We start from the raw sequence: 57,671 nt of genomic DNA on the forward strand, positions 1-57,671 counted from the left end.
ACATGGCCGTCTGACAGGACCTACGCGCGGCGCTGTTGGCACCTGTCGTGTACTGGCGATCCTTGATGATGTCGAGATAGAAACCACCCAGCTCCTGCACGCAGAAGTTGTGCACTTTTTGATAGACGTTGCCAAACTTGTAGTTTTCGTAATCCTCAATGATTTCCTGCTGCAACAGCAGCGCGCGGTCCACTGCCCAGCGATCCAGATCCAGCATCTGCTCGGGTGCCAGCAAATGCTCTGCGGGATCGAAGCCGGTCAGGTTGGAAAGCAGGAAACGGGCGGTATTCCGAATACGACGATAAGCGTCGGCGCTGCGCTGCAGAATCACTTTGGAGACAGCCATTTCGCCCGAGTAATCAGTCGAAGATACCCACAGCCGCAGAATATCTGCCCCCAGGCTGTTGTTGATTTCCTGAGGTGCGACCACGTTGCCGAGGGATTTGGACATCTTGCGACCGTTTTCGTCAACGACGAAACCGTGGGTCAACAACGTCTTGTAAGGTGCGCAGCCGTCGATCGCGGCACCGGTCAACAAAGACGAGTGAAACCAGCCCCGATGTTGATCAGACCCTTCCAGGTAGAGATCGGCTCTAGGTCCCTCTTCATGACCCATCGGATGCGAGCCGCGCATGACGTGCCAATGCGTCGTACCCGAATCGAACCAGACATCAAGGGTATCGCTGATCTTGTCATACTGATCGGCTTCAGCGCCAAGCAGTTCGGCGGCGTCCATGGCGAACCAGGCTTCGATGCCGCCCTGCTCCACACGCTGGGCAACCTCTTCGATCAGCTCAAGCGTACGCGGGTGCAGTTCTGCAGTGTCCTTGTGCAGGAACAGCGGAATGGGTACACCCCAGTTACGCTGCCGAGAAATACACCAGTCTGGCCGTCCGGCGATCATGTTATGCAGCCGCTGCTTGCCCCACGCAGGCACAAAATCGGTTGTCTCGATAGCAGCCAAGGCCCGTTGGCGTAAGCTTTCGCCTTCGTTCGGCTGGGTATCCATACCGACAAACCACTGCGCCGTTGCGCGATAGATGACCGGTGTTTTATGCCGCCAGCAGTGCATGTAGCTGTGGCTGACCTGCTCATGGGCCAGCAGGCAATCGACTTCTTCTAGTTTAGCGACCACATTGGGGTTGGCCTTCCAGATGAACTGTCCGCCAAAGAATTCCAGTGACTCTACATAAACACCATTACCCTGTACCGGACCCAGAATATCGTCGTTGACCATGCCGTAGCGCTTGCAGGTGTGAAAGTCGTCCACGCCATAAGCGGGCGCCGAATGGACGATACCCGTACCGGCTCCGAGCTCGACATAATCAGCTAGATAGACCGGCGATTTGCGGTCATAAAAAGGATGGTTAAAGTTAATCAGCTCCAACGTATCACCGGTAGTGACGGCGATCACTTCACCGCTACGACCGTAACGGGCAAGGCAGCTCTCGACCAGCTCTTCGGCCAGCACAATCAGCCGGTCACCCACATCAACCAGCGCATAATTGAACTCCGGATGTACATTCAGCGCTTGGTTGGCGGGAATCGTCCAGGGCGTTGTGGTCCAGATGACCATCTGCGTGGACTTGCTCAGTGCTTGCAGGCCAAAGGCGGCAGCCAATTTATCCGGCTCGGCGCAGGGGAAACCCACATCGATGGTCGGCGACTGTTTGTCGGCATATTCGACTTCTGCTTCAGCCAGGGCCGAGCCGCAGTCAAAACACCAGTTGACCGGCTTCAAGCCCTTGAATACAAAACCTTTCTCAACCATCTTGCTCAGAGCACGGATCTCTCCCGCCTCATTGGCGAAGTCCATAGTTTTGTAAGGATTGTTCCATTCACCGAGCACACCCAGACGGATAAAATCGGTTTTTTGACCTTCGATCTGCTTGGCAGCATAGGCACGGCTGAGCTCGCGGGTCTTGGCTGGCTCCAGGTGCTTACCGTAGGTCACTTCGATCTTGTGCTCAATCGGCAAACCATGACAATCCCAACCAGGCACATAGGGCGCGTCAAAGCCGGACAGTGTCTTGGAGCGGGTAATCATGTCCTTGATGATCTTGTTCACAGCGTGGCCGATGTGAATGTCACCGTTCGCATAAGGAGGGCCATCGTGCAAAACAAAAGTGGGCCGGCCGCGACTGATTTCGCGAATCTTGCCGTACAGATCGATACCCTCGAGGCGCTTGAGCGTCTCCGGCTCTCGGGTCGGCAGGCCGGCTTTCATCGGAAAGGCTGTTTCCGGCAGGTTCAGCGTCGCTTTGTAGTCAGTCATCTGGTCCAGGCTCACTTGTTTGAGTCAGAGGCCCATTGGGCGCGGGCAGCGGCAATATCTGCCGTGATTGCCGCCTGCAGGGCATCCAGGGAATCGAATCGTTGTTCGTCACGCAGTTTTTCATGAAATATGACGGTGAGGTGACGGCCGTATAGATTGCCGGCAAAGCCCAACAGATGGACCTCGAGATGGGGCTGGCCATCACCTTTCACCGTGGGGCGCATACCAATATTGGCCACACCCTGATGACACCCCTTGTGAGGAGCTTCATCAAGTACAGCGCTAACACGAAAGACACCTTTGAACGGCGCATGCAGACGCTTAAGTTGAACATTGGCGGTGGGCGCACCCAGTGTGCGGCCTAGCTGCTGACCGTACATCACCCTGCCAGTAATACTGAACGGCCGTCCCAGCAAACGCTCGGCCAATTCGAAGTCGCCGTCGGCTAATACCTGGCGCAAGCGCGTGCTACTGATCCGCTCGCCGCTTTCAGCTACGGTATTGGCTGCTTCTACAGTAAAACTATGGCGCTCGCCGCTGCCTTGCAGAAAGGCAAAATCACCACTGCGGTCACAGCCAAAGCGAAAGTCATCACCCACTTCGAGGTGTTTGACGCCCAGACCGTCGATCAGCACTTGCTGCACAAATTCCTCGGCGCTCAACTCTCGCAGCCGGCGATTGAACGCGACGCAGAGCACTCTGTCGACCCCTTCAGCCTGAAGCAGCATCAACTTATCACGCAGACGGGTCAGGCGCGGTGGCGCTGCATTCGGGGCGAAGTACTCACGCGGCTGGGGCTCAAAAATCACCACACAGCCGGGCAGGCCCATCCGCGCGGAATGCGCACTCAGACGCTTCAGAATGGCTTGATGACCGGCATGCACGCCGTCAAAATTACCGATTGTCGCTACACAACCCCGATGCCGGGGCCGCAGGTTATGTAGACCGCGGACCAGTTCCATAATGCTCGTTGTTTGGCTGATTGTTCAAACGCGCGAGTATACAGCCTTAGCAGCCCACGCGTCATGCGCAGGCGCTGAGTTAGTCTGGGTGTTAGATGGCCAACCTCACTAACCCTGCCGCAGGTGCCGCATGCGCATGCCGGTTACAAAGAGGGTCAGCGCAAAAATACCAATACCGGCAGACACCAGCAGCGTCATTTCCAGCACCTTGCGTTGCCAGCCCCAGATAAACCACTGCTCTGTGCCTGGCACCATCCAGACTATTATCAATGCCATCGCGGCGCAGGCCGCGACGAGTCGCAACATAAAGACCGGCCATCCGGGCTGGGCCTGATAAATTCCGGCTTTGCGCAAACCCCACCAGAGCAAGCTGGCGTTGAGCACCGCCGAGATAGAGGTGGCCAACGCCAGACCCACATGAGCGAGCGGCCAAATCAGAATCAGGTTGAACACCATATTGACGACCATGCAGATGATGGCGATCTTCACCGGCGTCTTGATGTCCTGTCGGGCAAAATATCCCGGGGCAAGCACCTTGATCAACATGAAGGTCATCACACCAATGGAGTAAGCCTGGAGCGCCGCTGCAGCCTGCAGGGTGTCGCGCTCAGTCATCGCACCATAGTGAAACAACGTAGCGATCAAGGGCTCGGACAACAGCAGTAATGCCAGCGCCGCGGGGACACCGACAAGCAGCACCATGCGTATGGCCCAGTCGAGCGTCGCTGAGAACGCGCCAGGGTCTTCGCTGGCGTGCTGTCGGGACAACGCTGGCAATATGACTGTGCCAATGGCGATACCAAAGGCACCGAGGGGCAATTCGGATAAACGGTCAGCGTAATAAAGCCAGGAGATACTGCCCGTCTCCAGAAAGGATGCCAGCACCGTATCAAGCAACAGATTGATCTGACTGACCGACACACCAAACAGCGCAGGCAGCATCAAGGTCATGATGCGCTTAACCCCTTCGTGCTTGCGATCAGGTCTTGGCCTGGGCAGTAACTTGATCTGGGCAAGGAAAGGCAACTGAAAAAGAAGCTGGAGTATGCCGGCAATGAATACGCCCCATGCCAGCGCCATGATTGGCTGGTCGAAATAGGGTGTCATCAATACCGTCGCGCCAATCATGCATAGATTGAGCAATACTGGTGTAAATGCAGGCACTGCGAAGCGCCCGTAACTATTGAGAATCGAACCACACAGCGCAGTGAGGGAAATAAACAGTATATAGGGGAAGGTAATGCGTAGCATGTCGGTAGCCAGCGCCAGCTTCTCTGTTTCCCCATGAAAGCCTGGTGCAAAGATCGTGATCAACACCGGTGCGCCCGCTACGCCCAACGCCGTTATAGCTACCAGTGTAATTCCCAGGGTGCCCGTAGCCCGGTCGACCAGTTGTTTGACGTCGGCCAGACTGCGCTTGGCGCGGTACTCGGATAGCACCGGCACGAAAGCCTGGGCAAAAGCGCCCTCGGCAAACAAGCGGCGTAAGAAATTGGGTATTTTGAATGCAATGAAAAAGGCATCTGCTTCCGACTGCGATCCAAAGTAGGCCGCCACCACCACATCCCGCGCCATGCCGAGCACACGCGAAAGCAGCGTCATGATGCTAACGACCATGCCCGAGCGCAGTAGTGTGGGCGCCTTGGGCTCGGGAGCAGCGGGGGGATTTTGGTCAGGCATGCAATCGAGTCACCAGCTAAAAGCGCGATGATAGCCTCCCCACTGGTCCTGTGGCGAGAACTGAACCTGAGCAAAAGCTTGTGGCCAGCCGTTAAAAGCCTCAAGCTGTCGCCCAACGGCAAGTCAGCTGAAACTTCTTGTCTGCAGCCGGTCTACACCCCTTGACATTGGTACAGCCTGGCGGCATAGTACGCGGCCTTATTTGTACCCTTATTCATCACGATTTTCTGAGGAGCACGACGGTGGCAAACTCACCTCAAGCCAAGAAACGCGCCAAGCAGGCCGAGAAGCGCCGCGATCACAACGCAAGCCTGCGCTCCATGGTTCGTACCTATATCAAGAACGTAATCAAGGCTATCCAGGCCAAAGACCTGGAAAAAGCAAAAACCGCCTATACTGCAGCAGTGCCGGTCATCGACCGCATGGCTGATAAGGGCATTATCCCCAAGAATCGGGCCGCTCGACACAAGAGCCGTCTGAACGCACACATCAAGGCATTGGCTACCGCCGCCTGATCTGCGTTCCTTGCGGAAGAAAAAACCGGCTTTTAGCCGGTTTTTTTGTGTCTGGGATTTGGGATTTGTGAACAGCGAGTGAGTACGTTACAACGTCAAAATGGATTCCCGCCTTCGCGGGAATGACGATATCTGGGAGCTCGGCCGCACTATCTGCGCAATCAGACCAATACCAGATTATCGCGATGGACCATCTCAGGCTCGTCGACATAACCGAGAATCCGTGCCACGGCCTCGGTTGACTGACCCAGAATACGACCGGCATCCAGGGCGCTGTAATTGACCAGCCCTCGTGCTACTTCCTTGCCATCAGGACCGACACACACCACCATTTCTCCACGACGAAAGGCGCCTTCTACTGCCACCACACCCACAGGCAGCAAACTCTTGCTGCCAGAAGCCAGCGCTTTGACTGCGCCGTCATCGATCACCAGCTTGCCGCGGGTCTGCAGATGGCCTGCAAGCCACTGCTTGCGCGCAGCCAGCATGCCCTTCTCTGGCAACAACAGCGTGCCCAACTCCTCCCCCGCCTGCAAGCGCTCCACAACACGATCGATCCTACCGCCGACTATGACGGTACCCGCACCCGAACGTGCAGCCAGGCGCGCTGCACGCAGCTTCGTAAGCATCCCGCCGCGACCCAGTGCACCGGCGCTACCGCCGGCCATCGCATCCAGTGAAGGATCATCGGCCATTGCCTCACGGATCAGTTCCGCCTGCGGGTTGCTTCTCGGGTCGGCGGTGAAAAGGCCATCGCGGTCAGTCAGAATAACCAATAAATCCGCCTCAACCAGATTGGTGACCAGCGCACCCAGGGTGTCGTTATCGCCAAAACGGATTTCGTCGGTTACCACAGTGTCGTTTTCGTTCACTACAGGAATAACGCCCAGATCCAGCAAAGCCCTGAGCGTACTGCGCGCATTCAGGTAACGCTTGCGATCGGAGAGATCATCATGGGTTAGCAGTACCTGCGCGGTCGACAGGCCATGGGCCTGAAAGCTCGATTCCCATGCCTGCACCAGCCCCATCTGACCAATAGCCGCGGCCGCCTGCATCTGGTGGATCGTTTTGGGTCGTTCAGTCCAGCCCAGACGACTCATGCCCGCGGCAACAGCCCCAGACGAGACAACAACCAACTCGGCTCCGCTTTTGCGCAGCTCGACCAGCTGTTCAACCCAGACGGCCATCGCCTCCTTGTCCAGACCCCGACCGTCTCCGGTCAGCAGGGCGCTACCGATTTTGACTACCCAGCGGCGGGCATTGGTCACCTTGTCACGCATATTCGATCCAGAAGCAAAGGGTCAGTTGAATCAGCGCATTCTAACCCATTCGCGACGAGGCTTGTACCAGCCTCGGTAGGAGCGGCCGCCTGGCCGCGAAGGGTTTTGCTTGACCTTTCGCGGCGAGGCCGGCGCTCCTACCGTTGTAATCTGGCTGGAGCGCCGGCCTCGGCGCGAATCGATAGCAAACGAAAAAATCAATGCACGTAGATGATCTCTGGACCGTCTTCGTCATCTTCGTCGTCATCCTCATCATCAGCGTCATTCAGCAAACCCTGCTTACGCAGCGCCTTGCGGTCGTCCAACGTCTGAATATGGGCGCGAGCTTCGTCTTCGATCTGCTGATCCAGCTGACGTACTTGAGCAGCGTATTCTTCGTCATCCTGCATCCGCTGGGTACGCTCATCCAGCCAATTCATTACGTCCTTGGCCAACTCGTCAGTACCCTGACGTTCGGAAGCAGACACAACGTATACCGGACCGTCCCACTCCAACCGCTCAACCACGTCATCCAACAACGCTTGCTGCTCGTCTTCCATCAGCTGATCGCACTTATTCAGCACCAGCCAGCGCTCACGCATAGTCAGTGCCGGGCTGAATTTACCCAGCTCATGGATGATCGTCTCGATCGCTTCGGCCGGATCGCTATCATCGGGCGGTACCATGTCGACCATATGCAGCAGCAAGTGCGTGCGCGACAGATGCTTGAGAAAACGCGTTCCAAGACCCGCCCCTTCGGCTGCGCCGGCAATCACTCCGGGGATGTCCGCAATGACGAAGCTGCGCAACTGACCCACATCCACCACACCCAGGTTGGGCACCATGGTGGTGAACGGGTAGTCCGCAACCTTCGGCTTGGCAGCGGATACCGCACGAATAAAGGTGCTCTTGCCCGCATTCGGCAAACCAAGCAGGCCAACGTCAGCCAGCACTTTCAATTCCAGCTTCAGATCACGCTGATCACCCAGGCTACCTTGGGAGGTTTGCCGCGGAGCACGGTTCACACTGGACTTGTACCGGGTATTGCCCAGGCCGTGGAAACCGCCCTGAGACACCAACAAACGCTGGCCCGCCTCGGTCAGATCACCAATGATTTCCTGCGTACCGGCATCAATCACCGTGGTACCGATCGGCACCAGCAGAACCATATCCTCGCCCTTGGCGCCGGAGCAATCCTTGCCGCGCCCATTCTCGCCACGCTGGGCGTTGAAGCGCCGCTTGTAACGATAGTCCACGAGCGTGTTGCAGTTTTCCGCCGCTTCCAGATAGATGGAACCGCCATCACCGCCATCACCACCGTCCGGCCCGCCTTTGGGGATGAACTTCTCACGGCGAAAACTCATGCAACCATTGCCCCCATCGCCGGCTTTGACCGTGATGGACACTTCATCAACAAATTTCATCTTGCTCCCTCCCGCTATGGGATGGATTAAAGGTTACTACAAACAAAAAAGCCCCGTCGTCAGACAGGGCTTTTTCGAACTAGGGGAAGTTTCAGGCTTCTACGACGTTCACGTAGCGGCGACCGAACTTGCCCTTCACTTCGAACTTGATCACGCCGGCCGCTTTGGCGAACAGTGTGTGATCCTTGCCCATGCCAACATTCTTGCCGGGATGGAATTCAGTGCCACGCTGACGAACAATGATGTTGCCGGGGATGATTGCCTGGCCGCCATACATTTTGACGCCAAGGCGTTTGGATTCGGAATCGCGGCCGTTACGTGTGGAACCGCCTGCTTTTTTGTGTGCCATGGGTGTTTATCTCCTCAATGGGCTTAGGCAGAGATGCCGGTAATCTTGATTTCGGTGTACCACTGACGGTGGCCCTGACGCTTCATGTGATGCTTACGACGACGGAACTTAATGATGCGAATCTTATCGCCGCGACCATGGGCGCTGATTTCAGCAGTCACCTTGGCGCCTTCAACAATCGGCGCACCGATGCTGATGTCATCACCGTTACCGATCATCAGTACGCGGTCAAAATCGATACTGGCACCGGTTTCCAGGTCCAGCTTCTCTACTCTCAGGTATTCACCTTCGGTGACCTTGTACTGCTTACCACCGGTTACAATCACTGCGTACATGATGCTTTCTCCGTAATCCTGCTCACCCGGCGCTTAGGTATAATCGTTAGTGGCCGGCATGGCTGCAAGTGAACCCGCCTATCGGGCCCTACCTTGCCATTGTCAAAACAGGGATGCTGTAAATCTGGTTTTCAGGGGCGGAAATTCTACTCAATGCTCGGACCTAGCGCAAGCCTTCCATGCGCAGAGTTTACAGTATTTGCTCAACTGCAACCCAGGCCCAGGCTGCGCCTTTCTTGACACCGAACTGCCCGCCGCCTAGCATGCCGCGCAACCTTTGAGGAATCTGCAGTCAATGTCTACCCTGCCTTTTTATGACGCAGTAGCCGATGATTTCGACGCCGTAAATCAGCTGATCATACGCCAGCTGCATTCGCGCGTTCCTCTGGTGGAAAAAATCGGCAGTTATATTATCAGCGCCGGAGGGAAGCGACTGCGACCCTTGGTAGTCTTGCTGAGTGCTCGCGCCTGCGGCATGACCGATCCACGGCACTACAGCCTGGCTGCGATCATCGAGTTTTTACACACTGCCACTCTGCTGCACGACGATGTTGTCGACACATCAGACCAACGCCGCGGTCGATCTACCGCTAATGCCAAGTGGGGTAATGCGCCCAGCGTACTGGTAGGTGATTTTTTGTATTCACGCGCCTTTGAAATGATGGTCGAACTGGGCGATATGCGCATCATGCAGGTGCTAGCCAATGCCACCAATGTGATTGCTGAAGGCGAAGTATTGCAATTAACCAAGGTACGTGACGCCGCAACCGACGAAGCGACTTATATGGAAGTGATCCGCAGCAAGACTGCCATGCTATTCGAAGCTTCAACTCACAGTGCTGGACTTTTAGCAGGCGCGGATAACGCCCAAATCGAAGCACTGCGCCAGTATGGCAATGCACTGGGTATCGCGTTTCAGTTGGTCGACGATGTATTGGATTACACCGGCGAAGCCGACGCAATGGGCAAGAACGTCGGGGATGACCTGGCCGAGGGCAAACCTACTTTGCCACTTATTTATGCCATGCGCGAAGGAACTGCCGAGCAGGCAACCCTGGTGCGCAAGGCCATTCAAAAAGGCGGCATCGAAGATATCACTGCTATCCAAGAGGCAGTGCGCGATTGCGGAGCACTTGTTTATACCTCAGCGCTTGCGCGCAGCCATATCGACGAAGCACTGAGGCTGCTGCAGGTATTGCCGCCATCGGTATACCGTGACTCGCTGGAGCAGTTAGCCGAATTTGCGATTGATCGCAGCTTCTGAGGTGTAATCTTCGAGCCGGGGCCGCCGCTCCTACCTTAACCGCGGTGCACATATCCGACAGTAGCCCCACCTTATCCGGAAGGAGCGACCGCCGGGTCGCGAAGGGTTTGCTAGAGCACGTTCAACAATTCGATATCAAATATCAGCGTGCTATGCGGCGGGATGCTTCCAGCTGCACGGCCACCGTAGGCCAGCTCAGGCGGTATGAAAAGGCGCCACTTATCGCCTTCACGCATCAGCTGCAGGGCTTCGGTCCAGCCGGCAATCACACCTCCTACCGGGAATTCAGCAGGCTCACCACGCTGGTAGGAGCTGTCGAATACCTCACCACCAATCAAGGTGCCTTCATAATGGGTACGCACAGTTGATCCGGCATCCGGCGTCGCGCCTTCGCCTTGACTAACGACTTCATACTGCAGACCAGAGGCAAGGGTTATTACACCCGGGCGCTCCGCGTTCTGCACAAGGAAATCCATTCCGGCTTGCCCCGCCGCTTTAGCGGCTTCCTCTGCGACGGCTTGCATCTTCGCCTGAAGACCTTGAAAAGCCTGTTGCAAAGCAGCCTCATCGACTTGACTGGCCGTTTGAGTAAAGGCATCACGCAAACCAGAAACCACCAGATCAATGCTTAATTCGGGGATATTACTAGCCAGTAACTGGTCGCCCATCTGACGGCCGATGCCGTAGCTGACGCGCTTTTCGTCTGTATTGAAAGTGTCGCTCATACCGGTACTCCCTGAGAAATAGCGGTAAATCCTGACATAAAGCAGGCAGAAATTCATTAAACGACGCCGGTCCGTTACAATGCCGGGCTTTCTGCCATATCCAAACGAGACACCGCCATGCTGGAAAAATTATTCCAACTGCAAGCCCACGGCACCAGCGTGCGCACTGAAGTCATTGCCGGTCTGACCACCTTCCTGACCATGGCCTACATCATTTTCGTCAATCCAATGATGATGGCGGACGCAGGTATTGATCCGGGCGCCGCCTTCGTCGCAACCTGCCTGGCCGCAGCCATAGGCTCGCTGATCATGGGTTTATGGGCCAATTATCCGATTGCGCTCGCCCCCGGCATGGGCCTGAACGCCTTTTTCAGTTATACGGTTGTCGGCTCAATGGGCTATAGCTGGGAAGTAGCCCTGGGCGCAGTTTTCATCTCAGGCTTCCTGTTTTTCCTGCTAAGCATCTTCAAGATTCGCGAATGGATCATCAATAGCATTCCAATGGCACTGCGCTCGGCCATTGCCGCAGGCATTGGTCTATTTCTGGCTCTGATCGCCTTGAAGAATGCTGGTTTTGTCGTCGATCACCCCGCCACACTCGTCGCCTTGGGTGATCTGACCCAACCCGCCCCCTTGCTCGCAGGCCTAGGCTTTGCTGTCATCGTCGCCCTGGCCTACCGACAGGTCACTGGCGCGGTAATGATTGGCATATTGTTGATTACCGGCATCAGCCTGATCACCGGCCTCAGTCAGGCCAGTGGCATAGTATCTGCACCGCCCAGCCTCGCGCCGACATACTTGCAACTGGATATCCGCGGAGCGATAGAAATCGGCATGCTAAGCGTCATTTTTGCGTTTCTGTTTGTCGATCTTTTTGATACTTCCGGCACCCTTATCGGCGTTGCCCACAGGGCCAACCTGGTCGATGAAGACGGTAAACTACCCCGCCTGGGTCGTGCACTGATGGCTGACAGCACCGCCACCATGGCTGGCGCCGCCCTAGGCACATCTACAACCACCAGTTACATTGAATCAGCAGCAGGCACCGCAGCGGGCGGCCGCACCGGCCTGACAGCCTGCGTCGTCGCTTTGTTGTTCCTGATCAGTTTGTTCTTCTCTCCGCTAGCAGGCGCGGTACCTGGCTTCGCCACCGCACCCGCCTTGCTGTTCGTCGCTGTGCTGATGACAGGCGGCCTGGCTCAGGTTGACTGGGACGATCTGACTGTTGCCGCCCCCGTGCTTATAACCACAATTACCATGCCGCTGACCTTTTCCATCGCCAACGGTATTGCCCTGGGATTTATAAGCTGGACGGCAATCAAGCTGCTTGCCGGACGTTGGCACGACCTGAATCCCAGCCTGTATGTGCTGGCCGCTCTTTTTATTATCAAACTGGCGTTATTTAACTAATGAGTCTGTCATTCGACCCTGCAGAGTATAAGCAACAACTAGAAGCCAAACGCGTGCGTCTGGTCGAGTTACTACAGCCATTCAACGCTCCCGAACCGACGGTGTTCGCCTCACCGCTCGAGCATTTTCGTTTACGGGCCGAGTTTCGTCTCTGGCATCAGGATGGCCAACCGTATTACGCGATGTTCGAAAAGGGTAACAAGCACAAGTCAATCCTGATCGACCAGCTACCGATAGCCAGCCGCCGCATCAACGAGCTGATGGGGCCTCTGCTGGAAGCCTGCCGAGCAGACCCCCTGCTGGGGCGCAAACTGTTTCAGGTCGAGTTTCTAACCACCCTCTCCGGCGAAGCGCTGGTCAGTCTGTGCTACCACCGCCCGATCGACGACACCTGGGACGGCGCCGCACAGAGTCTGGCAGAGCAACTGGGTATTATGGTGATCGGGCGCAGCCGCGGGCGTAAACGGGTGCTGGAGCGCGATCATGTGATCGAGGAATTAAGCGTAAACGGTCGTACCTGGCGCTATCAGCAGGTAGAGGGCGGCTTCACGCAGCCCAATGGGCACGTTAACCAGCATATGCTGGGCTGGGCGCAGGACGCGGCCGGATCCAACGAAGACGACCTGCTGGAGCTCTACTGCGGCAACGGTAACTTTACCTTGCCGCTCTCGACATGCTTTCGCAAGATAATGGCAACTGAGCTGTCGAAAAGCTCGGTCTATTCGGCTATCACCAATATGGAAATGAACAACGTCGAAAACGTTACTTTAGTGCGACTGGCCAGCGAAGAAGTGACCCAGGCACTTACCGGCGTACGCGAATTCCGGCGCCTGCAAGGCATAGACCTACAGAGCTTCGACTTCGGCACTGTCTTTGTCGATCCGCCACGGGCCGGCCTTGATCCGGCGACCCTGGAGCTGGTCAGAGGTTATCAGCGGATCCTATATATCTCTTGCAATCCCGAGACGCTGGCTGCAAACCTGCGGGACCTCTCCAGCACGCACCGGGTGAGCCGGTGCGCGTTGTTTGATCAATTTCCTTATACCCATCATATGGAGAGCGGGGTGTTGTTAGAGCGGCGGCCTTGAGCTACCGGCTTTACCAACAGTCATCGACGGCTTTGCTGCCGCTGACTCCTTTTTCTCCGGCGTGTGACAGCGTCATGTTGCCGCAGGCGTCACTGGACATCATTCCGGTACCAGTCGCGGTCAAAGTAAAGTTATTCCTGCCACCAGAAGCAGCGACCGAATAAGTGGCAGCTCCTGACTCCGGGACCCTCGTCTTGTAAACTTCGGCGATTTCAGTCGTACTTCCGGATTTGGTATAACTGCCTTGTATAGAATAATAACGCTCAAGCGCTTGGGCCGACTCCATTAGCGCCACTGATGCCTCTGCACGGTTACTTTTCCGGACATACTCCTGATACGACGGGTAAGCTATGGCCGCCAAAATACCGATGATGGCTACAACTATCATTAACTCAATCAGGGTAAACCCCTTAATTGCTGTCCCGCGCCAGACCAACTTCATTGCAGCTGCCTCCAGGATTGACGGCCAACAGGGGCAGGATCACCAGCCTCTGCTGTGACCCCCAGAGTACCGCTGGACCCTGAGGTATATTTGTACTCGCGTTCGCCTGCACCAACGATACCCGGCGTCTTGATAATCTCGTTGAACCCCTTGCCGCCTACCGATACTTTTGTACCATCTGCGAGCTGAACAAAATCGCCATCATCAATCAAACCATCACCATTTACATCGAATACTGAATAGGTGAGCCGCGCTCCGCTAATCGCGTCAAGTTCATTGATCCAGCTCGTACCACCAAAATCGCAGGGATCCTGGGAAGGAATAATACTGGTGAAGATAATCCGGCCAAAACGCAGAAGAGGCGTACTGACTACGCGCTCCCCATTAGCTGAGCCGTTTGCAGGATACTTGAGATCCAGATACCAGCCTGCCTTTGTCGGGTAGTTAACCAACGTATCCGAATAAATCCTGGCCTGTCCAAAGCCCGGCACATTGTCCTGATAAACAATGGTCTGGCGCTGCAGCGACGTCGTGGCAACCACAGATCCGTTATCTCGAACACCGTAGAACCTCTGAAGAGGAGGTGTAGGTCCAACCACGTTGTCACCCTCTTTAAAGTAGCTACCCGTACCGAAGTACACCATGTAACCCCCATCCGGATGCCTGCCCACAACCGGCCTGCTGGTAATCGGTTGCCTTTTCGTGCCATCTGCGACAGTGATCAAAGGTTTGGAGACATTTCCCTGCTTGAATGCTACAGCCCATTGTCCGGAATTAGTGGACGTGAGATCAAATTTCCAAAGATTTCCCTGCAGATCACCGGCATAAACGAAATCGGTGATTCGATCGCCTTGGATGTCTACCGGCGCTACCGGTCCCAGACCGTTCGGCCCCAGGCCGTTATTTTGATCAAGGCTGGTGACTCCCGTATCAATCACTCGAATTACCGCGCCCGTGTCCAGTCGCACGATCACCAGCTTGACGTTACCACCGCTGTTGTAGCCATTGCCGAAAACCGCTCCCCAGTTACCATCGGCAAGCCTGATGACAGTTGGCTGACTGATTCCCTCACCAATGCCATGTGTGACGTTGCCTTGCTGCAACTGACCGCTAATCTCCCACAGGACCTTAGAACTGGTCATATCAACAGAATTCGGATTCGTGACATCTAGCGCAAAAACTGATCTGCCGCCTAGGCCCGTGCCGCCAACCGCTATGGTCTTCCAAGCACCATTGAGGAAAGCATCGCCCACCCGGGGCGTAGCATCAACAAGGAAATTATGGGAATACAATGGGTCTGTCAGCTTGGTCAGTTTGGGATAGATGGAACCTGGAACGTAACCAAAGAGCTCAGTTCCGTTCACCGCATTCAAACCATGCAACATGCCATCGTTGGCGCCGAAAAGGAGCAATGGCGGCCGCGAGTCCTTTCCTTCAACGTAGGTTTCATAGCTGCCATCCAGGCCCTCAGGTAACAGGTCGTAGCGGAAGTTGTCTTTGCCCACAAACGTCGGATCGGAATTGATTACGTCACCGAGCACTTTCACTCGATTACGATAGCTTCCTCCATTCCTCAACTCCTGTGACTGCGCCCCGCGGACCCATGCGATTCGCGCAGCTCGCTCAGCGGTATTGGTGCCAAGAGCTGTCAATTGCGCAGCAGAATAATTACTCAATGTGGTGGTAAAGTTGATTCCGGTAGTTCCGTTCCAACTCAACAACGTCCTTGGCGAGTCATGCTTGAGTGTGTCGTCGGTTGACCAGATTTGATCCTTAATATCACCAGCTGCGCCAACCGAGTACGCCAAGACCTCACCCGACCAATCGGTACTGTCGAACTTTGCCTGGAAAATCCGAGTATCAGTATCCAGCCTGGTTGAGTTGGCTGCGACACTAGACGCCGAACCTACTCGCGCCAGAATAGTGTTTAAGATCTTCTTCATTTCGGAGCTGACTTGTGCTGGCGTATTAGCATTCAGCAATGCTCCGCGCCCGTTAATGGTTGCGTGCCACAAATCGTCGACAGCTTTGGGATTGCGGTTAGTAAAACTGGACCACCAGCTGGGAGGGTTCTGATAAGGATCTACCGGGCTCAGGCTGTCGGGGTCAAAAAGGATGCCCTTGGTACCCAGAGTTACTGCATAAGTATTCATGTGCAGATCGCGGTTGCAGTCCAAAGACGGATCACGATTGGTTAGGCTGCACTCTGTCGGAACAGGCACCCTCCCCGGGGGAAAGGCGGTGCCGGTCCGCAGCGGCACAAATGAACTGTCGTAGTATTTCATCGCCAGGTCGGCAATGGTCCCGCTTGCTGTATCAGCGTAAGGCGCGCCTTTGGCAGCATCGTAGTTGGTGTTGTCTGGGAAGTCGGCATTCGAATATCCATCCGTAAACAGGACGGTGGTATTGGACTGACACGCGTACTGGATGATATTCGTGTCATTGCGGAACAGCTTGCCCGCCTCATTTATTGCCCGGCGGTTGGGTGTGCCGCCCAAGCCCTGATTCATCACATAATCATAAACGGAATTGAAGAGTGTTGACTTTTCAGCACCGGAGGCGAGGCTTCGCATGGTGACGCTAGGCGTGCCGTTATTGATTCTGAACCAGCCGACGCGAGCGTTTGCTGCATCCTCGAATGACTCAACAACGCCGCCACGAGTCGCAAGGTGACGCTTTCTGTAATAGGTAAACCAGTTGGCGAAATTCTGCATTGCTGCAGCGTAGGCGTCGGAACTGGAAAAATTAACCGGCTTTATTTCATATCGATACAGGTTGGCAGTAACGGCGCCGGGACTGAAACCCACGGGAGTCAGGTTTGCAACATAACCCGCTATCGCACTAGAACTTCTCGAGTAAAAAGTCGCTGGAAAATAACGCACTCCATGACTCTGATTAGCTTTCACAGAAGTGGTTGGGGAGACGGTTATTGGAGTAATGACATCCACCCAATTAGTACCATTATTCACTCGTGCTCCTGTCTCGATAACCATTCCACTGAAAAAACGAAATCTCCAGTTTTCAAGATTGGATTCCACGTTAGCAGTCAGGTTGAACGCCGCAGCTGATGACTGGGGATCTGGTGAGGCCGCCACAGGGTTAGAATTGGTATAAGTCTTGGTATTGGTGGAAGGCCATGGTGAGTAGACAACCGATGGATCGAAATAGGCATTGTTGAATTCGGACGAACGGGCCCATGCCAATCGAGTAATAGGCGGAATCGCAAAGTGATCGTTAGTCGAGTCGTCATATCGGCGCCGGCCATCGTAGCTGCCGTTTTGCCCATTGGGGAAAAGGTAGACAAACTTCTTCCACGTGCTGTTAGCGGCTCCGTCGACGTTGAAATTCAACGTCGACGTGCTAGCCGCAACATCTGAAGTTACATCCGCATTGGCGCCCGAACCAGTAAATGACTCGTTAGTATCATTCCACCAGGCTGCGCCATCGTTTCCGGGCAACAGGAGCTCACCATCCATACTCCCGGAGTCATCCAGCGCCAGTAGAATATTCGGCGACACTTGCGTAGTCAGAAACAATGGCACATCCGAGATAGCCACATCGGCGTGACTAAGCGAAGAGAAACCCATCATCAGACCAAGAACCGCACCGAGGATCGTCTTGCTGCTTGTAAACCTATTGAGACAGGTCATCACTTGCTCCAGTCAGTCCCGACGGTAAGTAGTTTCTATAGCTGCCAGTGATATATCACTCACGCCAAAGCCACGCGCTACAATTTTGTAAACATCAACGATGGGCGGTACTTCATCTGACGCCAGATCAGCGCCAATATCGTAGACGGATATATATTTTTGTATGTAGTACTGGGGCTGGCGAGCCACTTCGTCGACGCCCGTCACACCGACCCAGGTATTGGACTGGGCGCTTGCCCAATCCGGGACAGTGCAGGCTGTGGCGGTACTCTCCGTATTGGCACATACCAGATAAAGCCCGTTGCTGCCCTGGAACTCGGGAAGACTTGCCTGCTGCAAGACTGCCTCGGCGGCTCTCAAAGCTGTTTCGGCAGACTGGAACGCGACATTAATGTCACGGGCATTACCTGCCATACGCTCTTGCAGGGTGGCTCCCTGAATCGCGCTCAAGCCGATGACCGTCAACAGCAACAGAAACACGAGACTAATCAGGAGTACAGCTCCACGCTCGCTCCCGATAGCTTGGTTTTTCATAGTGTTCCTCTTCATTTCATGGAGCCCTGTTACGCACGGCGACAACGCTTTCGAACACATTCCTAATCACGCCGTCACTGGTAATCGTCTCACCGTTGAACTTCAGTGCTTGCGAGAAATCACCTGATGAACCAATGACGCTATCGGGCCCTGCCAACAGCATGCTGAACTGTACACTGACTACCCGAGACCAATCCGTCACGGCATCCGCTGTTCGGTATTCGTTGACGTTCCGATTTCCTGAAGTATCTACGCCGTACTGCAACTGCAAATCTTCGACACCATCAACCAGCTCTACATCAACCACGGATGCCGGGCCGCCCTGAATCTGCATCCACAATGCATCAACAGCAGCATTATTCGCGCTTGGTTTGACGTAATAGGTGATGCTCTTGAATGCCATCACCTCGGCATCCGAGCCGTAGAGCTTGCTCAGATTGTTGTTGCTGTTGGATCCTTGTGAGTGGGTTATGGTTACTTTTTTGCCATTATCCTGCTTGGGCTTGTTCACCACGTTGAATATATCAGCAGCGACACAATCAGAAATCATCAGGGTATCGTCCTGGGCAAAGCCAAACCGATTATCAACTATTTGGATGTTTGCATTGATCGGTGCAAGGTTTCCTGTGAGCCGAATGCTTTCACCAGATGCTCTGCGCGTGGAGATAACGTCAGTACCTGCCTTGGCGCCATATGCGTTACCTGCAGTGACATTGTTCAAGCCGACCAGGAAAGTATCCGCATTAAAGTTCATGAAATCCGCAGGTGGCTCTGCGATAACGTTAACAGCTACGCGATCAAGATTGCCGCAGCCCATGTATCCTGCCATGCGCAGGTCTCTGGACAGATAATCTACGGCAAATCTGCCATTTTCCTGGATTCTGGCCATGGACTCCTGCATGCGGTAGACATTTTTGCTGCTTAGAAAGACCTGTATGATCGCAGCGCTGATGATCAGCCCTAAAGCCAATGCAATCATCAGTTCTACGAGACTCAAACCGCGCTGTTGATAGGCATACATGTTTGTCTGGTCTCCCCTCATAACCGTGTCTCGAAAACAAACTTCTGGGCATCTGCCGCGCCAAGTCTTCCTTCGCTCCAGGTAACCGTGATCAAGACGTTATCCCCTGCAGCAGCGACCGAACCCTTTCCCTCCGGGAGATACTGGCTTAATGCTGTCCGCCATTGCTGCAGATCGATCGATGAAATAGAGGTACCCGACGGCTCGTCTGTAATGGCAATGCTGTAACCGCCAGCCTTTGCGACCGCTCTGTTCGCTCGCATGCGATCTGCAATATCGTAGGACAAGACAGTGGCTTGGGAGCGAATCGTGGCTGTCTGGTTGAACTTCATTGAATTCAATTGCAAGCCGGCCATACCTAAGACGCCAACTGACAGAACCAGAACGGCTACAAGCACCTCGAGCAGGCTGAAGCCGGCTTGGTTCGCATTCTTTTTAGGCAAAGAGTTCATGAGCAGGTTCTCTTGGTTACCGACACCCGCCCAATTGCGTTTATGCTGATATCACGCTCATATCTGCAATAATTAGCACCCACCCGATATTGCATATCGACCTTGCTACCCATAGCGACTCCTTGCAACTGGCCACGCGAATTGAACTGTACGCCCGTACCGGGACCGCTCAAAGTTGCGCCATCTAGCGCAGGAAAACGTCGAAGCACTTCGCTACCAACCTCGACCTGCCAACCTCCATTCCAGCTCGTACCAGAGAGCGGTTCGACAACAACTGTAGCTCCGCGCTTTACTGCTTCGGATCTCGCTAGGCTCAGGGCGGTAACTAGAGCTTCTCTTTGGGAGTCCGCACGATTAGATCGTATCAATTCGGCGAAACTGGGCACGGCGATCGCTAGCGCTATTGCTAGCACTGCAACAGTCACCATCAATTCAATAAGAGTGAAACCCTTCACACTTTTCATCAAAACCCCCTCCATTACGTGATGACACTATAGAAAGCCGGGCGCAAGCGGTCGCGTTCATTACGATAATCGGTAATATCGGCATGACGACAGGTTATCGCTACTCGATAGCTACCGGGGCATACAAGGCAGTAGCCCCTTCACGCTCATCATGGAGGATTTCACATGCGCTCCCGCGGCTTCACTCTGCTCGAACTGTTGATTGCACTGGCAGTATTAGCACTGATCATGAGTATTGCTATCCCAGGTTTCGGCAGCATGATTGATCAGCAACGCATGAGTACCGGGCTCAACAATCTTGGCTTAAGCCTGAGCATGACCCGCCAGGAAGCAGTCCGCATGAATCGGACTACCACTCTCGCTCCGATTAGCGGCGACTGGAATCAGGGTTGGATCATCTTCGTTGATAAAAACAATGATGGGGCCGTCGATGCCGGAGAGCCCGTACTCCGTGAAGCGCTACCGGATGCACGCGTGCGCATGCATGCGAACAAGCCGGTCGCACATTACGTCCGCTTTAACGCTCACGGCCAGACGGTGCTGCTCAATGGCGGCTTTCAGGCTGGTACCTTTCGTTTTTGCCCTTCAAAAACGGGTGCTGAGGGCAGAAAACTGGTTATAAATCAGGTGGGCCGTTGGCGAGTCGAGCGCACGGTAATCGACCGAAAGTATTGCCCGTAAAATCCCGCTGCTTCAGGTCCGGTATTCGGCATTTATGCGCACATACTCGTGGGACAGATCTGTGGTCCAAAGGGTTTCCATATGCTGCCCGCGCCCCAGCTCGATGCGAATGATGATTTCTGCCTGAGCCATGATCGCGGCGCCCTGCGCTTCAGTGTAATCAGCAGCTCGAGCTCCGTTGTGAGTAATACAAACATGATCGAGGTAAACATCGATCTGCTCGACATCCAGATTCGGTACGCCTGCGCGCCCCACTGCAGCCAGTATACGACCCCAATTGGGGTCAGACGCGAACAGTGCGGTCTTGATGAGGGGCGAGTGGGCGATCGCGTAGCCGACGTCTAGGCACTCATCGCGATTATTACCGCCATTGACCTGAACCGTGACGAATTTGGTGGCGCCCTCGCCGTCGCGGACAATTGCCTGGGCAAGTTCGAGCATGATCGACTTGATGCTATCAGCAAGAATTTTGTAGTCGGCGCCTTTCGCTTCGGCAATGACCGGCATCTGCGCCTTACCGGTGGCTATCAACATGCAACAGTCATTGGTGGAGGTGTCACCGTCGATCGTGATGCGGTTGAAAGACAGGTCAGCAGCTTCGCGCAGCAATGCTTGCAAGACGGGCTGAGCGACTTTCGCATCGGTAGCAATGTAACCGAGCATGGTAGCCATGTCAGGTTTGATCATACCTGCGCCCTTGGAGATACCTGTGACCGTCACACTTTGGCCGGCCAAGGTGATCTGACGACTGGCACCCTTCGGCAAGGTGTCTGTGGTCATGATGCCTTCAGCGGCCTGTGCCCAATGATTCTCGTCGAGATTGCCCAGTGCGCCGGGCAAAGCGCTGATCACTTTATCCGCGGGGAGTAGCTCACCGATGACGCCCGTGCTGAATGGCAGAACCTGCTGGCTGGTTGCTGCGGTCAACTCCGCGAGGGCGGCACAGGTTTTAAGAGCCGCTTCCATACCCGGATTACCGGTACCCGCGTTGGCGTTGCCCGTGTTGACCAGCAGATAACGAGGGGACTGATTCAGATGCTGGCGGCACAGGGTGACCGGAGCAGCGCAGAAAGCATTGAGGGTGAATACACCGGCGATTGACGAGCCTTCAACTACCTCCATCACCACGACGTCCTTTCGGCCTGCTCGCTTGATACCAGCCGAGGCAATTCCCAGACGAAAACCTGGAACGGGGTGCAAGACAGGAAGGGGGCCGAGTCCGACGGGCATGATTCAAATCTCCGATTGAAGTGAGGGAGATATTGTAGCAGCAGATGCGTGACGGGAGTGGGCGAGTCGAGTTTCAACCCGACCCTGGGAGTTAGCCGACAGTAGGTTGGCCGAGCTGGAACTCGGCCTTCCATTAGCTCAGGCTATTTTGCCGTGGCACTGTTTATATTTCTTGCCTGACCCACAGGGGCAAGCGTCGTTGCGTCCAACCTTGGGGCCTTCGCGGGTAATAGGCGCAGCCGCAGCAGTGTGCTCGCTTTTGCCTTCATTACCTTCGTCGGACGGCGACTCTACCGATTCATGCTTGAACTGCATGCGTTTGGCCATCTCTTCTGCCTGACGACGCTGGCGGGCCTCTTCTTCGGCGGCGTCTTCGCGACGCACCTTCACATGGCTGAGAATACGAATAGTGTCGTGCTTGACCGACTCGAGCATTTCCTCAAACAAATTGAAGGCTTCGCGCTTGTATTCCTGTTTCGGGTTTTTCTGTGCATAGCCGCGCAGATGGATGCCCTGGCGCAAGTGATCCATGGTTGCCAGATGCTCTTTCCAGAGATCATCCAGCACACGCAATAACATCTGCTTCTCAAAGGAACGCAGTGCATCAGCGCCCGTCAGCTCTTCCTTCTCGGCATAAGCTTTGACCAACTCGTCCAGGATTCGCTGACGCAGCCCTTCTTCATGCAAGGTGTCGTCTTCATCCAGCCATTGCTGCAACGGTACATTAAGAGCCAGCTCAGCGTTTAGATGCTGCTCGAGCCCGGGGACATCCCATTGCTCCGGCACACTTTGTGGCGGAATGTACTGGCTGATGGCATCTGCCACCACATCTTCACGAATCGCTGTAACGGTATCGGATACACCCTCGGCGGCGAGGATGGCATTACGTTGTCCGTAAATAACCTTTCGTTGCTCGTTGGCAACGTCGTCATATTCAAGCAATTGCTTACGAATATCGAAGTTGCGCCCTTCAACTTTGCGCTGCGCTTTCTCGATTGCATTGGTGACCATGCGGTGTTCAATCGCTTCACCTTTCTCCATGCCCAGTGCCTTCATGAAGTTCTTTACCCTATCGGAGGCAAAGATGCGCATGAGACTGTCTTCCAACGAGAGATAGAAGCGGCTGGAACCCGGGTCGCCCTGACGACCCGCACGCCCGCGCAGCTGGTTGTCGATACGCCGCGACTCGTGGCGCTCACAGGCGATGATGTGCAAGCCGCCTGACTCCAGAACCTGCTGATGACGCTGTTGCCATTCAGCCTTGACCTGAGCGACTTGCTCATCGGTCGGATTGTCGAGACTGGCCACTTCGGCTTCCCAGCTACCACCCAGGATGATGTCAGTTCCACGGCCAGCCATGTTGGTGGCAATGGTCACTGCACCCGGACGGCCTGCCTGCGCGATGATTTCAGCTTCTTTTTCATGATGCTTGGCGTTCAGGACTTTGTGCGGAATCTTTTCTAAATCGAGCAGATGAGAGACAGCCTCAGACGACTCAATTGAGGCAGTACCCACCAGAATTGGCCTGCCCTCACCCATGCTGTGCTTGATGTCCGCTGTGATGGCAGCGAACTTCTCACCAATGGTCAAGTAGACCAGGTCATTATAGTCCTTCCGTGCCATGGGCTTATTGGTGGGGATGACCACAACATCAAGACCGTAAATCTGCCGGAACTCGAAGGCTTCCGTATCGGCGGTACCGGTCATGCCAGACAGCTTGTTGTAGAGACGGAAGTAATTCTGGAAAGTCGTGGAAGCTAGCGTTTGGCTCTCAGCCTGGATCTTCAGGCCTTCCTTTGCTTCGATGGCCTGGTGCAGGCCTTCCGATAGACGACGACCTGGCATAGTACGGCCAGTGTGCTCATCTACCAGCAACACCTGATCGTTTTGCACAATGTATTCGACGTTGCGGTGGAACAAGGTATGCGCGCGCAGTCCCGAATGAACATGCTGGAGCAAGTTGAGATTCTGTGCGGCATAGAGACTGTCTCCGTCCGTCAGCAGACCTTCCTCGACCAACAACTTCTCGACGAACTGGTGACCGGATTCGTTAAGCTCAACCTGCCGGGTCTTCTCGTCGATGTAATAGTGACCTTCAACTTCCTCCTGACCCTCTTCGGCAAGATAGCCACGGTCAAGTGTAGGAATCAGTTTGTTGATCGCGGCGTACATGCGCGAACTGTCTTCGGCAGGACCAGAAATGATCAGCGGCGTGCGCGCCTCATCGATCAGAATCGAATCGACTTCGTCAACGATGGCGAAGTTGAGCTCGCGCTGAAACTTGTCCTCAAGCCGGAAAGCCATGTTGTCGCGCAGGTAATCGAAGCCGAATTCGTTGTTGGTGCCATAGGTAACATCGCAACGATAGGCGGCTTTTTTGTCTTCAGGATCCTGAAAAGGGACGACTACGCCGACCGTCAGCCCAAGAAATTCATACAAGGGCCGCATCCAGTTGGCATCCCGGCGAGCCAAGTAATCGTTCACCGTGACCGCGTGCACACCCTTTCCGGAAAGCGTATTGAGATATGCCGGCAAGGTCGCAACCAGCGTTTTGCCCTCGCCCGTTTTCATTTCCGCGATATGCCCTTCATGCAGCGTCATGCCACCGATCATCTGGGCATCGAAGTGACGCATGCCCATCACGCGCTTGCTCGCCTCACGCACCAATGCGAAGGCTTCAGGCAGTATTGCGTCAAGACTTTCGCCCTTCTCCACCCTTTCCTTGTACTCGGCGGTCTTGGCCTTTAACTGATCATCGCTCAGAGCGTTCAGCTTTTCTTCTTGGGCATTGATCGCGTTAACGATTCGGCCCATACGCTTCAACTCACGCTCGTTTTTGCTTCCAAACAGCTTCTTCAATAAAGGCGCAAACATAGTCGACGTTGATATCCGTTTGAGGGTGGGCGGCGCAGCCGGTACGTACTAGGCCAAACCGTAAACGAGCATTCTACTCTGAATAGCGTTGCACAATAAACCTGCTGGAGCCAAGGTTCGAGACCGCGCTGCCAACGCTGCGGGCATTATGCCAGCAGACAGAAGCAAGACGTGGGCTAACAATCAATCAGAGGACAAATACATCAGAACGTCTGCGATTTGAGCAGACGCGAGCATTCAATTGAGCGCGATATAACGCGCAGGATTGACGGCCATGCCTTTGCGGTAAACCTCGAGGTGTAGATGAGGTCCGGTAGAGCGGCCAGTGGTACCCACAGTGGCAATCTGTTCGCCTTTGCCGACAAGATCGCCTTTTTTCACTTTTAGCTCATGGGCATGGGCATACCGGGTTTTGTATCCGTCGCCATGGGAAATTTCGATCATATTCCCATAAGCGCCATTGCGGCCAGAAAAAGTCACCACGCCGGCACCTACGGCAAAGATCGGCGTGCCACGTGGCGCCGAAAAATCGGTACCTGTGTGCATGGCGATGCGGCCCGTAATAGGGTCGGTGCGCCGTCCGAAAGCGGATGACACATAGCCTTCATTGACAGGCATAAAGTCAAGCAGGGCATTGTTGTCGGCAGAGCGACTCATGATCAGCTGTTCCAACAGTTTCATCTGCTGGGTACGATCGTCTATCCGATCAGCGAGCCGATCAAGTACCAGCTGCACGTCAGACTCCTGGCTCGCGTTATTATTACGCAATTCAGGGCCGCCCATGCCGGGGTCGGAGCTGAAGTCAAACTCGCCGTCGGAAAGATCAGCCAGCTCGGTCAATCGCACTCCCAGGGCGTCCAGCCGCAGCAAGCGCGTTTGCAAACGAGCTAACTGTTGGGTCATATGTGTCAACTGCGTCTGGGACTCGCTGCTAGCAGCCTCATTGACTTCAAGCTCAGCCAGAGTCCGCTCCCATATGGCGTCAGTATTGGTCCTCTCAGAATCCGACTGTGACTCAGATCCAAGCATCGACCAGGTCAAAACTAATGCGCTGACCGGCAGAGCTATCAACGCCACCAGTGCTGCCAGCATTACCGGCAGACTGAGAGTAACCGCGCGGGCAGCGCCTTGGCGGTCGGTGAGAATGATGATGTTCAATTAAAAATCCCCAAAGTACGTATTCTGCGGTTCTGATAGGATAACCGCTGCTCAATCACTTCAATCGGCAGCCGCAATGTCCTTCCATCCCCTTGATGCCCGTCGACCCGGCGATTTAATCCGAACTAATGCCACCCTTAAGAGTCTATTCATTAAGGCTGGAGCAGTGGAACGACTGCAAATCCTGCTCGATACCTTGCTGGAGCCTGCGGCGAGAGATCACTGTCGTGTGGCCTCTATGCACGAGGGTGTACTGCGGCTCATAGTGTCCGACAGTCACTGGGCAACCAGAATGCGATACCAGCAAAAACGCCTTGTTCGTCAGTTACAGGCTTTCAATGAATTCGCGACTTTAACCAAAATTCATTGCAAGGTACAGCCCGTGTTGGTCAAAAAACCACCACCCGCTCACAACATGCGCAAATCTGCAGTCGCTGCAGAGACATTACACGACACTGCTACGCAAGTGACAAACCCCGCGCTAAAGGCCGCGCTTGAGCGTTTGGCACAGCACCATACGGAAAAATAAGTCTGTTTTTAGGCAAAAAAATGGCCACCGAAGTGGCCACCAAATACGAAACGAAACTAGAAATCAGACAGCAGCAGCTGGTCTCATAAAGGAGATGGGAGCAGTACCTGCATCTTCAAATGTTACTATTTCCCAAGCATCCTTGTTGGCAAGCAAGGCGCGGAGAAGCTGGTTATTCAGACCATGGCCCGACTTGTGACCACGGAACTCACCGACCAGGCTTTTACCCAGCAAGTATAGATCGCCGATGGCATCCAGTATTTTGTGTTTGACGAACTCGTCCTCATAGCGCAGGCCGTCTTCATTCAACACACGGTACTCGTCGACTACAATAGCGTTATCGACGCTGCCTCCCAACGCCAGATTCTGCGATCGCAGGTGCTCGATATCGCGCATGAATCCAAAGGTCCGCGCCCGGCTAACCTCTTTGACGAACGACGTGCTGGAAAAATCCACACAGGCGAACTGACTGCGTCCGCGGAATACCGGATGATCAAAGTCGATCCCGAAGGACACCTTGAAACCCTCAAAGGGCAGGAAACTGGCACTTTTGCCATCTTCCTCAACGGTAATTTCCCGCTTGATACGAATAAACTGTTTGGCAGCGTCCTGCTCCTCGATTCCAGCGGACTGGATCAGGAATACAAAAGGACCCGCACTGCCGTCCATGATTGGGACTTCGGAGGCGCTGAGCTCGACATAGGCATTGTCGATACCCAGACCAGCCATAGCGGACAACAGATGCTCAACGGTGTCGACCTTGGCCCCATTTCTAACCAGTGTTGTCGACATGGTCGTCTCGCCCACGAACTCGGCCCGGGCCGGAATCTCGACCACAGGGTCGAGATCGGTCCGGACGAACACGATACCGGTACCAATAGCCGCCGGTTTCAGCGTGAGATAAACTTTCTCACCCGAATGCAGACCAACACCAGTGGCCCGGATGATGTTCTTCAGTGTGCGCTGTCTGATCATGCTTAAGTGTTTCCGCTGTAGTTGCACAAAAGTTGCGAACTATTTTCAAAAAGAGTGGTTAGCATCATAGCAAAGCCCACCTTTATTGAACACCAATCAGCCCTATCCTTGTCATTGATCCGATCTATCGACTCGGGTCAATCCGCCTGCCGACGCAGAAAAGCTGGAATATCCAGATAATCTAGATCTTCTACCGGCCGATCCAGCCGCGCTGCTGCCGCACTGCTGCCCTGCCCTGTATTGCGCATAACCGTCGGACGATCCAGGTCGCGATAGTTGGGCGCAGTATTGTCTGCTGCGTGACCTGTTGTATAACGGCTTACGGGAGCCTGCGCGCTGGTGTTATCAACCACCTTGACCGGCTTTTCAATCTTTGCACCCAGACCGGTAGCAACGACGGTCACTCGCAGTTCATCGCGCAGCTCGGGGTCGATGACAGTACCGACGACGACCGTGGCCGTCTCAGAAGCAAACTCTTCGACTATGTTGCCGACCTCAGAGAACTCGCCCAGAGACAGGTCAGGACCCGCAGTGATGTTAACCAGAATGCCCCGTGCACCCATCAGATTCACGTCCTCCAACAACGGACTGCGAATAGCCGCCTCGGCTGCCTCACGGGCCCGATTCGGGCCGCTGGCGTGGCCTGTGCCCATCATAGCCATACCCATTTCACTCATGACGGTTTTTACGTCAGCAAAGTCGACGTTGATCATGCCTGGACGCATGATGAGGTCAGCAATACCCTGAACTGCGCCCAACAACACATCGTTAGCTTTGCTGAAAGCGGCCAATAGACTCGCGTCTTTGCCCAGTACAGTCAGCAGTTTTTCATTGGGGATAGTGATCAAAGAGTCAACGTGTTCGCTCAGCTCCCGAATACCCTCTTCAGCAATCTGCATACGCTTGCGGCCTTCAAACGGAAACGGTTTGGTGACCACTGCAACAGTGAGGATACCCATTTCGCGCGCTACTTCGGCAACAATAGGCGCCGCTCCAGTACCGGTACCGCCACCCATACCCGCGGTGATAAAGACCATGTCCGCGCCGCGTAGCACTTCTGCAATACGCTCGCGGTCTTCCATAGCGGCTTCACGACCAATCAACGGATTAGCACCGGCACCCAGGCCTTTGGTGACGTTGGGACCCAGCTGCAAGATTGTCCGTGCGCTAACATTTTTCAGTGCTTGGGCATCGGTATTGGCGCAGATAAATTCAACACCTTCGACATTGTTGACGACCATGTGCTGCAGCGCATTACCGCCGCCACCGCCGACACCAACAACCTTTATTATTGCGTTTTGCGGAACGTTATCAATTAATTCAAACATGGTCCCATCTCCTCGAGTACTAACTCGTTTCGTTTCGTTTCGTTATTGCAATGCTCGCTTGCGCGAGGCCTTGACCGCTTTTATGCGGCTCTTAAAAATTACCCTTAAACCACCGCTTTATACGGATCAGCGGAGATTCCTTGCTCGTTTCTAAGTTGCTAGCGGCAGCCGCATGATGCCGATTGCCGTAATGCAGCAAACCTACACTGGTGGCGTATATGGGGTTGCGCACCACATCCGCCAACCCCTTGAATTCCTGCGGCGTGCCAAGCCGTACCGGCATATGGAAGATCTCTTCGGCCAGCTCCACGGCGCCTTCCATCTTCGATGTGCCGCCGGTCAGTACAATGCCCGCCGGAATCATGTCTTCAAAACCGGAGCGACGCAGCTCAGCCTGAATTAGCGTAAACAGTTCGTCGTAACGCGGCTCGACTACCTCGGCCAGTGCCTGGCGGGACAGGTCGCGTGGGGGACGTTCACCTACGCTCGGGACCTTGATGGTTTCTTCCGGGCCAGCCAGCTTAGCCAGGGCGCAGGCGTAACGAATCTTGATTTCCTCGGCGTACTGCGTTGGTGTACGCAGGGCCATAGCAATATCGTTGGTCACCTGATCGCCAGCGATGGGGATCACGGCGGTATGCCGAATCGCGCCTTCGGTGAAGATGGCAATATCAGTGGTTCCTCCACCGATATCGACCATGCACACACCCAGTTCTTTTTCATCCTCCGTCAGCACTGCGTAGCTGGAGGCCAACTGCTCGAGAATCACGTCCTCAACCTCAAGACCACAGCGACGGATGCATTTTTCGATGTTCTGTACCGCATTTAAAGCGCAGGTAACCAGATGCACTTTGGCTTCGAGGCGCACACCGGACATCCCCAGTGGTTCGCGTACGCCTTCCTGGTTATCGATCACATACTCCTGAGGCAGTATATGCAGTACTTTCTGGTCAGCAGGTATAGCCACCGCCTGACCGGCATCGAGCACGCGATCAATGTCTGCCTGGACCACTTCCCGATCTCGGATGGCGACGATGCCATGGGAGTTGAGACTGCGAATATGATTACCGGCAATTCCAGCGAAAACCGAGTGGATCTCGCAGCCGGCCATCAACTCTGCCTCTTCAATGGCACGCTGGATCGATTGCACAGTGGATTCGATATTGACCACCACGCCCTTCTTCAGGCCGCGCGAGGGGTGCGAGCCAATACCCACGATCTCCAATATGCCGTCAAGGCCGATCTCGCCGACCAGTGCGACTACCTTGGAGGTCCCGATATCGAGCCCGACAATCATTCTGCTACCCTGCTTGCTAGCCATAATATCTCGTTATTCTCCTGTGGATTGCTGTGCAACCGGCTCGCGCCAGGCTACTGCCATCGCGTTGTCATAGCGTAAATCGACGCGCGCTATCTGCTGTCGATACGCGGCCAGCATGTGCTGGTCGATGGTCAAAAAACGTTGCATCTTGTCTACCAGATCATCACGACCCAGCAGTACTTGAATTCCGTCCTGGGTAGTCAAAAACCAGCTCCCGCGCTCGCGTAGCTCCAGCTTTGCTACACCCTGTCCGAACGGCCGCAACAGCCGATTGAACTGCTGGTAGTACTGCATAACCCGCTGCTTTGCCCGCTGCGGACCATTCAGTTGCGGCAGATCGGCAAAGCGGCTTATATCGTCCGGCGTAAAAGCCTTGCCCGCGTTATTCAACAGCGCCGCATCACCCCAGCGCGCAACCGGTAACTGTTCATCCAGATGAATGATCAGCTGGCTGGGCCACACGCGTGTGACCGCGGCGCTGGCAACCCAGGGCATTCCAGTCAGATCGTTGCGCATCGCATTCAGATCGATACCCAGAAAGCTCTCATGCAGGTATGGCTGAATCACCGCCTGCACGGCGTCCGGATCGATGTACTGCAACTCGCCTTGAACACTGATCAATTCGATCGGCTGGTCGGCCAACGGCAGAATCCGGCTGCCCAGCTCGTATAAGCCGACGCCCAGACCGAGCAGCAGTAGCGGCCAGAGCACCTGCTTGATCCGCGTCAATGCGCCATTGAGCGAAGGGCGATCCAGAGACAGGCGCGGCCAGCTTCGAGCGGCAACCGGAGCCACGCGCACGGCACCCTGCCCCGGCGCTACGCGCCGGGTGCGGGTCTTGCCTGCCCGAGGGTCTCTGACCATCTGCCGCAACATGCTAGTTCCTCAGTAACGGGCACTGGCGAGAATCGCCAGTACCAGTTCAGTGAATGACATACCCGCTGCCGCTGCAGCCATAGGTACCAAGCTGTGATCAGTCATACCGGGCACAGTATTGACCTCCAGCAAATAGAACTTTCCAGCCTGGTCCTGCATCACATCGACCCGACCCCAACCACGGCAACCAACTGCATTGAAGGCTTCCAGGCACAGCTCGCCAAGCTCCGCTTCACGTTCCGGCGCCAACTCACAGGGGCAGATGTATTGGGTATCATTGGTCAGGTACTTGGCTTCATAGTCGTAAAACGTGTGTGGCGTACGCAGGCGAATCGCCGGCATAGCGCGACCATCGAGAATAGCGACCGTAAACTCTGCACCGGTAATCCACTTTTCAACCAAGGCTACATCGTCGTATTGACGTGCGGCCTGCCATGCCTGCTCCAACTCCTGCACGCTCTGAACCTTGGCCATACCGATGCTCGAACCTTCGTGAATCGGTTTGACTATTAAGGGAGTGCCAAGACTGGCAACAATCCGCTCGCAGTCAGCTTGATCACGCAATACCGCATAGGCCGGCGTGGCCAAACCGAGGCTTTGCCAGATGAGCTTGGTGCGCAGCTTGTCCATGCCCAGCGCTGAGGACATGACGCCACTGCCGGTGTAGGGCAGCTGAAGGCTTTCGAGCAACCCTTGTAAACTACCGTCTTCACCACCGCGACCGTGCAAGGCAATGAATACGCGATCTGGACGCTCTGCAATCAAACGCGTCGCAAGATCTGCACCGGCATCAATACCATAGGCATCAACACCTGCGTTCTGCAGCGCATCAAGCACCGCCTTGCCAGACTTCAATGACACCGATCGTTCGGCCGAACGGCCGCCATACAATACGGCTACCCGTCCGAAATCAGCTGGATTGTTCACGCGCCGCCCTCCGCATCTTTCTCTGCCTTTCTTACCAGCCCCTCAGCCAATTGCGCCGCAAGCCCGCCGATATCACCCGCGCCCTGGGTCAGAAGAATATCTCCCGGCTGAAGTACGGCTTCGAGCAAGGGCATAACATCGGCGTCGCGCTCAACGTAAATAGGGTCAAGCTGCCCCCGCTGTCTGATACTGCGACAGAGGTTGCGGCTGTCAGCCCCGGGAATAGGCTCTTCACCGGCGGGGTAAACCTCCATCAACAAGAGCGCGTTGTTTTCGCCCAGAACTTGAACAAAGTCTTCGTAAAGGTCGCGGGTTCGAGTAAACCGATGGGGCTGATAAATCATCACCAGACGGCGCTCGGGCCAACCTGCGCGCACGGCCTTGATCACGGCAGCCACTTCACGCGGATGGTGACCATAGTCATCAACCAGCATGATTTCGCCATCGCCGAGCGGGTATTCGCCATACACTTGAAAGCGCCGACCGACGCCCTCGAAATAACTTAATCCAGTGATAATCGCCGCATCATCAATACCTTCATCTGTCGCTACCGCGATAGTCGCCAAGGCATTCAGTACGTTGTGTACGCCGGGCATATTGACCGAGACCTCAAGGTTGGCATGACCCTGCCGCACAACCGTAAAGTGGGTTTGCATACCGTGCTGATGAATATCTATTGCGTGCACATCAGCACCTTCAGTCAGACCGTAAGTAACCACCTGACGGTTAATCTGCGGCATTATTTCTCGCACCACCGGGTCATCCACACAGACAACAGCCAGGCCGTAAAATGGCAGGTTGTGCAAAAACTCGACGAAGGTCCGCTTGAGCTTGTTGAAGTCGCCGCCATAGGTGTCCATATGGTCAGTATCTATGTTCGTCACAATGGCCGTCATGGGCTGCAGATGCAGGAAGGAGGCGTCGCTCTCATCTGCTTCAGCCACCAGATAACGACTCTGGCCCAGTTGAGCATTGGTTCCTGCACTGGTCAGCCGGCCACCGATCACGAAGGTCGGACTGAGGCCAGCCGCCGCCAAGACCGAAGCGATCAGACTGGTGGTGGTGGTCTTGCCATGAGTTCCGGCCACTGCGATGCCGTGCCGATAACGCATCAGCTCGGCGAGCATTTCAGCCCGTGGCACCACCGGAATTCGCTGTTCCATTGCCGCAGCCACTTCCGGGTTGCTTGGATTGATAGCGCTGGACACCACGAGTACGTCTGCATTTTGCAGGTTTTCTGGGCGATGGCCGATATCGACTCGTGCACCAAAACTTTCCAACCGGTCAGTCACCGCAGAACGCTTGAGGTCCGAGCCAGACACTTCGTAGCCAAGGTTCAACAGCACTTCGGCAATACCGCACATGCCCGCGCCACCTATACCGACAAAATGGATACGACGAATCCGACGCATCTCTGGTAGAAAGAAGGTCGCCTTCTGGCGTGGCTCAACCATGAGTCACCTCCTGACAAGCACGGACCACATCAACAGTGGCGTTGGGTGTCGCCTGACGGCGGGCATGTTCGGCCATTGCGTGAAGAGTCTCCGGCTGGCTAAAAAGGCTATTCAATTGTTGAGCGAGTGTTTCGCTGTCGAGACTGCTCTGCGGCAGCAACAGGGCAGCCTCGTGATTCGCCAGAAAGGCGGCATTAGCACTCTGGTGATCGTCAATCGCATGGGGCAGCGGGATCAGCAGCGCGGGGCGCCCCGCTGCCGCCAGCTCGCTGATTGTCAAGGCGCCTGCGCGGCACACGACCAGGTCAGCCCAGCTGTAGGCTGCAGCCATGTCGGTAATGAAAGGCTCTACTCGAGCCGTCACGCCCGCGGCCTGATAACCCTGAGTCGTGGTATCGACGTGCTGGCGACCACATTGATGCCAAATCTCGGGGCGCACCTGCTTATTCACCAGAGCGACTGCTAAGGGTAATAATGTATTCAGTGGCATCGCGCCAAGACTGCCGCCCAGTACCAGCAGCCTAGGCTGGCGGTTTTCCTGCCAGCTCATATCTGGTACCTGGAAAATATCCTCGCGTACGGGGTTTCCCGTGGTGAGACGCTTGGGTGTATCGGCAAAGCTGCCTGCGAAGCCTTCGCAATGACGCTTGGCAACACGACTCAGCAGGCGATTTGCAGTGCCGACCACCGCATTCTGCTCGTGAATGACCAAAGGGATACGCTTTAACCAGGCGGCCAGGCCGCCAGGACCCGTCACATAGCCGCCCGCGCCGAGCACACAAACCGGCTCGAGTACCGAGAGCAGCCGTAGAGACTGAAACAGCGCGCGTATCAGTTGTACAGGTGCCTTTAACAGGCCGAGACGCCCTTTGCCACGCAGGCCCTGAATATCAATATAATGAATCGGAATGCCCGCTGCCGGAATAAGCTCGGCCTCGATACCACGACGCGTACCCAACCAGTGCACCTCGTAACCCTGCTCGGCAAATAGCCGGGCACAGGCCAGTGCCGGGAACACATGTCCACCGGTGCCGCCTGCCATGATCAGCACCCGGTTACTCATCGCTCGCCTCCCGTAACGCCTGCCGGCGCTCCCAGTCGATCCGCAACAAAATACCCAAGCTCACACAGCACACCACCAGCGAACTGCCACCGTAACTGAGAAATGGCAAGGTAAGTCCTTTGGTTGGTAGCAACCCAACATTCACGCCCACGTTGATTAGTATCTGACCAATCCACATGATCGCCAGCCCGTAAGCCAGATAAGCAGCAAACAGGCGCCCTGCACGCTCAGCCCACAGACCGATGTACAGACTGCGAACACCGAGAAATACCAGCAAGCCGAAAGCCGATAAAGCTCCGAGTAAACCAAGCTCTTCTGCCAGCACCGCAAAAACAAAGTCAGTATGGGCCTCGGGGAGATAGAACTGCTTCTGAATGCTGTTACCTAGACCCAGCCCCAGCCACTCGCCGCGACCAAAAGCAATCAATGCCTGGGTAAGTTGGTAGCCGGTGCCGAACGGATCTTCCCAGGGGCTAAGGAAACTGGTCAGACGCTGTAGGCGATAGGGTTCGATAACGATCAAAACCGCGCCAAGAATGGCAATCGAGCCAAACAACAAAATGAAGCGGAACATACCTACACCGCCCAGAAACAACATGCCCACCGCGGCACCCATCAACACCACCGTTGCACCAAAATCAGGTTCGGCAATCAACAGCAGGGCCATTGGGGACAGCACCATGAAGGGCTTGATAAAACCAAACCAGCCTTCCTTCACCTCTTCCTGGCGGTGCACCAGGTAACCGGCGAGAAAGACAACGGCAAAAAGCTTTGCCAGCTCAGAAGGCTGAATGTTGATCGGCCCGACTGCAATCCAGCGCCAGCTGCCATTAACCTCACGGCCGATACCGGGAATCAACACCGCGATCAGCAACGCAATACCTATAAATAGCAGGGGAAAACGGAACTGTTCCCACAAGCGAATCGGCACGGACAGGACGAATACCAGGGCTGCAAAACCGATCAACACATAAATCAGCTGCCGAATCATGTAGAACAGCGGGTTGCCCAATTGTCCTGCCGCCACTTCCATAGAAGCTGACGAAACCATCACCAGGCCAAGACCGAGAAGGCACAGCGCAGCTACCAGCAGCGGCATGTCCATATCGAACCTGCGCGCTCCGATCAGCGGTGCGGCTGCCTGCTTGATGGTCGAGACTCCGATCATTGCGTCAGTCTCCCCACGGCCTGAGCGAACAACTGTCCGCGTTCTTCAAAATTACGGAACATATCAAGACTGGCGCAAGCCGGAGAAAGCAGAACGATATCGCCGGGCTCGGCTACCTGAGAGGCACTTGTGACAGCCTCTTCCAGGGTTGCAACCCGCATGAGCGGCGCGCAGCCATCCAGAGTTTCGGCCAACAGGGGTGCATCTCGTCCGAGCAACACAACGGCCCTGCAGTGCCTACGGACGGCATCGCGCAGGGGCTTAAAATCCGCACCCTTGCCATCACCACCAGCGATCAGCACCAGCTTACCCGTGCAGTCAGCAGCAAAGCCCTGGATAGCAGCCAGGGCAGCACCCACATTGGTGGCCTTGGAGTCATCGTAATAATCCACGCCCGCACGGCTGGCAACCCACTGGCAACGGTGGGGCAAACCAGTAAACTCGCGCAGGGTCTGCAACATGGCTTCTATAGGCAGGCCCACAGCATGCCCAAGGGCTAGCGCCGCCAACGCATTGGCGTGATTATGCGCACCGCGCATTTTCAGTTCTGATACAGCCATCAGTTGCTTGAACTCGAAGGTCAAATGCTGCTCACCGTCTTCCTTGACCAGTCCAAAGTCTTTGAAATCAGGGCGCGACAGACCGAAGGTCCAGCATGGCAATTGTTCATTCAACAGCGGGCGGGACAGATTGTCGTCACGATTGACCACGACCTGTCGGGCACCGCGGAATATCCGGTGCTTAGCCTGATGGTAGGCGACGAAACCGGAATAACGGTCCATGTGGTCCGCGCTCATATTCAATACGGTGGCCACTTCGGCGTTCAGATCGTCTGTTGTTTCCAACTGGAAGCTGGAGAGTTCGAGCACATACAACTCGGCTTTTTCGTCAAGTAGATCCAGCGCCGGGTTTCCAAGATTACCGCCCACAGCGACCCGTTTGCCGGCTTTGACAGCCATTTCGCCAACCAGAGTGGTGACCGTGCTCTTGGCGTTCGAGCCTGTAATAGCGATGATCGGTGCACGCGCTTCACGGGCGAATAACTCGATATCACCTATTAGACTAACGCCAGCGTTACGCGCAGCCACCAATGCAGGCTCTGACACCGCAATGCCTGGGCTTACTATCAACTCGACAGCCTGACTCAATACATTTGCATCCAGTTCGCCCAGATGCAGATCGGCCATTGGTGCAAAGCGCTTGAGCTGATCCAGACCAGGAGGATTCGCCCGCGTGTCTGCCACGGCAAATGGCAGGCCGCGGCCCGCCAGATAGCGGGCAACCGACAGCCCAGTCTTCCCGAGCCCGACGATAATCCGCTGTTTGTCCGTGGTAATCAGTGACACAAATTAATCCTCAACGCAGCTTCAATGTGGACAGACCGATCAGTACCAGTACCACGGTAATAATCCAGAACCGCACTATCACGCGCGGCTCAGGCCAGCCCTTCAGTTCAAAATGATGGTGGATCGGTGCCATGCGAAAGACCCGTCTTCCGGTCAACTTGAATGAGGCGACCTGGACGATCACTGACAGGGTCTCGACGACAAAAATACCGCCCATGATGAACAGGACTATTTCCTGGCGCACGATGACGGCGATTACACCCAGCGCGGCACCCAGCGCCAGCGCACCCACATCGCCCATAAAGACCTGGGCCGGGTAGGTGTTGAACCAGAGAAACCCCAGGCCTGCACCCACCAGCGCGCCACAGAAAATAATCAGCTCGCCGGCACCTGGCACGTAAGGAATCAGCAGGTACTCGGCAAAACGTACGTTGCCCGAGAGGTAAGCAAAAATACCCAGCGCGCCGCCCACCATGACGGTCGGCAGAATAGCCAAGCCGTCCAGGCCATCAGTCAGGTTTACTGCGTTGCTCGAGCCGACGATAACGAAATAGGTCAGCACCACGAACAGGGCTCCAAGCTGAAATTCGATCTGCTTGAAGAAAGGGACGATCAGGGTGGTTTCAACCGGAGAGTCAGCAGTCATAAACAGAACGACGGCCGCCGCCAGACCAAACACCGATTGCCAGAAATATTTCCAGCGTGAAGGCAGGCCCCGTGAGTTCTTTTCTACCACCTTGCGATAGTCATCGACCCAGCCAATCGCACCAAAAGACAATGTCACGCCTAGCACGACCCACACATACAGATTGCGCAAATCGGCCCAAAGCAGAGTACTCACCGCGATCGCCATTAAAATCAGCGCACCGCCCATGGTCGGCGTACCCGCCTTGGACAGGTGCGACTGTGGTCCGTCATTACGTACCGACTGGCCTATCTGGCGAAAGCTCAGAGTGCGGATCATCCAGGGACCCAGAAACAGCGCCAGACCAAGGGCTGTCAAAACACCCAGAATACCGCGCAGGGTCAGGTACTGAAACACCGCAAAACCGGTGTAGAACTGTTGCAGATATTGGGTCAGTAGCAACAACATATCAGTGGGCCCCGTTGTTATTGTTTTGCGTGGCACTGGGTACACCGGTGGTGAGTGCCGCAACCACACCTTCCATACCGGCGCTGCGTGAACCTTTAACCAGTACCTTGGTGTTGCCATCGAGCTGCGACGCCAGGGCGGCCACAAGCTCTTCCCTAGTGCCAAACAGATGGCCGTTTTCGCCGAATGCTTCGGTTGCCAACGCAGACAGCGCACCGACGGCATACAGCGCATCCAGCCCCTGCTCCAAGGCGTACTCACCTACTTCACGATGGCTCTGCTGCTCCCACTCACCCAGCTCACCCATGTCACCCAAAACCAGAATGCGGTGACCTTCCAGATTGGCCAGAACATCGATTGCTGCCTTCACTGAGCCTGGATTGGCGTTATAGCTGTCATCAATGATCAGAGCGCCATTGCGCCCGGCAAGCGGACATGCCCGTCCAGTGACGGGCATCACTTTGCCGAGTCCGCGGCGGATGATTTCCAGCTCAGTATCCACATGCAGTGCAGCGCCAGCTGCAGCGAGCGCGTTGCCAACGTTATGCATGCCGAGCAAATTCAGCTGTACGGTAATCGACCCGTTCGGTGTCACCAGCAAAAAGCCAGGGCAACCACGCTCGTCCAGCTCCACCGACTCGGCACGCAATTGTGCGGTCGGATTGCTCAGACTGAACGCCAGTGAAGTACGACGACCAAGGGACTGGTACCACTGCTCGAACCAGGGACTGTCGAGGTTGATCACTGCTTTGCCATCCACAGGCAGTCCGGTAAGGATCTCACCCTTGGCCAGTGCGATTTTTTCCGGGCTGCCAAAACGACCAACGTGGGCCATCCCCGCATTGGTCAATACACTGACTGAGGGCTTGGCCAGATTCATGCTGTAACTGATATCACCTTGAACCGCTGCACCCATCTCGATTACTGCAAACTGGTGTTTGGACTCAAGGGCCAGCAGCGTCAGTGGCACCCCCAGTTCATTATTTAAATTACCCAGGGTTGCCAGTACTGGACCGCGCTCACGGAGGATGGCAGCCAGCATCTCCTTTACGCTGGTTTTACCGCTCGACCCCGTAATCGCCAAGACAGGCGCAGTAAAGGCTTCACGCGCCAAAGCACCGAGCTGACCTAGGGCATAACGGCAATCGTGCACCAGCAATTGAGGTAGCGGGTCATCCACGACGTAAGCGACCATTGCCGCAGCCGCACCCTTGGCGCGCGCTTGAGAGACGAAGTCGTGGCCATCTGCGTGGTCTCCCGCAAGGGCGATAAATAGGCCTCCCTCGACGACAGTACGGGCATCGATACTGACACTATCGAAGCTCGCGTCCTGGCCAACAAGGCTGGCGCCGAGTGGCTTGACCAACTGAGATAGCCGCATGGCTTCAAGCATGAGCCGCCTCCCATTCCTGCAGGGCTCGTGTAGCTTGCTCGATATCGCTGAAAGGATGACGCACGCCATCAATCTCCTGATAGGTTTCGTGTCCCTTGCCGGCCAGAAGAATGACATCCCCGACCTGGGCATGAACGATACTGTTACGGATGGCCTCCGCGCGGCTGGCCGCGACTTTGGCAGCCTCGGGGTGCTGCATGCCCGCGAGTATGTGTTCGATGATGTGCTGCGAATTCTCGCTGCGTGGATTGTCATCCGTCACCAGCACGTGGTCGGCGTTTCGTTCAGCGATCTGCCCCATCAACGGGCGTTTGCCACTATCACGATCACCACCACAACCGAAAACGCAGGTCAAATTGCCTGACACATGGGCACGCACAGCCGCTAGCGCTTTCTCTAGTGCGTCCGGGGTATGCGCATAATCGATAACCACCAAGGGCTGTTCGCGACCGCCGAGCCGCTGCATGCGTCCGGCTGGCGGAGCGAGGCCCGCTGCAAGCTCAACTGCTCGATCAAGCCGCACTTCAAGCGCCAGCAATGTGCAGACCACGGCGAGCAGGTTAGCCAGATTGAACTCACCCAGCAGAGGGGTCGCCAGCACGGCCTTGCGGCGCGACGTATGTAATGTGGCGCAGATACCTGCACTTGTGTACTCAACGGCGCTGCAATAGAGGTCCGCCTCGGCATTACTCAGACTGTAAGTCATGCAACGGGAGGGGCTGCGTTCGATCAACTCCAGGCCAAAAGCATCATCGAGGTTGATGATGGCCGCTTGTAGGGGACGATCGAACAGCTTGGCTTTTGCCCCAGCGTAATGGGCCATATCGCCATGGTAGTCCAGGTGATCGCGACTGAGATTGGTAAACACCGCCAGATCGAATTCCAGCGCGGCCACTCGGCCCTGATCCAATGCGTGGGACGACACTTCCATACACACCCAACCTGCACCCTGATCGCACATATCAGCGAGCTGTTGCTGCACGCTCACGGCATCGGGTGTAGTCATGCCATGGTCCGTAAGTACGGGTAACAAACCGCTACCCAGTGTCCCTATTACGCCGCAGGGCTTGCCCATGGAGCTCAACGCCTGAGCCAGCATCTGACTGACGCTGGTCTTGCCATTGGTCCCTGTAATTCCGATCAGACCCAGATTTTGGCTGGGCTCTAGATAAAAGCGACCAGCAATGGCAGAGACCTGCGCGGCAAGACCGGCTATTGGCACCATCGCAGCCCTGCTAGCAAAGTCCTGTAAATCTGCCCCATGGCATCCGTCAGCCGATTCATAAGCAACAGCAATCGCACCGGCTTCCAACGCCTGCTTGATGTGATCGCGACCATCACTGCGCGTGCCTGGTAACGCGAGGAAAAGACTACCGGGCCGCACCTGGCGGCTATCGAGCGTCAGGTGTTCTATATCAACGAGCGCGCACTGACTGTTGGGAAGAAGCTGCTGGAGGTTGATCATCCGCGCGACCCCTCCGGCTGTTGTGATGGTGGTATTTCAACCTGTCGCAATTCCGGCAGCTCGATTTGGTCCAGCGCGGGCAAATCGTCTGGCGTCACGTTGAGCAAACGCAACGCGCCGGACATGATTTCGCCGAACACCGGCGCCGCAACCAGGCCGCCGTAATATTCGCCCTTGCTCGGCTCGTCGATCACTACCACTGCAGCAAAACGTGGGTTACTAATGGGCGCGATCCCGGCAAATACCGAGCGATAACGATCTTCGGCATAACCTCCAGCCTCAGCCTTATGCACTGTGCCGGTTTTACCCCCTACTTGGTAACCAGGCACCCGAGCACGCGAACCAGTACCCCCTTCGCTATCAACTACACCGCGCAACATCGTTAGCATCTGTTGGCTTATATGCTCCGGGATGACCTGAGTACCTTGCGGTAGCTCGTTCACCTTGAGCAGCGATAAGGGCAACCGGCGACCGCCGTTCGCCAACGCGGCATAAGCCTGAACGAGTTGCGTAGCAGTCACGGAGAGCCCGTAGCCATAAGACAACGTCGCGGTCTCGACCAGCGGCCACTTGCGATGACTCGGCAAACGACCCGTGCTTTCGCCTGGGAAACCCAGACCGGTGTACTCACCCAGGCCCAGCTGCTGCAGCAGCCCATTAATACTTTCGGCACCAATATCCAGCGCCAGCTTGACCGCGCCGACGTTACTCGACTTCATGATTACGCCTGAAAGATCGAGCATGCCGTAGTTGCGGTGATCCCTGACGGTCATTGTTGCCACACGCATGGTACCGGGCCGCGTATCCATGACCGTAGTGGGCTGGTAGCGACCGGTCATCAGAGCAGCTGCGACTGTAAACGTCTTGATGGGCGAACCGGGCTCGAATACATCGATCAGCGCTCGGTTGCGCATCATGTCGGGTTTGAGGTTGGTCCGATTATTTGGGTTGTAACTCGGATGGTTGGCCATGGCGAGAATTTCGCCGGTACGAATATCTACCAACACCGCCGAACCTGCTTTAGCACCAAAATTCTTCAGTGCTTCGCGTAACTCACGGTGGGCTATATATTGCAGTCGAAGATCGATGGACAAGGCCAGATCATTTCCGGGCCGGGCATTGCTGACGACCTGCACGTCCTTGATCAGACGGCCACGACGATCCTGCAGCACCTGACGCTTACCGGGCACACCCTGCAACCAGTCATTGTAGGTGAGTTCGAGACCCTCCTGACCGGCCTCATCCACATTGGTAAAGCCCACCAGATGAGCAGCGACCTCACCGGCTGGATAAAAACGCCGATACTCTTCAATACTGTGTACGCCCGGCACCTTGAGGGCTGCTACCAACTCACCATCACGAGGTGTCATGTGCCGACGCAGATAAATGAACTCCATACCGGCGTTGGCACGCAGACGTTCGGCAAAGGTCTTTGGGTCAGTGCCCAGCGCCTTGGCAAGCTCATCCCAACGGGACTCATGATTAACAAGAACGCTGGGATTCGCCCACAACGTCAGTACCGGCGTACTGACTGCCAGCGGCTCGCCATAGCGATCGGTCACCAGCCCACGGTGAGCAGGGATGACTGTATGGCGCATGCTGCGCTTGTCTCCCTGATTTTTCAGAAAGCCACCGTCCATGACCTGAAGCTCGACAATTCGCCAACTGATCAATGCGCTGCAAACCGCAAGCACTCCGATCACAACGCGAAAGCGCCATGGGTGGAGGCTACCGTTTGGCTTCAGATCGATCATGGCTTCACCAGAATCACTTCGCGGGCTTCCGGCACGCGCATTTGCAATTCGCTTGCCGCCAGTCGTTCTACTCGACTGTGGGCAGTCCAGGTGCTTTGCTCCAGAATCAATCGACCCCATTCGGCCTGGGCGTCTTCGCGCTGATCCATTTCGGCAGCCAACTCATTGAGCAGTACACGGCTCCAGTGCGAGCTGTAAGAGACAGCGAGTGCACTAACGACAACCAGACCCCACACAATAAACAGCCAGCCGCTGCTGCGCGGCAGTCCGCTTTGCTTTTGTGCGGTCAATGGCAGCTGAGCCTGGGTCTGAGCACTCATGGACGCTTCTCAGCAATACGTAACACAGCACTACGGGCACGGGGATTGGTGGCTGTTTCGGTAGCCGAGGGCATTATTGCCTTGCCAACCAGATTAATACTGACCTCGATATCTGCAGCGCGAATCGGCAAGTCCCGGGGCAAAGGCGCGCCCTTGGCTTCGCGGCGCATGAATTGCTTGACCATGCGATCTTCAAGCGAATGAAAGCTGATCACCACCAAGCGTCCGCCAGGTGCCAGCACGTCCAATGCCGCTTTGAGCCCTTCAGCGAGATCGTCAAGTTCGCGATTAATAAAAATGCGGATACCTTGAAAAGCACGCGTCGCCGGATGCTTGTGCTTTTCCCAGGCCGGGTTAGCTACCTTCACCACTTCGGCCAAGTCGGCTGTGCGGGTAAAAAGCTGTTCGGCGCGACGGCCAACAATTGCTCTCGCCAGTCGCTTGGCGTAACGCTCTTCGCCATATTCCTTAAGAACAGTAGCAATATCAGCCTCCGCTGCACTGTTAATCCAGTCAGCCGCACTCTGCCCGCTGGTCGGATCCATGCGCATGTCCAGTGGACCGTCATGCATGAAGCTAAAACCGCGTTCGGCGTCGTCCAGCTGGGGCGAAGACACACCCAGATCCAGCAAAACACCATCAACCTGGCCGTGCAGGCCCCGTTGACGCAACTCCTCTGCCATATCGGCAAAAGACCTTTGTATAACGACAAAGCGGCCGTCTTCGGCCGCTAGCTCCGCACCGACCCGGATAGCTTCCGGGTCCTTGTCGAAGCCGAGTAATCTGCCCTGGGCAGAGAGCCTGTCGAGTAATGCGCGGCTATGGCCGCCGCGTCCGAAGGTACCGTCGACATATAAACCACCAGGCCGCACTGCAAGACCTTCAATCGCCTCGTCAAGAAGCACGCTGGTATGTGTATAGAGATTTGGAGCGGTCATAGGCTTAGTGTCTGCAATACGTCCGGCAGTTCGCCCAGACTCTGTTCTTGGTCCAGGTAGGCTGCTGTAGTGGCCTCCCAGGCGTCTTCACTCCACAATTCAAACTTATCCAGCTGTCCGACCAACATGACTTTCTTATCCAGCCCAGCATGCTCGCGCAATAGCGGCGGAACGACGAATCGACCGTTACTATCGAGCTCGATTTCGTTGGCGTTACCAATTAACAACCGGTTGAGACGCTTAACCGCGGGATTGAGATTGGGGGCACGGCGCAACTGAGCCTCTACCGCCTCCCATGCGGGCATCGGATATATCCACAGACACCGCTCTTCAAGGGCAATGGTCGCTACCAACTGGCCGTCACAGAGGTCCACAAGACGGTCGCGATAACGCGCCGGCATTGCGAGCCGCCCCTTGGCGTCCAGATTGATAGCATTTGCTCCACGAAACACGGCGCTGGATCTCCTTTCGAATTGGTCTGTGCAATGGAGGGGTTTTCCCAAAACAACCCACTTTCACCCACTTCACACCACTTCTGCACACTATAGGAACCGCACGCACGCACCGTCAAGTAAGGACTTCACGAAAAAACCTTTATAAGCAGGGGGTTAGTACCTAAAACAAGAGCAGAACGGAGAATTTACTTCAATACCGGGGAGCCAACTCAAACCATGGCAAGCAGATGGAGTTGATACTTAATGTAAAACATTAAGAGTAAGATTTTTTTGGTCTAACAGAGGGGATTTTCACTGCGATTCGTTCGATCGAATGCGACGACTGGAAAAAATAAGAGTTGGCCTGTAAGCCGGGTTCTGTCGTGGACAGTCATTCCTCTACGACAGCCATCACTGACTGCCTCTAGCAACCTACCCGAACCCAGTGCGGGCCACACCTATGGGTTCCTATTTGGTCTTGCTCCGAGTGGGGTTTACCATGCCACGGACTGTTACCAGCCGCGCGGTGCGCTCTTACCGCACCCTTTCACCCTTACCGGCGCTTGCGCGCTTAGGCGGTCTACTCTCTGCTGCACTTTCCGTAGGCTCACGCCCCCCAGGCATTACCTGGCACTCTGCCCTATGGAGCCCGGACTTTCCTCCCTATCGCAAGCGATACGGCGACTGCCCAGCCAACTCTTGAAGCGAAGATTATCTGTCTTCGAGCAGCACAGCAAGCTCAGACTGACCGCGCACCACTCTGGCGCACAAAAAGCACCAAATCGGTGCGCTTTTACTAAAATAAAACCACCTTATTCGCGCCCCATGGCGGTATAGCCCCCGCGAATCGAAGCCTGCCCCAACATGGCACAAGCCCTGCATTGTAATGAGCAGCATACGAGACTCGGGTGTTATGACCCTTGATGCGTTGCCGGGCATATGCCTGATACAACTTGGTACCAATAGACAACTAGGGTTCCGGCCTGCTTTGCAGGTGACTGGTCCGAGGGTTGTCGACCTCCGGCAGGGGGTTACACGGCGGGACAAAAGCCCGGGAGAGCCTCAGATAGCTGAGATCTCGTAACCTGTAACCCATGGAGCAGCGCATGTCTCGATTAATGAACCGTAACCCCGGCAGGGTTTCCAGGCTGGGGCTTATCCTGCTCCCCTTCGCACTACTGCTGCTACTCTATATCTTCAGCTCGCAGGCCCGACTGGCAGAAAACCCCAACGACAAGCTGCTGCCCAGCTTCACGCAGATGGCCGATGCAATTGACCGAATGGCATTCACACCGGATAAGCGCAGCGGTGACTATCTATGGTGGGTTGATTCGTCTGCCAGCCTCAAACGTCTGGGTATTGGTCTAAGCATCAGCGCAGCGGTCAGTCTGACATTAGGGCTGGCCATGCTGATCCCACTGGTGCGTGCGCCCCTGTCGCCCCTGGTGACAGTGGTATCTATGATTCCTCCTTTGTCCATTTTACCTGTCTTGTTCATTGTCATGGGCCTTGGAGAACTGTCCAAGGTGATGTTGATTGTTATCGGCATCACCCCTGTGTTGATCCGCGACATGCAGCAGCGGGTCAGCGAGATTCCCACTGAACTCCTGATCAAAGCGCAGACGCTTGGCGCCAGTACCTGGCAGACACTCATTCGGGTCGTCTTGCCGCAACTTCTACCGCGGCTACTTCAGGGGTTATGTCTAGCGCTTGGCCCGGCCTGGTTGTTCCTCATCGCTGCCGAAGCCATCGCATCAACCGACGGTCTTGGCTATCGCATCTTTCTGGTGCGCCGCTACCTGGCCATGGATGTGATTCTGCCCTATGTCGCCTGGATCACCCTATTGGCTTTCACCATGGATCGCTCACTCAAGGGCTTGTGTAGGGTGGTCTTTCCCTGGTTCGAGCCAAAGGGAGGCCAATAACATGAGTACCATCTCTATCCGCCATGTGTGGCAGCAATATGCAGACAACATTGTGCTTGAGAACCTTAACCTGGAAGTCGCCAGCGGCGAGTTCATTACCATGGTTGGTGCCTCTGGCTGCGGCAAATCGACCTTCCTGCGTTTACTACTCGGCCAGGAAACCCCCAGCAAGGGCAGTATTTTACTGGACGACCAGCCCTTGATTGCTGAGCCCGGTCCAGAACGGGGCGTCGTATTCCAACGCTACTCGGTGTTTCCGCACCTGACGGTACTGGGCAACGTAATGCTCGGTCTTGAGCTGCAGGCGGCCCCACTCATTGGCCGACTGTTTGGCAACGCCAGACGCGAAGCCAAGGAAAAGAGCATCGAGATGCTCCAAGCAGTCGGGCTCAGCGATGCCATCGACAAATACCCCCATGCCCTGTCCGGTGGCATGCAGCAACGCTTGGCAATCGCCCAGGCGCTGGTGAAAGCGCCGCGCATTCTGCTGCTTGATGAACCCTTCGGCGCACTGGACCCTGGTACCCGCAAGGACATGCATGAATTACTGCTCTCCCTGTGGCGCAAAACAGGGCTTACCGTTTTTATGGTCACCCATGATTTGACCGAAGGTTTCACCCTGGGCACCCGACTACTGGTGTTCGACAAGGTCCGCAGCGATCCGCAAGCTCCTGGCGCCTACGGTGCGCGGATAACCTACGACATCCCCCTCAACAGTGATCGCCTGGCGGCGCGCAAGGCACTTGATGCGCTACCCGATCACGTTGGCAACAAACTGCTTCCATCCGATCAGCAAGGAGCCATCCAATGAGCGTTTCAGCGCCTCTGCGCCCCACTCTGTACAACGAAACCTTGCCCGGCGGCGGGCATACCTCCTTTGTTCTCAAGCGCGGACAGCTACTGCGTGTTACCGACATCGAAGGCGGCGCCAATGTCAGTATGATGCTGTTCAACGCCCAGGAAAAAAGCGAGCGACTTAACCTGCCCGACAGCCTGAAATGCCAGCACACAGCCAAGCTCAGCGCCGGACACTGCCTGTATTCAGACATGGGGCGCGTACTGGCGGCAATCGTGACCGACACCTGCGGCTGGAGCGACAGCTTCGGCGGCGTGCTCAACGCTGAAGAAGTAACAGAGAAGTACGGCACCGGCAGTTATCAGGAGCTGCGCAATGGCTTCTTCCGCAACGGCATGGACAACTTGCTAGTGGAAATGGGCAAGTGGAATCTGGGACTGGCGGATCTGCTGATGACACTCAACCTGTTCAGCAAGGTCACTGTGGACGACGAGAGCCGCTTTGTGTTCCATCCAGGCAACTCCGTTGCAGGCGACCATATCGAACTCTACGCCCCCATGGATACCTTGGTTGTGCTCACGGCCCTGCAACATCCGCTCGATCCGGGTACCTCCTACGCACCCAGACCGGTCCAGCTGGATTGGCATCAGGTCGCCGATGACGGCATTACCGTCCTGTGCCGCAAGACCCGCGAAGAGAATATTCGCGGTCTGCACAACACCGACCGCATTCACCTCTGAGGGCCACCCCAATGACATTGACCCACAGCAACAAAACCGCCGACACCGCCAGCCACCGCGCCAACGTGGGCGCCGGTGCGCCCTTCATGCTGGATATTAAAGCGGGGCAAACATTGCGCCTGCACGATCTGGAAGGCAACCAGGCGGTCGACACTCTGTTTTACAGCGCTACCAACCCCCGAGAGCGCTACGACGTGCAGCGTACCCTGCGCAAACAAAACAGCGTTTACCTGACCACCGGCAGCGTGCTCCACAGTAATCTGGGCAAACCGATGCTGACTATCACCGCAGATACCTGCGGCCGCCACGACACCCTTGGCGGCGCCTGTGCCCAGGAAAGTAACACGGTGCGTTACGCACTCAATACCCGCTACATGCACAGTTGCCGGGACAATTTCCTGCGCGCCTGCCTGCACGACGGTCGGCTTAACAAGGCGGATATCAGCGCCAACATCAACTTCTTCATGAACGTACCAGTCACGCCCGAAGGTGGCCTGACGTTCGAAGACGGTATATCCGGGGCAGGCAAGTATGTCGAGCTCATCGCACATATGGACATTATCGTTCTGATCTCCAACTGTCCCCAGTTGAACAACCCGTGCAACGGCTACAACCCAACCCCGGCCGAAGTACTGATCTGGGACTAAACGGTTACCGGTCGTCGCTGGCGACCGGCAGCTTTGCAACGGGACGACCCGTTGAAGCAACAAGCGCCTGGGACGACCCGGCCGAGGAATACCGACTATGTTCGACACATTGCTGATTGCCAACCGGGGCGCCATCGCCTGCCGTATCCTGCGCACCTTGAAAGACCTGCACGTTACCGGCGTTGCCGTCTACTCCGAAGCGGATGCAGCAAGCCTGCACATCCAGGCCGCCGATCAAGCGATTTCCTTGGGTGAAGGGGGGGCCACTGGCACCTATCTGGATGTGGAGAAAATACTGGCTGCAGCGAAACAGACCGGAGCAACCGCTATCCACCCCGGTTATGGATTCCTGTCGGAAAATGCCGCTTTTGCCGAGGCCTGCGAAGCAGCCGGCATTGCTTTTGTTGGACCCACACCCAAGCAGCTGCGTGTATTCGGCCTTAAACACACGGCTCGCTCACTAGCAAAGGAACATGGCGTGCCCATGCTGGAGGGCACCGACCTACTCGACAGCCTCAAATCAGCCTTAGATGCAGCCGAGCAGGTCGGTTATCCGATCATGCTCAAAAGCACGGCCGGCGGCGGTGGCATCGGCATGCGGGTGTGCTACAACGCAGCGGAATTGAGTGACGCCTTCGAGACGGTCAAGCGCCTGGGCCAGAATAATTTCAGCGATGCGGGCGTTTTCATCGAAAAGTATATCCAGCGCGCCCGCCATCTCGAAGTCCAGGTGTTCGGTGATGGTAAAGGCGACGTGTTAGCACTGGGTGTACGCGACTGTTCGGTGCAGCGCCGCAATCAGAAAGTCATAGAAGAGACGCCCGCACCCAATCTCCCCGACGGCATGGCCGAGGCCCTGTGTGAAGCAGCGATCCGACTCGCCAGTGCGGTGCAATACCGCAGCGCCGGAACGGTTGAATTTGTCTATGACAGCGAAGCCGCCCAGTTTTACTTCCTTGAAGTCAACACCCGCCTACAGGTCGAACATGGCGTGACCGAGCAGGTATGGGGCGTCGATCTGGTCAGCTGGATGATTCAGTTGGCCGCCGGCGATCTGCCGGCGCTGTCAACGTTGCGGACGGGGCTGAAGCCATCAGGTCATGCGATGCAGGCACGCGTCTATGCCGAGGACCCAGGTCGTGATTTCCAGCCCTGCCCCGGCCTACTGACCGCGGTCAGCTTCCCGGCCGCAGACGGACAAGCACTGCGCATCGACAGCTGGGTAGAAGCGGGCTGCGAAATCCCACCCTACTTTGACCCGATGATCGCCAAGGTCATCTGCTGGGAACCCAGCCGCGATCAGGCTGCCGCCGCATTGCACCGCGCGTTGGGCAATACGCTCCTGTATGGCGTGGAGACCAACCGCGACTTCCTGCGCCAAATAATCACTTTTGCGCCCTTTGCCACCGGCCAGCCCTGGACCCGCTGCCTGGATGAGTTAACCTATCAGGCCACTACTTTCGAAGTGATCAGCGGTGGTACCCAGACCACCGTTCAGGATGCAACGGGGCGGCAGGGCTACTGGTCGGTCGGCGTCCCGCCTTCTGGGCCGATGGACAACCTGGCCCTGCAATTAGCCAATCGCCTGCTCGGCAACCCGCGGGAGGCTGCCGGCCTGGAAATCACCATGAGTGGCCCGACGCTCATATTCAACACTGATGCTGTGATTGCCATTACCGGCGCAGAAATACCGGTTAGCCTGGACGGTGAACCGCAGCCTATGCATACCAGCTTGCTGGTCAAGTCCGGCAGCCGCTTGAGCATCGGCACCATTGCCGGCAGCGGTGCGCGCAGCTACCTGGCCATTCGCGGCGGCATTCAGGTACCGGATTATCTGGGCAGCAAGAGCACCTTCACCCTAGGTCAGTTTGGTGGCCACGCTGGTCGCGCGCTGCGCGCCGGCGATGTATTGCATCTGCCCCTGCTGGCAGACACCAGCAATGGTGGCGCCTTATCTGAGTCGCTTAAAACCAAACTGCCCGCCGTGCGCAGCGTGCGTGTGATCTATGGCCCCCATGCTGCCCCGGAGTATTTCACGGAAAGCTACATGCAACAGTTTCTGGATACCGGCTGGGAGGTGCATTTCAATTCCAGCCGCACCGGCGTGCGCTTGATCGGACCCAAACCGGAGTGGGTGCGTGAAGACGGCGGCGAAGCCGGTCTGCACCCTTCCAACATCCACGACAATCCCTACGCAATCGGCGCGATCGATTTCACTGGTGATATGCCGGTGATCCTCGGACCCGATGGCCCCAGCCTCGGCGGATTTGTCTGCCCAGTGACGATCATCGAGGCCGATTTGTGGCAAATGGGGCAACTCAAGGCCGGCGATCGCATTCGCTTCGTCCCTGTCAGTCTGGAAACCGCACGGGAACTGGCAAGACTCCGTATGCAGGATATTGAGCAGCTCACCGCTGACTGTCCGCCTAGCAGCGCGGCGATCGCCCCGGAGTCACCCATTGTGCTGGACATCGGTGATGGGGACACCCGGCTGGTAGCGCGCCTTTCCGGTGATACCCACCTGCTGCTGGAAATAGGCCAGCCGGAACTCAATCTGGTCCTGCGCTTTCGTGGCCATGCATTGATGCAGTCGTTGGAGGGCATGCAGCTCGCAGGCGTGCTTGATCTGACGCCTGGCATTCGCTCGTTACAGGTTCATTACCAGCCCGAGACCCTCTCAATTGATCGCCTGTTGCGTATTGTCGAGGACGCCTGGGACGAGGTATGTCAAGCCCGCGACCTGAAGGTACCCTCGCGTATCGTGCACCTGCCCTTGTCCTGGGACGACCCGGCGTGTCAGCTGGCAATCGACAAATACATGACCACGGTGCGCAAGGATGCGCCCTGGTGCCCGAGCAATCTGGAATTCATTCGTCGAATAAATGATCTGCCCGATCTGGAGGAGGTCTACCGCACCGTGTTCCAAGCGAGCTACCTGGTTATGGGTCTGGGCGATGTCTATCTCGGCGCGCCAGTCGCCACACCACTGGATCCGCGGCATCGCCTGGTGACCACCAAGTACAACCCCGCCCGCACCTGGACTGCGGAGAATTCCGTGGGCATCGGCGGCGCCTACATGTGTGTGTATGGCATGGAAGGGCCAGGGGGCTACCAGTTCGTTGGGCGCACATTACAGATGTGGAATCGCTACCGCGAAGTCGAGGCATTCGATGGCCAGCCCTGGTTATTGCGGTTTTTCGATCAAATCCGCTTCTACCCGGTCAGCGCCGATGAGCTGACGCGTATTCGCCGGGAATTTCCGCTGGGCCGCTATGCTCTGGAAATCGAACACACGGAACTGCACTTGAATGAATACCAAGCCTTTCTCGAACAGGAAGCCGACAGTATCCAGGCGTTCCGGTCACACCAGCAGGCAGCATTCAATGCTGAGCGTGATCGCTGGATCGCCAATGGCCAGGCCCATTTTTCCAGTGAAGAGGCGCCCGCCGAGGTAGTAGAAGATGCTCCTCTGAAGGTCGGCCAGCAGGGTATCGAGAGCCATATTGCGGGTAATCTGTGGCAGGTTCAGGTCGCTGCCGGCGCCAGGGTCAAGTCCGGCGACGTGTTGGTCATCCTGGAATCCATGAAAATGGAGATCCCCCTGCTGGCACCCTGTGACGGTCTGGTGACCTCAGTCCATGTTCAACCCGGCTCACCCGTCAAGGCTGGCCAGCGCGTCATGGTCCTGGAAACCGATTAATCGCCCTGATGCAGCAAGGCCGCAAAGCTCAATTAGCGGCCTTGCCCAAGGCAACCTGGTACAGGCGGTTCTTCTTCTGACCGGTAATCTTGGCGGCCAGCGCTGCGGCCTGCTTCACCGGCAACTCCTCAAGCAGGAGATCCAGAACCCTTTCAGCTTCGGGGTCCAGCCCTTCTTCCTCACTGCGCGGAGGCATGGCCTCAACGACCAGCACACATTCGCCCCGTTGCTGGTCACTGTCTGCCCGCACCCATTCGACCAGTTCGGCAATCGGTGCACCGCGAATTGTCTCGAAGGTTTTGGTCAGTTCCCTGGCCAACACGACCCGACGCTCTGGCCCGAGGATATCGAGCATGTCTTCCAGACACTCGAGCAATCGATGGGGCGCTTCATACAGCATCCAGGTTCGCGTCTCGCCTGCCAGAGCCTGCAAACGTTGACGGCGACCGCTAGCCTTGGCTGGCAGGAACCCTTCGAAGGCAAAGCGGTCAGATGCTAGGCCAGCAGCGCTGAGCGCTGCGATAAGTGCGCAGGGACCCGGCACCGGACATACCCGTACACCCGCTTCCCGAGCCGCCCGAACCAGATGGTAGCCGGGGTCCGAAATCAATGGAGTACCCGCATCAGAGATCAGCGCCATGTCTTCCCCTGCAAGCATCCGTTCTACCAGCCGGGCACTCTTGTCGCGCTCGTTGTGGTCGTGGCAGGCCGTGGTCGATGTGCTGATACCGAAATGCTGCAGCAGACGACCGCTATGCCGCGTGTCTTCGGCAGCAATCAGACCCACGTTCGCCAGAACCTCCAGGGCCCGCGGCGTCATGTCCTGCAGATTGCCAATAGGCGTGGCAACAATAAAAAGTGTACCTGTGGAAATGACCATGCCAAACCTCGATAAGCGTTTATGTCTTATTGTACAGGACGTGACTCAGTGCATGGCGCGAGTCCGGCCGCTTGGTTACAATGCCAGCAATAACACCAGCAAGACTTTTAACGGGACGCCACATGCGTCCCATGCGCAAGGATACCGCTGCATGCCCCGCAATAAACGCCTGTCGATGCTGTCGCTGACACTGGCCGCACTGCTTGTCGGCTGCTCATCAGCCCCACAGAAGCTGGATGACTTGCCACGGACGCCGCAGGCATCGGCAGAACAGATCCTCGCTGACGCCGACAAGCGTAGCGGAACCGAAGCGAATCTTCTGCGTCTGTACGCAGCTCAGGCCGCCAGCGGCGCTGATCGTCAGGAACAGGTACTGTCAATTCTTGAGCGCATTCCGCAAAGTGATTTGCCTTTGGACCAGCAGGTACGCTTCAGTACGCTGCAGGCCCGCAGTGCGCTTGCTCTCGATCGGCCAGAGATGGCTCTGCGCGCACTGCGCCACCCGTCGATGAGCCAACTCGAGAATCTGCCCATGCAGGATCAGGTAGCCATTCAACGCTTGCGTGTTCTGGCATTGGGCGCTTCAGGTGAGCCACTGACCGCCGCCCGCGAACGCGTGTTTATGCACGGCATCCTGACTGCACAGGAACGTGACGCCAACCGCAAAGCAATCTGGGAGAACCTGCATCAGGTTCCTGTTCCAGAGCTTAGCCGGGCGGCGAAAAGCGCAGATGGCGAACTGCTTGGCTGGATCGAGCTCGCTTTGATCGAACGAGAGATCCGCAACCTCGACTTGCAGGTACAAGCAATCAAGTCATGGGAACAAGCAAACAACGGACATCCCGCCGCACGATTACTGCCCGACTCCCTCCGCCAGTTGATCGAGCTGCACGCCACCCGACCACAGCACATCGCACTGCTGCTGCCGTTTGAAGGCCCCCTGTCCAGCGCAGCCCAGGCCTTGCGCGACGGTTTTCTAGCAGCACAATACCAGGCTCAGAGCCAAGGTCTTGATCAGCCACGCATCAGTCTTTATGACAGCACCGCTTATGCGGATCTCGACCAGTTCTACGCCCAAGCCGTCGCGGACGGAGTGCAATGGGTTGTTGGACCTCTCGATCGTGATCATGTGAGTCTCCTGGCCTCGCGCCCATCACTGCCTATACCCACGCTGGCATTGAATTACGCCGAAGATGACGGCCCTTACCCCAAGGATCTGTTCCAGTTTGGACTGGCACCAGAGGACGAAGCCCGTTCTGCTGCAAAGCATGCATGGGAGCAGGGACATCGCCGCATGGCCGCACTGCATGCACCCACTGACTGGGGCAGACGTGCATATGAATCCTTCAATCGCAGCTGGGAAGATATGGGCGGCGTAGTGGTAGGACGTGTCGTAATCAATGAACCCTCCGAAATGTCCGGCAAAATTGCCGACCTTCTGCAGATCCGTCAAAGTGAGCAACGGGGCCAGCGGGTTGCCAGCGCATTAAGTGGTAACGTCGTCGTACAGCCCTCCCCGCGGCAGGATCTGGACGCTCTGTTTATTGCGGTCAACCCGCAACAGGCAAGGCAGATAAAGCCCACTCTGGCATTCCAGTACGCCGCAGACTTACCGGTTTATGCAACTTCGCATGCCTATCTGGTCGGTCCGGATGGTCAGCAGAATGCGGATACCGATGGTATCGCTGTAGCTGAGATCCCCTGGCTTCTGACTCGCGACGACAAACTTTATTCTCAGGTAACCGATAACTGGCCGCAGGCTCAAGGTCCACTCGGGCGGTTATATGCAATGGGTATCGATGCCCAGAGGGTCTTCACCCGATTGCCGCAAATGCAGCAATACGCCAAGACGCAGGTCAATGGCGCTACCGGCAGACTGACACTAGCTGAGGACGGCCGCATCCATCGCCAACTGAGCTGGGGTGTGATGGAACAGGGTCAATTGACAGTCATCTCTGACAACCCGGTGCAATGAGCGAGCTGACCGACAAGCAAAAGCTCGGCAATCAGGCTGAGCGACAGTCCGAGCAACTTCTGTTGAATGCCGGCATGCGACTGCTGGCGCGAAACTATCGCTGCAAGGTGGGCGAGCTTGATCTGGTCATGCGTCACGCCGATACAGTAGTATTCGTCGAAGTACGTTATCGACGGACCAGCCGCTGGGGCGACGCGGTAGAAAGTATTGACTGGCGCAAGCAGCGACACGTTATTGCCGCTGCTCAGCATTACCTTCTGACTCATCCCCACCTGGCTGACAATCCTTGCCGTTTTGACGTTGTTACCGCGCACGGCAATCCCGCGGACCCCGGATCCTACAACTGGATTCGGCAAGCATTCACCTGCTAGAGCGAGTTTTATTCCCTATGGATATGCAACATCGAATCAGGCAGTTATTCACTGACAGCATCGAAACCAAGACCCGCGCAATGGATGTGCTTGGGCCCAGCATCGAACAGGCCAGCCAGTTGATGGTCAACTGCCTGCTGAACGAAGGAAAAATTCTGACCTGTGGTAACGGCGGTTCCGCCGGAGATGCACAGCATTTTTCCTCGGAGCTGCTAAACCGCTTCGAAAGGGAGCGTCCCAGTCTGCCAGCATTGGCCCTGACCACCGACAGCTCGACCATTACCTCGATTGCCAATGACTACAGCTATGACGAGATCTTTTCCAAACAGATTCGGGCTCTCGGCCAACCTGGAGACGTATTACTCGCAATTTCTACCAGCGGTAATTCGGGAAACATCTTGCAGGCGATACAGGCCGCCCATGACCGCGATATGCTGGTGGTTGCCCTGAACGGACGTGATGGTGGCGCCATGACCTCCCTGCTGCTGCCTGAAGATGCAGAGATACGTGTTCCCGCCCGCTCGACTGCCCGCATTCAGGAAGTACATCTGCTTGCCATTCACTGTCTTTGCGATCTGATTGATCGCCAATTATTTGGGAGTGAAGAATGAGGATTGCCCTGTGTATCCTGCTGATAACGTCCCTGACCGGCTGCGGTTCAATCTTGACCGCCACGCGCGATACGCCGATAGAAAGTAACAAGGGTACGCGTACTTTTGGCAGCAGCATCGATGATCAACTGATCGAAACCAAGGCTACTGTCAACATAGCCAAATCACACATAGAGCTTGAGCGCGACTCTCGTGTGTCCGTGGTCAGCTATAACGGTGTCGTACTACTGGCCGGCCAGGTGCCTCGGCAGGAACTCAAGGACCAAGCCGGCTCGGTGGCTCAGCGAGTGCAACGCGTAAAAGTCGTGCACAACGAGCTAACCGTTGGTCCGCAGATTCCGCTGCTTGCCCGCAATACCGACGCACTGATCACCACCAGCTCCAAGGCACGATTGCTGGCCGATAGTGCTATTCCAGGTCGGCGAATCAAGGTAACAACAGAGGCAGGCGTGATCTATCTTCTCGGGCTTGTCAGACGGGCAGAAGCTGAACGAGCTGTTCAAACAGTGCAACAGGTGGGCGGCGTTCAGCGCATCGTCAAACTGTTCGAATACATAGACTGACACGCCAGACTATCAGGCAATAAAAACCCGGGCCGCTGCGTGCGAACCCGGGTTTTTTATTGCCTGAAGCGTTACTTGACCACTTTCAACGAGGGCCTTTTACTCTTGACTGTCTTGCCAGCAGGGGCAGAACCGGCATCAACACTTGGTTCATCACTGCCGGGGGGGAAAGGGGCTGGCTCCACCTCGAAAACCATGCCCTGACCGTTCTCCCGGGCGTATATTGCCATAACGGCCTGAGATGGAACCCAGACCTGTTGCGCAATGCCACCGAAGCGACCATCGAACGTAATCCGATCATTATCCATCTCTAGATGCCGAATGGCATTCGGCGAGAGGTTAAGTACTATCTGACCGGCCTCAACAAAGGCATGCGGCACACTGGTCTGTGGATATTGAGCGTTAACCAATACGTAAGGGGTACAGTCGTTTTCCAGTATCCACTCATACAGTGCGCGTATCAGGTAGGGACGGCTTGAGCTCATTTGAGCCATGCGGGCCTCCTTTTAGTGACGAGGTGTGACTTACTGCATTTCTTTTTCTGACGCTGACAAACTGGCTAGAAAGCCTTCGCGCTGAAAAATCCGATCCATATAATCTTGCAGCGGCTTGGCCTGTTTTGGCAACTCAATGCCCAGGATCGGCAGACGCCATAGTATCGGAGCAATACAGCAATCAACTAGGCTGAATTCCTCACTCATGAAATAGGGCATTTCGGCAAAAACCGGAGCAACACCGATCAGACTTTCACGCAGCTCTTTACGGGCTTTGGTCGCCGCTGCAGCGGGTGTCTTCGGGTTACTGATCGCATCCACCAGACCACACCAGTCACGCTGCACCCGAAACATCAGCAGACGTGTATTAGCACGCGCAACGGGGTAGACAGGAAGCAACGGTGGATGCGGGAAGCGCTCATCCAGATACTCCATCATGATGTTTGGCTCGTAGAGTGCCAGATCCCTGTCCAGCAAAGTGGGAACCGTGTTGTAAGGGTTGTTTTCCGCCAACTCCTCCGGATGATTATCCGGCTCGACATTGATCACATCGACGGTCACTCCCTTCTCAGCCAGTACGATCCGAACGCGGTGACAGTAGTGATCATCTGGATCGGAGAAAAAAGCCATCGAAGAACGCTTGTTGGCGGTAACGCCCATAAATCAACCCTCATCCTGTAGCGGATTGCGGTAACAACAGAGCACGCGAATGCGTGGACATGAAAAGCCGCAGGCGGTTAGAAACTGCCTGAGCTTAATTGCAAAGAGGGATTATACCCCAGAAACAAGTGCG

At 56.0% G+C, this 57,671-nt stretch carries 51 protein-coding genes, 1 other RNA gene and 1 riboswitch (1 of these 53 cut by a window edge); of the genes, 15 read left to right on the top strand and 37 right to left on the bottom strand.

All coding sequences use genetic code 11. From position 1 onward, the window contains the following. The 3 genes from ileS to murJ form a co-directional block, all read right to left on the bottom strand. On the bottom strand, positions 1-2,275 hold the 5' portion of the coding sequence (gene ileS, locus ACJAXR_RS01910; RefSeq protein WP_415056561.1) for an isoleucine--tRNA ligase. Its footprint begins 557 nt before the window's first position; 2,275 of the gene's 2,832 nt are visible here — the first part of the coding sequence; the start codon lies at positions 2,273-2,275; the stop codon falls past the left edge of the window. A gap of 11 nt (positions 2,276-2,286) precedes the next feature. Further along, positions 2,287-3,237: a bifunctional riboflavin kinase/FAD synthetase gene (gene ribF / locus ACJAXR_RS01915; RefSeq protein ID WP_415056562.1), complete on the bottom strand. Its 951-nt coding sequence runs from the start codon at positions 3,235-3,237 to the stop codon at positions 2,287-2,289. A 108-nt stretch (positions 3,238-3,345) separates the two neighbouring features. Continuing rightward, positions 3,346-4,917, bottom strand: a complete 1,572-nt coding sequence (gene murJ, locus ACJAXR_RS01920) for a murein biosynthesis integral membrane protein MurJ (protein ID WP_415056563.1) — start codon at positions 4,915-4,917, stop codon at positions 3,346-3,348. 242 nt (positions 4,918-5,159) lie between these two features. On the opposite strand from murJ, the gene rpsT reads away from it, so the two are divergent. Continuing rightward, a complete protein-coding gene (gene rpsT, locus ACJAXR_RS01925; protein ID WP_415056564.1) occupies positions 5,160-5,432 on the top strand; it encodes a 30S ribosomal protein S20 in 273 nt (90 codons plus the stop codon). 161 nt (positions 5,433-5,593) lie between these two features. Here the strand turns inward: rpsT and proB are convergent, their stop codons facing one another. The 4 genes from proB to rplU all read right to left on the bottom strand — a co-directional run bounded on the left by proB (position 5,594) and on the right by rplU (position 8,799). Further along, on the bottom strand, positions 5,594-6,712 hold the full coding sequence (gene proB, locus ACJAXR_RS01930; RefSeq protein ID WP_415056565.1) for a glutamate 5-kinase: 1,119 nt from the start codon (positions 6,710-6,712) through the stop codon (positions 5,594-5,596). Between the two features lie 197 nt (positions 6,713-6,909). Next, positions 6,910-8,115, bottom strand: a complete 1,206-nt coding sequence (gene cgtA / locus ACJAXR_RS01935; protein WP_415056566.1) for an Obg family GTPase CgtA — start codon at positions 8,113-8,115, stop codon at positions 6,910-6,912. Between the two features lie 91 nt (positions 8,116-8,206). Beyond that, a complete protein-coding gene (gene rpmA / locus ACJAXR_RS01940) occupies positions 8,207-8,464 on the bottom strand; it encodes a 50S ribosomal protein L27 (RefSeq protein WP_415056567.1) in 258 nt (85 codons plus the stop codon). A 23-nt stretch (positions 8,465-8,487) separates the two neighbouring features. After that, positions 8,488-8,799, bottom strand: a complete 312-nt coding sequence (rplU, locus tag ACJAXR_RS01945) for a 50S ribosomal protein L21 (RefSeq protein WP_415056568.1) — start codon at positions 8,797-8,799, stop codon at positions 8,488-8,490. Positions 8,800-9,094: 295 nt separating this feature from the next. On the opposite strand from rplU, the gene ACJAXR_RS01950 reads away from it, so the two are divergent. Then, positions 9,095-10,063: a polyprenyl synthetase family protein gene (locus tag ACJAXR_RS01950; protein WP_415056569.1), complete on the top strand. Its 969-nt coding sequence runs from the start codon at positions 9,095-9,097 to the stop codon at positions 10,061-10,063. 110 nt (positions 10,064-10,173) lie between these two features. Here the strand turns inward: ACJAXR_RS01950 and ACJAXR_RS01955 are convergent, their stop codons facing one another. Continuing rightward, positions 10,174-10,788: an FKBP-type peptidyl-prolyl cis-trans isomerase gene (locus ACJAXR_RS01955; protein ID WP_415056570.1), complete on the bottom strand. Its 615-nt coding sequence runs from the start codon at positions 10,786-10,788 to the stop codon at positions 10,174-10,176. A gap of 117 nt (positions 10,789-10,905) precedes the next feature. Between ACJAXR_RS01955 and ACJAXR_RS01960 the strand changes: the two genes are divergently transcribed. Next, on the top strand, positions 10,906-12,198 hold the full coding sequence (locus tag ACJAXR_RS01960) for an NCS2 family permease (protein WP_415056571.1): 1,293 nt from the start codon (positions 10,906-10,908) through the stop codon (positions 12,196-12,198). Next, positions 12,198-13,286 (top strand): tRNA (uridine(54)-C5)-methyltransferase TrmA, encoded by a 1,089-nt coding sequence (gene trmA, locus ACJAXR_RS01965; protein WP_415056572.1) that lies wholly within the window; start codon positions 12,198-12,200, stop codon positions 13,284-13,286. The genes ACJAXR_RS01960 and trmA overlap by 1 nt, the downstream gene beginning before the upstream one ends. A gap of 10 nt (positions 13,287-13,296) precedes the next feature. On the opposite strand, the gene ACJAXR_RS01970 is transcribed toward trmA, so the two are convergent. From ACJAXR_RS01970 to ACJAXR_RS01995, 6 genes are read right to left on the bottom strand one after another with little or no spacing between them, the layout of a single operon-like run. Further along, the gene (locus tag ACJAXR_RS01970; protein ID WP_415056573.1) at positions 13,297-13,728 is read right to left on the bottom strand and encodes a type IV pilin protein; all 432 of its coding nucleotides are present in this window, start codon (positions 13,726-13,728) and stop codon (positions 13,297-13,299) included. Continuing rightward, positions 13,725-17,378: a pilus assembly protein gene (locus tag ACJAXR_RS01975; protein WP_415056574.1), complete on the bottom strand. Its 3,654-nt coding sequence runs from the start codon at positions 17,376-17,378 to the stop codon at positions 13,725-13,727. The genes ACJAXR_RS01970 and ACJAXR_RS01975 overlap by 4 nt, the downstream gene beginning before the upstream one ends. 12 nt (positions 17,379-17,390) lie before the next feature. Beyond that, a complete protein-coding gene (locus ACJAXR_RS01980; protein ID WP_415056575.1) occupies positions 17,391-17,912 on the bottom strand; it encodes a PilX N-terminal domain-containing pilus assembly protein in 522 nt (173 codons plus the stop codon). Positions 17,913-17,928: 16 nt separating this feature from the next. Further along, the gene (locus ACJAXR_RS01985) at positions 17,929-18,933 is read right to left on the bottom strand and encodes a PilW family protein (RefSeq protein WP_415056576.1); all 1,005 of its coding nucleotides are present in this window, start codon (positions 18,931-18,933) and stop codon (positions 17,929-17,931) included. 17 nt (positions 18,934-18,950) lie between these two features. Then, positions 18,951-19,385, bottom strand: coding sequence for a type IV pilus modification protein PilV (gene pilV, locus ACJAXR_RS01990; RefSeq protein ID WP_415056577.1), 435 nt, complete (start codon positions 19,383-19,385; stop codon positions 18,951-18,953). Beyond that, entirely contained in the window at positions 19,382-19,849 is a 468-nt protein-coding gene (locus ACJAXR_RS01995; protein WP_415056578.1) for a GspH/FimT family pseudopilin, read from the bottom strand. Before ACJAXR_RS01995 ends, pilV begins: the two co-directional genes overlap by 4 nt. Positions 19,850-20,014: 165 nt before the next feature. Between ACJAXR_RS01995 and ACJAXR_RS02000 the strand changes: the two genes are divergently transcribed. Beyond that, positions 20,015-20,530, top strand: a complete 516-nt coding sequence (locus tag ACJAXR_RS02000; protein WP_415056579.1) for a GspH/FimT family pseudopilin — start codon at positions 20,015-20,017, stop codon at positions 20,528-20,530. A gap of 12 nt (positions 20,531-20,542) precedes the next feature. Here ACJAXR_RS02000 and argJ read toward each other — a convergent pair whose 3' ends face one another. The 3 genes from argJ to ACJAXR_RS02015 form a co-directional block, all read right to left on the bottom strand. Beyond that, entirely contained in the window at positions 20,543-21,760 is a 1,218-nt protein-coding gene (argJ, locus tag ACJAXR_RS02005; protein ID WP_415056580.1) for a bifunctional glutamate N-acetyltransferase/amino-acid acetyltransferase ArgJ, read from the bottom strand. A 138-nt stretch (positions 21,761-21,898) separates the two neighbouring features. After that, entirely contained in the window at positions 21,899-24,634 is a 2,736-nt protein-coding gene (gene secA, locus ACJAXR_RS02010; protein WP_415056581.1) for a preprotein translocase subunit SecA, read from the bottom strand. A 237-nt stretch (positions 24,635-24,871) separates the two neighbouring features. Next, positions 24,872-25,792 carry a M23 family metallopeptidase gene (locus ACJAXR_RS02015; protein ID WP_415056582.1) on the bottom strand — a complete coding sequence of 307 codons (921 nt, stop codon included), beginning with the start codon at positions 25,790-25,792 and terminating at the stop codon, positions 24,872-24,874. Positions 25,793-25,868: 76 nt separating this feature from the next. Between ACJAXR_RS02015 and ACJAXR_RS02020 the strand changes: the two genes are divergently transcribed. Then, positions 25,869-26,321 carry a DUF721 domain-containing protein gene (locus tag ACJAXR_RS02020; RefSeq protein WP_415056583.1) on the top strand — a complete coding sequence of 151 codons (453 nt, stop codon included), beginning with the start codon at positions 25,869-25,871 and terminating at the stop codon, positions 26,319-26,321. 63 nt (positions 26,322-26,384) lie between these two features. Here ACJAXR_RS02020 and lpxC read toward each other — a convergent pair whose 3' ends face one another. The 17 genes from lpxC to rnpB form a co-directional block, all read right to left on the bottom strand. Next, positions 26,385-27,296 carry a UDP-3-O-acyl-N-acetylglucosamine deacetylase gene (lpxC, locus tag ACJAXR_RS02025; RefSeq protein ID WP_415056584.1) on the bottom strand — a complete coding sequence of 304 codons (912 nt, stop codon included), beginning with the start codon at positions 27,294-27,296 and terminating at the stop codon, positions 26,385-26,387. A gap of 137 nt (positions 27,297-27,433) precedes the next feature. Next, positions 27,434-28,624: a cell division protein FtsZ gene (ftsZ, locus tag ACJAXR_RS02030; RefSeq protein WP_415056585.1), complete on the bottom strand. Its 1,191-nt coding sequence runs from the start codon at positions 28,622-28,624 to the stop codon at positions 27,434-27,436. A 91-nt stretch (positions 28,625-28,715) separates the two neighbouring features. Beyond that, entirely contained in the window at positions 28,716-29,945 is a 1,230-nt protein-coding gene (gene ftsA, locus ACJAXR_RS02035; protein WP_415056586.1) for a cell division protein FtsA, read from the bottom strand. A 9-nt stretch (positions 29,946-29,954) separates the two neighbouring features. Further along, entirely contained in the window at positions 29,955-30,821 is an 867-nt protein-coding gene (locus tag ACJAXR_RS02040; RefSeq protein WP_415056587.1) for a cell division protein FtsQ/DivIB, read from the bottom strand. Between the two features lie 9 nt (positions 30,822-30,830). After that, positions 30,831-31,748, bottom strand: a complete 918-nt coding sequence (locus tag ACJAXR_RS02045) for a D-alanine--D-alanine ligase (protein WP_415056588.1) — start codon at positions 31,746-31,748, stop codon at positions 30,831-30,833. Continuing rightward, entirely contained in the window at positions 31,745-33,202 is a 1,458-nt protein-coding gene (murC, locus tag ACJAXR_RS02050; RefSeq protein ID WP_415056589.1) for a UDP-N-acetylmuramate--L-alanine ligase, read from the bottom strand. Before murC ends, ACJAXR_RS02045 begins: the two co-directional genes overlap by 4 nt. Next, entirely contained in the window at positions 33,195-34,265 is a 1,071-nt protein-coding gene (murG, locus tag ACJAXR_RS02055; protein WP_415056590.1) for an undecaprenyldiphospho-muramoylpentapeptide beta-N-acetylglucosaminyltransferase, read from the bottom strand. Before murG ends, murC begins: the two co-directional genes overlap by 8 nt. Continuing rightward, positions 34,258-35,433 carry a putative lipid II flippase FtsW gene (gene ftsW / locus ACJAXR_RS02060; protein WP_415056591.1) on the bottom strand — a complete coding sequence of 392 codons (1,176 nt, stop codon included), beginning with the start codon at positions 35,431-35,433 and terminating at the stop codon, positions 34,258-34,260. The genes murG and ftsW overlap by 8 nt, the downstream gene beginning before the upstream one ends. Continuing rightward, positions 35,430-36,779, bottom strand: a complete 1,350-nt coding sequence (murD, locus tag ACJAXR_RS02065; RefSeq protein ID WP_415056592.1) for a UDP-N-acetylmuramoyl-L-alanine--D-glutamate ligase — start codon at positions 36,777-36,779, stop codon at positions 35,430-35,432. Before murD ends, ftsW begins: the two co-directional genes overlap by 4 nt. 10 nt (positions 36,780-36,789) lie before the next feature. After that, complete coding sequence (gene mraY / locus ACJAXR_RS02070) at positions 36,790-37,872, bottom strand: phospho-N-acetylmuramoyl-pentapeptide-transferase (protein ID WP_415056593.1); 1,083 nt, start codon at positions 37,870-37,872, stop codon at positions 36,790-36,792. 1 nt (position 37,873) lies between these two features. After that, complete coding sequence (locus ACJAXR_RS02075; RefSeq protein ID WP_415056594.1) at positions 37,874-39,265, bottom strand: UDP-N-acetylmuramoyl-tripeptide--D-alanyl-D-alanine ligase; 1,392 nt, start codon at positions 39,263-39,265, stop codon at positions 37,874-37,876. Then, positions 39,258-40,730, bottom strand: coding sequence for a UDP-N-acetylmuramoyl-L-alanyl-D-glutamate--2,6-diaminopimelate ligase (locus tag ACJAXR_RS02080; RefSeq protein WP_415056595.1), 1,473 nt, complete (start codon positions 40,728-40,730; stop codon positions 39,258-39,260). The genes ACJAXR_RS02075 and ACJAXR_RS02080 overlap by 8 nt, the downstream gene beginning before the upstream one ends. Then, positions 40,727-42,484 (bottom strand): peptidoglycan D,D-transpeptidase FtsI family protein, encoded by a 1,758-nt coding sequence (locus ACJAXR_RS02085; protein WP_415056596.1) that lies wholly within the window; start codon positions 42,482-42,484, stop codon positions 40,727-40,729. Before ACJAXR_RS02085 ends, ACJAXR_RS02080 begins: the two co-directional genes overlap by 4 nt. Further along, complete coding sequence (gene ftsL / locus ACJAXR_RS02090; RefSeq protein WP_415056597.1) at positions 42,481-42,804, bottom strand: cell division protein FtsL; 324 nt, start codon at positions 42,802-42,804, stop codon at positions 42,481-42,483. The genes ACJAXR_RS02085 and ftsL overlap by 4 nt, the downstream gene beginning before the upstream one ends. After that, positions 42,801-43,742, bottom strand: coding sequence for a 16S rRNA (cytosine(1402)-N(4))-methyltransferase RsmH (gene rsmH, locus ACJAXR_RS02095; protein WP_415056598.1), 942 nt, complete (start codon positions 43,740-43,742; stop codon positions 42,801-42,803). The genes ftsL and rsmH overlap by 4 nt, the downstream gene beginning before the upstream one ends. Then, on the bottom strand, positions 43,739-44,194 hold the full coding sequence (mraZ, locus tag ACJAXR_RS02100) for a division/cell wall cluster transcriptional repressor MraZ (protein WP_415056599.1): 456 nt from the start codon (positions 44,192-44,194) through the stop codon (positions 43,739-43,741). Before mraZ ends, rsmH begins: the two co-directional genes overlap by 4 nt. 333 nt (positions 44,195-44,527) lie before the next feature. Next, positions 44,528-44,876: RNase P RNA component class A (rnpB, locus tag ACJAXR_RS02105), an RNA gene on the bottom strand. Between the two features lie 259 nt (positions 44,877-45,135). Next, positions 45,136-45,236, top strand: a riboswitch (guanidine-I (ykkC/yxkD leader). 46 nt (positions 45,237-45,282) lie between these two features. Between rnpB and ACJAXR_RS02110 the strand changes: the two genes are divergently transcribed. The 5 genes from ACJAXR_RS02110 (at position 45,283) to uca (ending at position 51,984) form a co-directional block, all read left to right on the top strand. Beyond that, positions 45,283-46,101 carry an ABC transporter permease gene (locus tag ACJAXR_RS02110; protein WP_415056600.1) on the top strand — a complete coding sequence of 273 codons (819 nt, stop codon included), beginning with the start codon at positions 45,283-45,285 and terminating at the stop codon, positions 46,099-46,101. Between the two features lies 1 nt (position 46,102). Further along, positions 46,103-46,912 carry an ABC transporter ATP-binding protein gene (locus tag ACJAXR_RS02115; protein ID WP_415056601.1) on the top strand — a complete coding sequence of 270 codons (810 nt, stop codon included), beginning with the start codon at positions 46,103-46,105 and terminating at the stop codon, positions 46,910-46,912. After that, the gene (locus ACJAXR_RS02120) at positions 46,909-47,637 is read left to right on the top strand and encodes an urea amidolyase associated protein UAAP1 (RefSeq protein WP_415056602.1); all 729 of its coding nucleotides are present in this window, start codon (positions 46,909-46,911) and stop codon (positions 47,635-47,637) included. The genes ACJAXR_RS02115 and ACJAXR_RS02120 overlap by 4 nt, the downstream gene beginning before the upstream one ends. A gap of 11 nt (positions 47,638-47,648) precedes the next feature. Continuing rightward, complete coding sequence (locus ACJAXR_RS02125; protein ID WP_415056603.1) at positions 47,649-48,284, top strand: urea amidolyase associated protein UAAP2; 636 nt, start codon at positions 47,649-47,651, stop codon at positions 48,282-48,284. A gap of 97 nt (positions 48,285-48,381) precedes the next feature. Further along, positions 48,382-51,984, top strand: a complete 3,603-nt coding sequence (gene uca, locus ACJAXR_RS02130; protein WP_415056604.1) for an urea carboxylase — start codon at positions 48,382-48,384, stop codon at positions 51,982-51,984. Positions 51,985-52,012: 28 nt separating this feature from the next. On the opposite strand, the gene rsmI is transcribed toward uca, so the two are convergent. Beyond that, entirely contained in the window at positions 52,013-52,858 is an 846-nt protein-coding gene (gene rsmI, locus ACJAXR_RS02135; protein WP_415056955.1) for a 16S rRNA (cytidine(1402)-2'-O)-methyltransferase, read from the bottom strand. A gap of 157 nt (positions 52,859-53,015) precedes the next feature. On the opposite strand from rsmI, the gene ACJAXR_RS02140 reads away from it, so the two are divergent. Genes ACJAXR_RS02140 through ACJAXR_RS02155 form a run of 4 tightly spaced genes read left to right on the top strand, consistent with a single transcriptional unit; the run spans position 53,016 to position 56,384 of the window. Continuing rightward, on the top strand, positions 53,016-54,839 hold the full coding sequence (locus ACJAXR_RS02140; RefSeq protein ID WP_415056605.1) for a penicillin-binding protein activator: 1,824 nt from the start codon (positions 53,016-53,018) through the stop codon (positions 54,837-54,839). Positions 54,840-54,844: 5 nt separating this feature from the next. Further along, the gene (locus tag ACJAXR_RS02145) at positions 54,845-55,210 is read left to right on the top strand and encodes a YraN family protein (RefSeq protein ID WP_415056956.1); all 366 of its coding nucleotides are present in this window, start codon (positions 54,845-54,847) and stop codon (positions 55,208-55,210) included. A gap of 17 nt (positions 55,211-55,227) precedes the next feature. Then, entirely contained in the window at positions 55,228-55,821 is a 594-nt protein-coding gene (locus ACJAXR_RS02150) for a phosphoheptose isomerase (RefSeq protein WP_415056606.1), read from the top strand. Next, a complete protein-coding gene (locus ACJAXR_RS02155; RefSeq protein WP_415056607.1) occupies positions 55,818-56,384 on the top strand; it encodes a BON domain-containing protein in 567 nt (188 codons plus the stop codon). The genes ACJAXR_RS02150 and ACJAXR_RS02155 overlap by 4 nt, the downstream gene beginning before the upstream one ends. Before the next feature lie 71 nt (positions 56,385-56,455). Here the strand turns inward: ACJAXR_RS02155 and ACJAXR_RS02160 are convergent, their stop codons facing one another. Both ACJAXR_RS02160 and sspA read right to left on the bottom strand, forming a co-directional pair. Further along, positions 56,456-56,869, bottom strand: a complete 414-nt coding sequence (locus ACJAXR_RS02160; RefSeq protein WP_415056957.1) for a ClpXP protease specificity-enhancing factor — start codon at positions 56,867-56,869, stop codon at positions 56,456-56,458. Positions 56,870-56,908: 39 nt separating this feature from the next. After that, positions 56,909-57,538 carry a stringent starvation protein SspA gene (gene sspA, locus ACJAXR_RS02165; protein WP_415056608.1) on the bottom strand — a complete coding sequence of 210 codons (630 nt, stop codon included), beginning with the start codon at positions 57,536-57,538 and terminating at the stop codon, positions 56,909-56,911. Positions 57,539-57,671: the final 133 nt, after the last annotated feature.

The sequence above is a fragment of the Halopseudomonas sp. genome, from assembly GCF_047631575.1.
GTDB lineage: Bacteria > Pseudomonadota > Gammaproteobacteria > Pseudomonadales > Pseudomonadaceae > Halopseudomonas.

Coding starts and splice junctions, on each gene's coding strand:
- proB (WP_415056565.1), bottom strand. CDS start 6,712: ATGCGTGACAAGGTGACCAATGCCCGCCGCTGGGTAGTCAAAATCGGT.
- ACJAXR_RS01980 (WP_415056575.1), bottom strand. CDS start 17,912: ATGAAAAACCAAGCTATCGGGAGCGAGCGTGGAGCTGTACTCCTGATT.
- ACJAXR_RS02160 (WP_415056957.1), bottom strand. CDS start 56,869: ATGAGCTCAAGCCGTCCCTACCTGATACGCGCACTGTATGAGTGGATA.
- ACJAXR_RS01985 (WP_415056576.1), bottom strand. CDS start 18,933: ATGTATGCCTATCAACAGCGCGGTTTGAGTCTCGTAGAACTGATGATT.
- ftsL (WP_415056597.1), bottom strand. CDS start 42,804: ATGAGTGCTCAGACCCAGGCTCAGCTGCCATTGACCGCACAAAAGCAA.
- ftsW (WP_415056591.1), bottom strand. CDS start 35,433: ATGATCGGAGTCTCGACCATCAAGCAGGCAGCCGCACCGCTGATCGGA.
- ACJAXR_RS01995 (WP_415056578.1), bottom strand. CDS start 19,849: ATGAAAAGTGTGAAGGGTTTCACTCTTATTGAATTGATGGTGACTGTT.
- ribF (WP_415056562.1), bottom strand. CDS start 3,237: ATGGAACTGGTCCGCGGTCTACATAACCTGCGGCCCCGGCATCGGGGT.
- ACJAXR_RS02150 (WP_415056606.1), top strand. CDS start 55,228: ATGGATATGCAACATCGAATCAGGCAGTTATTCACTGACAGCATCGAA.
- ACJAXR_RS02120 (WP_415056602.1), top strand. CDS start 46,909: ATGAGCGTTTCAGCGCCTCTGCGCCCCACTCTGTACAACGAAACCTTG.
- lpxC (WP_415056584.1), bottom strand. CDS start 27,296: ATGATCAGACAGCGCACACTGAAGAACATCATCCGGGCCACTGGTGTT.
- ACJAXR_RS02155 (WP_415056607.1), top strand. CDS start 55,818: ATGAGGATTGCCCTGTGTATCCTGCTGATAACGTCCCTGACCGGCTGC.
- ACJAXR_RS02110 (WP_415056600.1), top strand. CDS start 45,283: ATGTCTCGATTAATGAACCGTAACCCCGGCAGGGTTTCCAGGCTGGGG.
- ACJAXR_RS01955 (WP_415056570.1), bottom strand. CDS start 10,788: ATGAGCGACACTTTCAATACAGACGAAAAGCGCGTCAGCTACGGCATC.
- ACJAXR_RS02075 (WP_415056594.1), bottom strand. CDS start 39,265: ATGCTTGAAGCCATGCGGCTATCTCAGTTGGTCAAGCCACTCGGCGCC.
- ACJAXR_RS01970 (WP_415056573.1), bottom strand. CDS start 13,728: ATGAAGTTGGTCTGGCGCGGGACAGCAATTAAGGGGTTTACCCTGATT.
- argJ (WP_415056580.1), bottom strand. CDS start 21,760: ATGCCCGTCGGACTCGGCCCCCTTCCTGTCTTGCACCCCGTTCCAGGT.
- pilV (WP_415056577.1), bottom strand. CDS start 19,385: ATGAACTCTTTGCCTAAAAAGAATGCGAACCAAGCCGGCTTCAGCCTG.
- sspA (WP_415056608.1), bottom strand. CDS start 57,538: ATGGGCGTTACCGCCAACAAGCGTTCTTCGATGGCTTTTTTCTCCGAT.
- rplU (WP_415056568.1), bottom strand. CDS start 8,799: ATGTACGCAGTGATTGTAACCGGTGGTAAGCAGTACAAGGTCACCGAA.
- ACJAXR_RS01960 (WP_415056571.1), top strand. CDS start 10,906: ATGCTGGAAAAATTATTCCAACTGCAAGCCCACGGCACCAGCGTGCGC.
- uca (WP_415056604.1), top strand. CDS start 48,382: ATGTTCGACACATTGCTGATTGCCAACCGGGGCGCCATCGCCTGCCGT.
- trmA (WP_415056572.1), top strand. CDS start 12,198: ATGAGTCTGTCATTCGACCCTGCAGAGTATAAGCAACAACTAGAAGCC.
- secA (WP_415056581.1), bottom strand. CDS start 24,634: ATGTTTGCGCCTTTATTGAAGAAGCTGTTTGGAAGCAAAAACGAGCGT.
- rsmH (WP_415056598.1), bottom strand. CDS start 43,742: ATGACCGCTCCAAATCTCTATACACATACCAGCGTGCTTCTTGACGAG.
- mraY (WP_415056593.1), bottom strand. CDS start 37,872: ATGTTGTTGCTACTGACCCAATATCTGCAACAGTTCTACACCGGTTTT.
- ACJAXR_RS02020 (WP_415056583.1), top strand. CDS start 25,869: ATGTCCTTCCATCCCCTTGATGCCCGTCGACCCGGCGATTTAATCCGA.
- cgtA (WP_415056566.1), bottom strand. CDS start 8,115: ATGAAATTTGTTGATGAAGTGTCCATCACGGTCAAAGCCGGCGATGGG.
- ftsA (WP_415056586.1), bottom strand. CDS start 29,945: ATGGCTAGCAAGCAGGGTAGCAGAATGATTGTCGGGCTCGATATCGGG.
- ACJAXR_RS02125 (WP_415056603.1), top strand. CDS start 47,649: ATGACATTGACCCACAGCAACAAAACCGCCGACACCGCCAGCCACCGC.
- murJ (WP_415056563.1), bottom strand. CDS start 4,917: ATGCCTGACCAAAATCCCCCCGCTGCTCCCGAGCCCAAGGCGCCCACA.
- ACJAXR_RS01975 (WP_415056574.1), bottom strand. CDS start 17,378: ATGACCTGTCTCAATAGGTTTACAAGCAGCAAGACGATCCTCGGTGCG.
- ACJAXR_RS02140 (WP_415056605.1), top strand. CDS start 53,016: ATGCCCCGCAATAAACGCCTGTCGATGCTGTCGCTGACACTGGCCGCA.
- murC (WP_415056589.1), bottom strand. CDS start 33,202: ATGGTTGAGCCACGCCAGAAGGCGACCTTCTTTCTACCAGAGATGCGT.
- ACJAXR_RS02115 (WP_415056601.1), top strand. CDS start 46,103: ATGAGTACCATCTCTATCCGCCATGTGTGGCAGCAATATGCAGACAAC.
- ACJAXR_RS02000 (WP_415056579.1), top strand. CDS start 20,015: ATGCGCTCCCGCGGCTTCACTCTGCTCGAACTGTTGATTGCACTGGCA.
- rpmA (WP_415056567.1), bottom strand. CDS start 8,464: ATGGCACACAAAAAAGCAGGCGGTTCCACACGTAACGGCCGCGATTCC.
- murG (WP_415056590.1), bottom strand. CDS start 34,265: ATGAGTAACCGGGTGCTGATCATGGCAGGCGGCACCGGTGGACATGTG.
- ACJAXR_RS02040 (WP_415056587.1), bottom strand. CDS start 30,821: ATGTTGCGGCAGATGGTCAGAGACCCTCGGGCAGGCAAGACCCGCACC.
- ACJAXR_RS02085 (WP_415056596.1), bottom strand. CDS start 42,484: ATGATCGATCTGAAGCCAAACGGTAGCCTCCACCCATGGCGCTTTCGC.
- ACJAXR_RS01950 (WP_415056569.1), top strand. CDS start 9,095: ATGTCTACCCTGCCTTTTTATGACGCAGTAGCCGATGATTTCGACGCC.
- ACJAXR_RS02080 (WP_415056595.1), bottom strand. CDS start 40,730: ATGATCAACCTCCAGCAGCTTCTTCCCAACAGTCAGTGCGCGCTCGTT.
- ftsZ (WP_415056585.1), bottom strand. CDS start 28,624: ATGTTTGAATTAATTGATAACGTTCCGCAAAACGCAATAATAAAGGTT.